The following is a 57,169-nucleotide window of genomic DNA, read 5'->3' on the forward strand; positions in this document are numbered from 1 at the left end:
GGCTACAGCGTCCTCGCGGGCAACCACGACGTCCGCTCGTCCACCACCGACCAGCGCGGAGCGACCCCGTACCTGGGCGTCTTCGGCCCGGAGCGCTTCCAGGGCAAGCGGACCTTCGGCGGCGCCTCGGCCGACGGCTACAACACCTTCCACATCTTCAAGGCGGCCGACCGCGAGTGGCTCGTCCTCGCCCTGGACTGGCGGCTGTCGGACAAGGGGTACGCCTGGGCCGAGAGTGTCCTCGCCCAGCACCCGACCCTGCCGGTCGTCCTCACCACGCACGAACTCGTCTACGAGGACGACACGCTCTCCGCTTACGGTCAGCAGCTGTGGGACAAGCTGGTCAAGAACCACGACCAGATCTTCCTCACCCTCAACGGCCACTACTGGCCCGCCGCCCGCGCCACCCGCAAGAACGCGGCCGGGAACGACGTCCACCTGCATCTGACGAACTATCAGAACCGGTACTACGGTGGCGCGGCGATGATCCGCCTCTACCACTTCGACCTCGACCGGAACGCCATCGACGTCGAGACGGTCTCGCCGTGGATCCTGGGCCGGGCGGCCAAGGGGCTCAACGAGCTGGAGCGGGAGGAGATGGAGCTGTCCGGTGACGCGGACCGCTTCTCCGTGGACATCGACTTCGAGCAGCGGTTCGCGGGGTTCGCGCCGGTGGCGCCGCGCCCGGCCCGGCCGGTGGCGAAGATGCTGGTCCCCGGGACGGTCGCGTACTGGCGCTTCGACGGGCAGCAGGACGGCGCGGCCGTGACCGGCACGGTCCGTGACCGGTCGGGCCGTGGCAACGACCTGGACCTCGTCACGGTCGGCGCCTCCTCCCTCACCTGGTCGTCCGACCACCACCCGGACCAGCCGGGCCACGGCAGCCTGGAGTTCCAGGGCTACAAGTCCCCGCTGCGGGGCACCTATCTGCGCACGGTCGACGGCGCGCCCCTCAACTCCGCCACGTTCAAGGCCGGTTACACCATCGAGGCGTTCTACCGGCTGCCCGCCGACTGGGACCCCGCGCACCACGCGTGGGGCGGCCTGATCAGCCGTACCGGCACGGGCGGGGCGGCGGGCAAGACCGCCGACGACCCGGACGAGCCGCTGGCCACGCTGTCGCTCTCGGACGGGCCCGGTCCGCAGTGGGCGGTCCGGCCGCTCAACCAGGAGGGCATCGCGACCAACTGGGGCGACGAGACCCGGCGGGAGGTGTGGTGGCACGTGGCCGTGGTCAACGACGGCCGGCACACCACGCTGTACGTCCAGGGCTGCCCGGTGGCCCGCAATCCGCACGCCACCGCGATCGGGCTCACCTCGGTCGGGCTGCCGTGGCTGCTCGGCGGCTACACGTACGCGGGGAAGATCGACCAGATCCTGCACGGCCGCCTCGGTGACGTACGGATCGTCGAACGGGCGCTGCCCGTCAGCTCGTTCATGAACCACTGACCCACACCGTCAGGCTCCGCCAAGCCTTCTGGACTCCACAACTCGCCTGATCCCACCAGCTCCCGAGGGACCCACAGACCATGACAGAGCAACAGCTGCCTGCCTGGGCCGACCCCGCCGTCTCCCCCGCCGGTCTCGACGCCCAGGGCGTCTCCCGGCGCCAACTCCTGCATCGGGCGGGCCTGTTCGGCGCCGCCTTCGCCGCCGGGTCGCTGGCGACGCCTGCCGCCGCTGCCGCCGGTCCGCGACGGCTGGGCGGCAGCGATCCGCGCCTCGCCTATCTCGTCGGCGACCATCACATCCACAGCGTGTACAGCCACGACGCCAAGTACACGTTCTCCCAACTGGCCGCGAAGGCCGAGAAGTTCGGCCTCGACTGGATGGTGTTCACCGAGCACTCCAACTTCGGGCACGCCCAGTACGGCGCCCCGCTGGAGCACGCGGAGATCCTCAAGGCGCGGGCCGAGAACCCGCGTCAGCTGATCTTCCAGGGCCTGGAGTGGTACATCCCGGGCGCCGAGCACTGCACGGTCTTCTCGCCTCCCGGCCCGCACGAGGTGGACCTGCTCACCAATTTCGAGAGCGCGTACGACGGCAAGCTACTCGGCTACACCGATGGCTCCGCCGACGGCGCGGACACCGCCCGCAACGAGGCGCACGCTGTCAAGGCGATCAAGTGGCTGGCCGAGCAGCGCCGCACCGGTTACGTCGACGACGTGCTGGTCCTCGCCAACCACCCGATGCGCCTGGGCATCGACTCCCCGCACGAGATGCGCAACTGGCGAGACGCAGGGCGGGAGGGCGGGAAAGAGGGGGACCCCGGGATCATGATCGGCATGGAGGGCGCCCCCGGTGCCCAGGGCGCGGCCATCCCCGGCTGGCGCGGGGCGAACTCGATTCGCGGCGAGTACGAGAACAAGCCCACGGCGCAGTCCTGGGCGGGCTATCCGGCGGACGGGTATCTGACGTACGGCGGCTTCGACTGGGCGACCGCGACAGTCGGCGGTCTGTGGGACTCGATGCTGGCTGAAGGCAGCCTGTTCTCGATCACCACGAACTCCGACGCACACCGGATCGTCTTCGACACCTGGAAGAACGGCGACTGGCCGGCCGGGCGGAACTTCGACAACACCGGCAGGCTGCCCGACCCGGTGAACACCGACACCGCGCAGCCCGGCAGCGACTTCTGGCCCGGCCAGTTCAGCCGCACCCACGTGGGCGTCACCGGCTACGGCTACCGCGCGGTGATGGCGGGGATGCGCGCCGGCCGGGTCTGGCTGGACCACGGTCATCTGCTGGACGGGCTCGACGTACGGCTGACGCGTGACTGCGACTTCGGCCGGGGTGTCACGCTGGGCGGGCGGCTCCGGGTCCGCAGGGGCGAGAAGCTCACGCTGAACATCACCGTGACCAGCGCCTCCCGCCTCAACCCGCAGGGAATCCTGCCCGAGTTGGCACACGTCGACGTGATCCGGGGCGCGGTGCGCGGTCCGGCCGCCGACCGGGACGCCTGGCGGGCGCCGGACACGAAGGTCGTGCAGTCGAAGGACGTGACGGGGCGCACGGGGTCGTACACCCTGCGGGTGCCGCTGACCGCGGGCGACGAGTCGTTCTACGTCCGGCTGCGCGGCAGCGACGGCAACCGGCACGGGGCCGGTTACCTCGGTGCGTCCGTCGACCCGCACGGGCCGATCGCGCACGAGCCCGGCAACGGTGACCCGTGGGCGGACACGTGGTTCTACTCCAACCCGGTGTTCGTCGACGTCGTAGGCGGCTGACTGATGAAACCGACGAAGCGTCAACTCCTGTCCCCCGGCGCGTTATTAGGCCGGGCCGGGGCATGCGCGCTCGGCGGCGGGGCCGCCTCCGCCGCCGAGGGGCAGTGCACCGGCGGCGACCGTGTGCTCGTACCAGCAGGTCACGGGCTGACGGGCTGATCGCCGGAGCGTACCGTGGGCCGGGTGACCACCGAAGAGTCGCTGCGGCCGCAGTCCCTGATGCTGACGTTCCTGGGCGACCAGGTGCTCGGACGCGATGTCTGCGTGTACTCGGGCAGCGTCATCGACGTGTTCGCGCGGGCGGGCGTCGGCGAGCAGGCGACCCGCTCGACGCTGACCCGCATGGTGAACCGCGATCTGCTGCGCCGCCAGCGCGAGGGCCGCCGGATGTACTTCGGGCTGACCCGGCGTTCGACGGCCGTGCTCAGGGACGGCGAGCGGCGCATCTGGCGCACCGGTGCGGTCAACCGGCACTGGGACGGCTCCTGGACCCTGCTCGGTTTCTCGCTCCCCGAGTCCTGGCAGCGCCAACGCCACGATCTGCGCTCCCAGTTGACCTGGAGCGGCTTCAGCCCGCTGTTCAACGGCCTGTGGGTCGCACCGGGTGCGGTCGATGTCTCCGCCCTGGTGACCGAACTCGGCCTGTCCGCCCATGTGAAGGTCTTCCGGGCCCGCGCCGACGCGGGCATGGACATCGGCGCGATGATCGAGGAGACCTGGGAACTGTCCGAACTGGCCGCGCGCTACGAGGCGTTCACCAGCCGGTGGCAGCCGTGGGAGACCGACTCGCCGGCGGCCGACGACGCTCTGTCGCTGCGCCTCCTCCTCCAGTCCGAGTGGCTGCGGCTCGTCCGCCGCGACCCGCGCCTCCCGGTCCAGCACCTCCCGGACGACTGGCCGGCCGAACAGGCCGAGAAGACGTTCCGGAAGGTCCACGAACGGCTCGCACCGCTCGCCCAGGACGCCTCGGAACGCCTTCTCGACCTCGTGCCCGTACGCGAAAACGGGGACGCAGACGCTGACGGGGATCAGGCGTAGAAGCGGGACAGGCTCTGGAGCACCGCCGCCGGCTTCGGCGCGCCCTCGATCTCGATCGTGCCGTCGACGGTGATCTGCACCCCGCCCTTCACGTCCTCGACGTCGGCCAGCCTGCCGACCAGCCGGATCTTCGAGCCGACCTTCACGGGCGAGGGGAAACGCACCTTGTTGAGGCCGTAGTTGACCTTCGTGGTGACGCCCTGGACGTCCAGCAGCTCGGTGAAGAGCGGGATGAAGAGGGAGAGGGTCAGATAGCCGTGGGCGATCGGCGCGCCGAAGGGGCCCGCGGCGGCCTTCTCCGGGTCCACGTGGATCCACTGGTGGTCGCCGGTGGCGTCGGCGAAGGTGTTGATGCGCTCCTGCGTGACCTCGATCCACTCACTCGTGCCGAGGTCGCTGCCGGCGAGCTTCTTGAGTTCGTCGATGCCGTTGACGGTGATGCTCATGTCGCGTTCCTTACGTAAGAGGCAAGAGGCCCAAGAGGCCCAAGGGATTCAGGAGTTGGTACCGAAGTCCTTGCGCACCCGGGCCTTGAGGAGCTTTCCGGAGGCGGTGCGCGGGAGTTCGTCGGCGATGACGACCGACTTCGGGATCTTGTACTTGGCGAGCCGTCCGGCCAGTGAGGCGAGTACCTCGTCCGCGTCCAGGACCGCGCCCTCGCGGGGCACGACGACCGCGCGCGGCACCTCGCCCCACTTGTCGTCGGCGACGCCGATGACCGCGCACTCGACGATGTCGGGGTGGCCCAGGAGCAGGTCCTCGATCTCGGCGGGGTAGATGTTCTCCCCACCCGAGATGATCATGTCCTTGATGCGGTCGACGATGAAGACGTATCCGTCCTCGTCGGTCCGGGCGGCGTCCCCGCTGCGGAACCAGCCGTCCGTGAAGGAGGCCGCCGTCTCCTCGGGCAGCCCCCAGTAACCGGGCATGACATGCGGCCCGCGGACCACGATCTCGCCGGTCTCGCCGACTTCCGCGGGAGCCATGTCCGGCCGTACCACCCGGACATCGCTGAAGAAGTGCGGTACGCCCGCCGAACCGGCCTTGCTGACCGCGTGCTCGGCGTCCAGGAACAGGGTCCCCGGGGAGGCCTCGGTCATGCCGTAGCCCTGGAGGAAGGTGAGTCCGCGTTCCTGGTAGGCGGCGATGAGCGGGGTCGGCACCGGGGAGCCGCCGCAGGACAGCATCCGCAGCGACGACAGGTCGGCGTCGGCCCAGCGCGGATGCCGGGCGATGTGGTCGAACATCGTCGGCACCCCGAACATGAAGGTGATCCGGTGCTGTTCGATCAGGTCGAAGGTCTCGTCCGGTGCGAAGGCCTCGACCAGGACGCACGCGCCGCCCTTGAGCAGCACGGGCAGGGTCAGCATGTTCAGCCCGGCGGTGTGGAACAACGGGGCGGAGACCAGGGCGCGTTCGTCGGTGATGACGTCCTGGTCGACGAGCACGTTGACGGCGTTCCAGATGATGTTGCCGTGCGTGAGCATGGCGCCCTTGGGCCGGCCCGTCGTCCCCGAGGTGTACATGATGAGGCAGGTGTCGTCGGCCGTGACCGGCGCGTCGATCGGCTCGTCGGAGGCACCGGCGAGCGCCGCCTCGTACTCGGCGCCGACCTCGACATACGTACGCACGTCCGTGTTGCCCGGCAGTCCGGCGACGAGGCCGGCGTGCGAGGGGCCGTAGACGAGGGCCTTGGCGCCGGAGTCGGCGAGCTGGTAGGCGATCTCGGGGCCGGCCAGGCGGGTGTTGAGCGGCACGAAGACCGCGCCGAGCATGCCCGCCGCGAACAGGGTCTCCAGGTAGGAGGGGTGGTTCGGGCCCAGATAGGCGATCCGGTCGCCACGGTGCACGCCCCGGTCGCTCAGGGAGTGCGCGAGGCGGGTGGTGCGTTCGTACAGCTGGGCGTAGCTGAACGTGGTGTCGCCGTGGATCAGGGCCGTGCGTTGGGGGGTCTTGCGGGCCCGGCGGGCGGGCCAAGACCCCAGTCCCTCGTTGCGCATCGTTGCGCCCCTCTACGAGTTACGAGACATGAGTTACGAGAAGACGAGTTACGGAGCTACGGCTTGGTGAGTCCGAGCAGCCTGGCCGCGTTCTCCTTGAGGATCTTCGGCCTGACCTCGTCCTTGATCGGCAGCTTCGCGAAGTCGGCGAGCCAGCGGTCCGGGGTGAGCACCGGGTAGTCCGAGCCGAAGAGGACCTTGTCCTTGAGCAGCGTGTTGGCGTACTGGATCAGCTGCGGCGGGAAGTACTTCGGCGACCAGCCGGAGAGGTCGATGTGCACGCCCGGCTTGTGCGTGGCGACGGCGAGCGCCTCGTCCTGCCAGGGGAAGGACGGATGCGCCAGGATGATCTTCATATGCGGGAAGTCGGCGGCCACGTCGTCCACGTGCAGCGGGTTGCTGTACTTCAGGCGGATTCCGCCGCCGCCGGGTACGCCCGCGCCGATGCCGGTCTGGCCGGTGTGGAAGAGCGCGATCGTGCCGGTCTCCTCGATAACCTCGTACAGGGCGTACGCCGCCGCGCGGTCGTTGGGGAAGAAGCCCTGGACGCTGGGGTGGAACTTGAAGCCCCTGACCCCGTACTCCTCGACCAGGCGCCGGGCCTGCTTCACGCCCGCCTTGCCCCGGAAGGGGTCGATGGAGGCGAAGGGGATCAGCACGTCCGGGTTGGCGGCGGCCGCCTCGGCGACCTCCTCGTTGGGGACGGGCGCGGTGCCGGTCGCGGACTCGGCGTCGACCGTGAAGATGACCGCGGCCATCTTCCGCTCGCGGTAGTACGCGGCGGTCTCCTCCAGGGTCGGCTTCCGCTTGCCCTCGACCTTGAAGTAGGCCGACGAGGCGTCGTGCAGGTCGTCGTCCAGCGACGAGGCGCCCTTGGAGGAGATCTCGGCGTGGGTGTGGACGTCGATCGCGACGAGTTCCTCGACGTTGAGGTCCGTCATGGGTCACGCCTCCGGGAACTTGGGGGCGGGGACGCCCACCGACTGGAGTTCGGCGCCGACCGAGGTGCCCCAGGCGTCGGCCAGGGTCTGTGGGGTCCAGCCGCCGTCGGCGTACGCGGCCTTGATCTCCTGCGGGTGCGACCAGAGTGTCACCTTGTCGCCGCCGATGCCGATGGCCTGGCCGGTGATGCCCCGGGCGGCCTCGGAGGCGAGGAAGGGGACGAGGGCGGCGCAGTCCTCGGGGGTGCCGAAGCCCTCGCCCTTGCGCAGGAAAGCCGGGAACGGCTCACCGTTCTTCAGCGCCTCGACGTACGGGGCGAAGGCGGGGATCGTCTCGGTCATGGCGGTGGCGGCGACCGGCACGATCGCGTTGACCGTGATGTTCGCGCGGCCCAGCTCCATCGACCAGGTACGGGCGAAGGCGGCGATGCCGGCCTTGGCGGCGGCGTAGTTCGTCTGGCCGAAGTTTCCGCGCTGGCCGGCCGGGGAGCCGACCAGGATCAGCGTGCCGCCCTCGCCCTGCTCGCGCATGCGTACGGCGGCGGCGCGGGCGCAGGTGAAGGTGCCCTTGAGGTGGGTGGTGATCACCGCGTCGAAGTCGTCGTCGGACATCTTCCACAGCACCTTGTCGCGCAGGATGCCCGCGTTGGTGACCAGGATGTCGAGCCGCCCGAACTCCTCCACCGCACGGTTCACGAGCCGCTCGGCGGCCTCGGTCGTGCCGACCGGCACCACCTCGGCGACGGCGGTGCCGCCCGCCGCGGTGATGGACTTCACGGCCTGCTCCGCCACGGTCTCGTCGATGTCGTTGACGACCACGGAGGCGCCGGCGGCGGCGAGAGCATGCGCGTAGGCGAGGCCGAGGCCGCGGCCACTGCCGGTGACGACGGCGACCTTGCCGGTCAGATCGATGCTGGGCACGAGGGGGGTCCCTTCACAAGACGATTCCGCTTATGGATCGAAGCTAAGAGCAATAATTGTTGACGTCAATAGTTGTTGCCATCATGTGTGTGAGCCATGCTGGAATCAACACACGGATCAGGACACGAACACCGCCCCCATCCAGGGGCCTCGACCAGGGAGCCAGCCATCGCCCGACAGCAGCCTCTCCAGAACCCCGCCTCGATCGACGGGCACGAGCCGTGGATGCGCGGGCTGCACGGGGACACCGGCTATCTGCTCTACCGCCTCGGCCTGCGCTCGGGGCAGCTCTTCAACACCTTCCTCCAGGAGTCGGGCCTGCGCCTGCGTCACTACGCGGTGCTGCGCTTCCTCAGCACAGCCGAGGGCACGCTCCAGCGCGAGCTGAGCGCGTCGCTCGGCTACGACCCGTCGGCGATCGTCGGCCTGGTCGACGACCTGGAGAAGATCGGCTTCGCCGAACGCCGGCCCGCCCCCGACGACCGCCGCAGCCGGATCGTCGCCCTGACCGCGGACGGCCGCACCTTCCTGCGTGACACCGACGAGGCGGGCCAGCGCGTGACGAACGAGCTGCTGGGCCCGCTCGACCCGGCCGAACGGGACTCCCTGCACACGCTGCTGCTTCGGCTCGCGGAGGACGGCCTGAACTGATCGCGGGACGGGTGCCGCGTCCGACGCCACGACCGGGTTCAGGTCGGCTGGATGTTGTGCACCTTCTTGACTGTCGCGACTTTGATGCCTAACTTCACCCGGGCACCGGTTTTCCCCACCGGTGAAGCGCCGCCCATCCCCTCTCCGGTGGCGCCCCCCGACCCCCACGGCTTCGGCATCAGGGAGCTCCCCGTGCAGCCATCCCGCTCGTCCTCCTCCGATTCCACCCGGCAACTCGCCCCGGACACCCGGGAGTTGCGCCGCGTCGCACTCTCCGGACTGCTCGGCACCACCGTCGAGTTCTACGACTTCCTCGTGTACGGCACGGTCGCCGCGCTCGTCTTCGGCGATCTGTTCTTCCCCCAGGCCGACCCCGCGGTCGGCACCATCGCCGCCTTCGGCACCTTCGCCGCGGGCTATCTGGCCCGGCCGCTCGGCGGCATCGTCTTCGGCCACTTCGGCGACCGGCTCGGCCGCAAGTCGATGATGCTGCTGACGATGACCCTGATGGGCTGCGGCAGCTTCCTCATCGGACTGCTGCCGACGTACGACGCCATCGGCGTGTGGGCCCCGATCCTGCTGGTCACCCTGCGGGTCGTGCAGGGCCTCGCGATCGGCGGCGAGTGGGGCGGCGCGACCCTGATGGTCGTCGAGCACGCCGAACGCACCCAGAGTTCCCGGCGCGGACTGTGGTCCAGCTTCACCCAGCTCGGCGCCCCGCTCGGCTCCGTGATCTCCGCCGGAGTGGTCACCCTCGTCTCCACGCTTCCCGACGACGAGTTCCGCTCCTGGGGCTGGCGCGTACCGTTCCTGCTCAGCTTCGTCCTGCTCGGCGTCGGTCTGTTCGTCCGGCTGCGGGTCGCGGAGAGCCCGCTGTTCGCCGAGTCCAAGCGGGAGGTGTCCGCCAAGCCGCCGATCTTCGAGGTCCTGCGCCGCCCGAAGCCGGTCCTGCTCGCCTGCTGCGTCGGCATCGGCGCCTTCACCGCCCAGTCACTGCTGACCGGCTTCATGATCTCGTACGCCACCGACAACGGCTACAGCCGGCCGCAGGTGCTCACCGCCGTCACCATCGCCTCCTGCGTGGCGCTGATCGTCCTGCCCACCGCCTCCGCGCTCACCGACCGCGTCGGGCGCCGCCCGGTGGTCCTCGCCGGCGCCCTCGCCTCGGCCGCGCTCGCCTTCCCCGTGCTGTGGCTGGTCGACTCCGGCTCGCCCGGCCTGCTGATCCTCGCCCTTGTCCTGGGCCACGGCATCGCCCAGTCCACGATGTACGGGCCGCTGGGGGCCCTGTTCTCCGAGATGTTCGGCACCAAGGTGCGCTACACGGGCGCCTCGCTCGGCTACCAGGCGGCGACGCTGGTCGGCGCCGGGTTCTCGCCGCTGATCGCGAGCAGCCTGCTCGCCTCGAACGGCGGCGGCAGTACGCCGGTGTCGCTGCTGCTGTGCGGCGGCGCGGTGATCACCGCGGTCACCGTGTGGCGGATGCCCGAGACGCACACCGACACGCTCGACGCCCCGGCCCTCCCTCGGAAGACCCCCGCCCCCGAGAGGATCCACCCGTGAGCTCCCGCATCCTCGTCCTCCTCGCGGCGGCATTGCTCGCCACCCCCGTACTGTCCGCCCAGGCCGCCACCACCACCGCCACCGAACGCGTGGAGGGCCAACTCCCGTCCGGCGCCACCTACTTGATGGAGATGCCGGCCGCCTGGAACGGGACGGTGCTCCTCTTCAGCCACGGCTACCGCCCCGCCGGAACCCCCAGCCCGGCCCAGGACGCGCCGACTCCGGCCGATCAGGCGCGGCTGCTCGACGCCGGCTACGCGCTCATCGGGTCGTCGTACGCGTCGAACGGGTGGGCCGTCACCGACGCCGTGCCGGACCAGCTGGCCACACTGGACCGGTTCACCGAGCGGTTCGGCGAGGCCGGGCGGACGATCGCCTGGGGCCGGTCGTACGGTGGCCTGGTGACAACCGCCCTGGCCGAGCGGCACGCCGACCGCTTCGACGGCTCGCTGTCGATCTGCGGTCTGGTGCAGGGCGGGGTCGCCAACTGGAACAACACGCTCGACCCGGTCTTCGCCCTGCGTACGCTCCTCGCCCCGGACTCGGACATCCGGCTCACCGGATTCGCCGACCAGGCCGCCGCCCGATCGGCCGCGGGTGCGCTCGCCACGAAGGTCACCGCGGCCCAGCAGACGCCTCAGGGCCGGGCCAGGATCGCGCTCGCCGCCGCGCTGCACAACATCCCCGGCTACAACGACGCCTCGCAGCCCGTCCCCGGCCCCACGGACTGGGACACCCAGCAGGCCCACCAGTACGCGGCGGTCTCCGGCCTGATCATGGCTCCCGCGTTCAGCTGGCGTCAGGAGGCGGAGACCCGGGCCGGCGGCAACCCGTCCTGGAACACGGGCGTCGACTACACGCGGATGCTGCACCGGTCCTCGGTATACAAGGAGGTGACCGAGCTCTACAAGGAGGTGGGACTCTCGTTGCGCGACGACCTGAAGGCGCTGAGCAGCGCCCCCCGGATCAGTGCGGACCCCGACGCGGTGGCCTGGATGAGCAGGACCAGCTCGTTCACCGGCAGGCTCACCGATCCCCAGTTGAACATCCACACCACCGGCGACGCACTGATCCCCGTACAGGCGCAGAGCGCGTACAAGCGGGCGGCGACCGCGGCCGGCTCGGGCAGGCTGCTGAGCCAGGCCTACGTCGACGGCCCCGGGCACTGCACGTTCACGCCCGGGGAGACGGTGGCGGCCGTGCGTGCGCTGGAGGACCGCCTCGACACGGGCCGCTGGGACACCTCGGCACACGCCCTCAACTCCCGCGCGGAGAAGGAAGACCCGGCGACCGAGGCGCGTTATGTGACCTACCGGCCGACGGAGTACCCGCGTCCGTACGACGTGGCCCGGACCCACACCTCGACGTCTTCGGGAGCTGCCCGCCCATGACCGTCCGCTCCGCGCCCGACCGGCTGCTGTCCGTGCTCAGCGCCTTCGACCACGAGCACCCCGCGCTGTCCCTCACCGACATCGGCCGGCGGGCCGGGCTGACCCTCACCACCGCACACCGCCTCGTGGGCGCCCTCACCGAGTGGGGCGCCCTGGAGCGGGACGAGGCCGGCGTCTACCACGTCGGCCTGAGGCTGTGGGAGGTCGCGGCGCTCGCCCCACGCGGCCTGGCGCTGCGGCAGGTCGCGCTGCCGTATCTGGAGGACCTGTACGAAGCGACGCACGAGAACGTGCAGTTGGCGGTGCGGGACGGCGGCGAGGTCGTCTACATCGAGTGGCTGTCGGGCCGTTCGGCGGTCGGGGTGCACATCCGGGTCGGCGCCCGCTGGCCGCTGCACGCGACGGGCGTCGGCCTCGCCCTGCTCGCACACGGTGACCCGGCGTTCCAGAAGGACTACTGCGAGGGCCAGTTGGCCGCCTTCACCCCCCACACGATCACCGACCCGGCCACGTTGCGCCGCGTCCTGGCCGAAGTCCGCCGCACCGGCGTCGCGGTGAGCAGCCGTCAGGTCACCGACGACGCCCTCTCGGTAGCGGCCCCGGTACGCGGCCCGGGCGGCGCGGTCGTCGCCGCCGTATCGGTCGTCGTACCCCAAGTGAACGCCCAGGTACCGACGTTGATCCCTGCCGTAAGACTGGCGGCAAGAGGCATCTCCCGAGCCCTGGGCTGGCGCCCTTGAGGGGGGCGCAGCCCCCTCAGGGGCGCGGGGAACTGCGCGACAAGCCACGACGGACCCGCGGACAATATCCCCCGCACCCCTCTCGATACGGGGACGGCCCCTTGCCCCGAGGAGCCGCACATGACCGCCCCCACCTGGTCCACCTGGACCACACGCGCGCTCACCCGGCTGCGTACGGCGAGCCCTCGGCCTCGGTCTGACCCTGGCCGTGCTGATCGACGCGACGATCGTACGGATGCGGCTGGTCCCGGCGACCATGGCCCTCCTCGGCCGCCACGCCTGGTGGGCACCGCCCCCACTGCGACGCGCACACGACCGGTTCGGGTTGCACGAGGAGACGCCGACAGCGTCCCTGGAGGCGCCAACCCACGGTCGTTACCGCGTCAGCTCAGCGCCTCACGGGCGGCGTGCCGGATCCGCTTGGTCCTGCCCCGCTCGGCGAGCAGGCGCAGTACGTCAGGGTCCCCGACGGCGCCGATGACGCGCAGTTGGAGCCAGTCCGTCCAGTCGTCGATCAGGTCGGCGGCCCCGGCCGCCGAGAGGTCACCGCTGCGGATGGACTCCAGCACCCCGAGCTCCCGTGAACGGCGTTCGCTGAAGCCGCGCGCCGAGGGGACGAGGGCGTGGACCCACTCCTGCCGACCGGCCGCCGGGACCCGTTCGAGGACTTCTCCCACGACGCCCGAGGCCACGCTGCTGTCCGGCTCCGACGAGATGGCTCCCAGCAGGAGAGGCAGTGCCCCGACGGAGTCGAGAGCGACACGGTAGAGGTCCCAGCGTGCATGACCGTCGTCGAGGTCCGTCGCGGCCGGCCTGCCGAGCTGCCCCTCCAACTGCCGCAGCGCCAGCAGGAGTTCCGGGGAGACCTCAGCGTCCACCATCGACCTTGCGCCTTTCCCTGGCAACTCGGATGTTCTCCCTGAGGGTACGGATGTCGCCGTCGCCCACGCCGCCGCAGCCCCCGCAGCGTCCTTACCGGAATCTCAGACGACAGCGGCCCATTTCAAAGAACAAACCCATGCAGAAGGCGCACGATGCACGCGCAACATCGATCACTTCCTGGTCGTTCCAGAAAGGCGTGCCGTGGGTGTTCCGCACATATCGAACCCGTCCGAGCAGGAGCCGCAGGACCCGCCGAACTGGTCCCGGCGCGGGATCCTCGCCGCGCTCGGGGCCGTACCGGCCGCCGTGCTGACCGGCTGCAGCAGTTCCGCGGACGCCTCGGCGACTACGAAGGCGAGCGCGTCCGCGAAGGCCGCCAGGAAGGCCGTCGTCACCGTGACTCCCGCCGACGGTACGCGGCACGCCGGCTTCGCCACCCCCGTCGAGGTCACCGTCACCGACGGCACCCTCGCGTCCGTCAAGGCCACCGCCGCGGACGGCAGCGCGCTCGCCGGGTCCCTCGACGCGGCCCGTACGAAGTGGACGTCCACCCAGAACCCGTACTCCGGGACGACGTACACCGTGTCGGCGCAGGTCACCGGGGCCGCCGCGCAGACGGCGACGTTCACCACCGCCTCGCCCTCCGCGACCTTCGTCGGGTACTTCACGCCGGAGGCGGACTCCACCTCCGGTGTCGGTATGCCGGTGTCGGTCAACTTCACGGAGGCGGTCACCGACCGGGCCGCCGTCGAGAAAGCGATCACCGTGACCGCCGAACCGGCCGTGGAGGTGGTCGGGCACTGGTTCAGCGACACGCGGCTGGACTTCCGGCCGGAGACCTACTGGGCCGCCGGTACGAAGATCACGCTCGGGCTGCGGCTCAAGGACGTCGAGGGCGCGGACGGTGTCTACGGCACCCAGTCCAAGGACGTCATCTTTCACATCGGGCGCGCACAGATCAGCACGGTCGACCTGGCCGCGAAGACCATGACCGTACGGCGGGACGGCGCGACCACGGCCACCTATCCCGTCTCCGGCGGCGACGCCGAGCACACCACCTGGTCCGGGATCATGGTGATCAGCGAGCGGTTCAAGCAGACGCGGATGGAGTCCTCGACGGTCGGGCTCGGCGACGAGTACGACATCTCCGACGTCCCGCACGCCCAGCGCCTGACCACCTCCGGCACCTTCGTGCACGGCAACTACTGGGCCTCGACCTCGGTGTTCGGCAGCGCCAACACCAGTCACGGCTGCGTCGGACTGCACGACACGAAGGGCGCGAACGACACCTCCGTGCCGGGCTACCAGTTCTACGACAGCTCCATGCTCGGGGACGTGGTGATCGTCCAGAACTCCGGTGAGGAGACGGTCGATCCGGCGAACGGCCTCAACGGCTGGAATCTGTCCTGGGCGGACTGGAAAGCGGGCAGCGCCGCCTAGACGCCGTCAGGGTCACTATCACATTCATGTCTTCATCGGGTGAACTCACCTGTGACGGAAGGAAATTCTGGGTTTCACCTCTTGACGGCCGAGGGGAGCAAGAGCACATTGGGCGCACCCTGAGAGCGCTCTCAAAGGCTCTCGAACGCACCCGCGCACCCCCACCTCGTACCCGAAGAGGCACCCATGAGGGACACTTCAGGCACTTCGATCACTTCAGGCCCGCCCGTCACACGCGGCCCGCTCCGGCGTGTACTCGTCGCCGTCGGCGCCGTCCTCAGCCTCGCGGCAGCCGCCGTCTCGGTCGCCCAGGCGGACGCGCCGACGCCGCCGACCGGCTGGACCCAGGTCTTCGTCGACGACTTCAACGGCACTGCCGGGACCGGCGTCTCCACTGCCAACTGGCAGTACGCGACTGGGACCTCGTATCCCGGCGGTCCCGCCAACTGGGGCACCGGCGAGATCGAGACGATGACGAACAGCACGAACAACGTCTCGCTCGACGGCAGCGGAAACCTCCGGATCACCCCGCTGCGCGACTCCGCCGGCAACTGGACCTCGGGCCGCATCGAGACCAACCGCACCGACTTCCAGCCCCCGGCGGGCGGCAAGTTGCGCGTCCAGGCCCGTCTCCAGGTGCCGAACGTCACCGGTGCGTCCGCCCTCGGCTACTGGCCCGCGTTCTGGATGCTCGGGGCGCCCTACCGGGGCAACTACCAGAACTGGCCGAGCGTCGGCGAGATCGACATCATGGAGAACACCCAGGGCCTCAACACCATCTGGGGCACGCTGCACTGCGGCACCAGTCCGGGCGGCCCCTGCAACGAGACGACCGGCCTCGGCAGCACCACCTCGTGCGCCGGCACCACCTGTCAGGCCGCGTTCCACACGTACAGCATGGAGTGGGACCGCTCGGTGAGTCCGGAAGCGATCCGCTTCTACGTCGACGGCACCAACTACCACACGGTGACCGCGAACCAGGTCGACGCGACGACCTGGGCGAACGCCACGAACCACGGCTTCTTCATCATCCTGAACGTGGCGATGGGCGGCGCCTTCCCGGCGGCGTTCGGTGGCGGCCCGGACGCGAACACGGTCTCCGGGCGCCCGATGCTCGTCGACTACGTGCAGGTGCTCCAGTCGACCACCGGCGGCGGCACGACCACTCCGCCGCCGACCGGCACCCGGGACGCGTACGCGGCCATCCAGGCCGAGTCCTACAACAGCCAGTCGGGCACCAACACGGAGACCACCACCGACACCGGCGGCGGACAGAACATCGGCTCGCTCGCCAACGGCGACTGGGCGCTCTACCAGAGCGTCAACTTCGGTTCCACGGCGGCCACTCAGCTCGTCGGCAGGGTCGCGAGCGGCGCCGGCTCGGGCGTGAGCGGACTGGTCGAGGTGCGCCTCGACAGCCGTACGAACGCACCGATCGGCCGCTTCGAGGTGGGCAACACGGGCGGCTGGCAGAGCTGGCGCACGCTCCAGGTGAACATGAGCTCGGTCACCGGCACCCATGACGTCTACCTGACCTTCACCAGCGGCCAGGCGCAGGAGTTCGTGAACGTGAACTGGTTCAACTTCGGCCGCTGAGGCGGTCGTTGGACGGGTTGTTCACCGAGGGGCGGACCGACAGGTCCGCCCCTCTTCTCTTCTCCCTTTCAGCGCAGTTCCGCCCGGAACGCCACCGGCGTGGTCCCCGTGTGCAGATGGAAGAACTTGGAGAAGTTCGCCGCGTCGGGGAACCCGACCGCTGCGCCGACCCGGCCGATCGGCAGGGACGTGTGGGCCAGGAGCCGCTTGGCCTCCAGGATCACGCGTTTGTCGATGAACCCCTTGGGAGTCTCGCCGGTCGCGGCGCGCACCGCGCGGACGAGGGTGCGGCGGGAGTAGCCGAGGGCGTCGGCGTACGCGCTGACGCTGTGATTGGTGGCGAAGCCCTTCTCGACCGCGTCCCTGAAGAGGGAGAACGTGGTGTCGGTGCGGCGGCGTGCGGCCTCCGCCGAACTCGTCGCGAGGTGGGACAGGCGCAGCAGGAACGCCGTGAGCGAGTGGCGCAGTACCGACGTGTGCAGGCCGATGGGGAGGGTGGCCGTGTCCTCGTACTCGCGGCCCAGTTGGGCCAAGGCCGCTTGCAGGCCCGCGAGTTGAGGCGCGTCCGGGTGCAACAGCGGGGGCAGGTCGTAGCGGTAGAGGCCGGTCGCCTCGACCGTGGCGCGGGGCAGGAAACCGGGTTGCATGGTAAGGACGGTGCCGCGGTACTCGCTGGTGCGGGAGAAGCGGTGGACCTGGCCGGGGCGGATCCACAGCAGGTCGCCCGCTGTCGCCTCGTACTCGGCGAAGTCGATCATGTGGGTGACCGGGCCGCCGTCGAACAGCATCACGACATGGAAGTCGATGCGGTGGACGCGCTCCAGGGGTACGTCCGGGTGCCAAGCGCGGCCGGGCCCCATCGGGCCGACCCGCACACCGACGCCGGAGAGGCTGAGATCTACAGGAAACGGAAAGGTCTCGATTCCGTCACGATCTCGGGTGGTTCTGTCTGTCATGTTCCTCTCGCGGGGGTTCGGCCCTGCTGTCGAAGCTGTCGGTGTCCCACTTTCACCGAAGCCTGACACAGGCGCACCTTTCCCCGAAAAAGTCAGACTTTTACTTTTGAAGGCGTCCGGAGCCTGCCTCCCCGTTTCGTGAGGACTTCTTGAAGATGAGTACGCAGACACAAGACGGTCTGGAGTGGACCGACCTCGACCGGCGTGCCGTCGACACGGCACGCATACTCGCTGCTGACGCCGTGCAGAAGGTCGGCAACGGCCACCCCGGTACGGCGATGAGCCTGGCCCCCGCCGCGTACACGATCTTTCAGAAGGTGATGCGGCACGATCCCGCCGACCCCGAGTGGACCGGCCGCGACCGCTTCGTCCTCTCCCCGGGCCACACCTCGCTGACCCTCTACACCCAGCTGTTCCTGTCCGGGTACGAGCTGGAGCTGGACGACCTCAAGGCGTTCCGGACGCACGGTTCGAAGACGCCGGGGCACCCCGAGTACGGGCACACGGCAGGCGTCGAGACCACCACGGGCCCGCTCGGGCAGGGCCTCGCCAACGCCGTCGGCATGGCCATGGCCGCCCGCTACGAGCGCGGCCTCTTCGACCCCGAGGCGCCCGAGGGCACCTCACCCTTCGACCACACCATCTGGGGCATCGTCTCCGACGGCGACCTGGAGGAGGGCATCTCCGCCGAAGCCTCCTCGCTGGCCGGCCACCAGAAGCTCGGCAACCTCGTCTTCGTCTACGACGACAACCACATCTCCATCGAGGGCGACACGGCGACGGCGTTCTCCGAGGACGTGCTGAAGCGGTACGAGGCGTACGGCTGGCATGTGCAGCGCATCGAGCCCGAACTCGGCGGCGACATCGACGTGCGGGCGCTGTACGCGGCGCTCAAGGCGGCGCAGGCCGAGACCGCGCGCCCCTCGATCATCGCGATGCGCACGATCATCGCCTGGCCCGCCCCGAACGCCCAGAACACCGAGGCCTCCCACGGCTCGGCCCTCGGCGCCGACGAGATCGCCGACACCAAGCGCCTGCTGGGCTTCGACCCGTCGCTCTCCTTCGAGGTCGCCGACGAGGTTCTCGCCCACGCCCGCCAGGCCCTCGACCGGGGCGCGGAGACGCACGCGGCCTGGGACAAGCGGCTCGCCGAGTGGCGCGGCGCCAACCCCGAGCGCGCGCAGCTGTTCGACCGGGTCGTGGCCGGTCAACTGCCCGAGGGCTGGGAGGACGCCCTGCCGGTGTTCGAGGAGGACGCGTCCGTCGCGACCCGTGCGGCCTCCGGCAAGGTGCTCCAGGCGCTCGGCCCGGTCCTGCCCGAGCTGTGGGGCGGCTCCGCCGACCTGGCCGGCTCGAACAACACCACCATCGACAAGACGTCCTCCTTCCTCCCCGAGGGCAACCCGCTGCCGGAGGCGGACCCGTACGGCCGCACGATCCACTTCGGCATCCGCGAGCACTCGATGGCCGCCGAGATGAACGGCATCGCCCTGCACGGCAACACCCGTATCTACGGCGGCACTTTCCTCGTCTTCTCCGACTACATGCGCAACGCCGTCCGGCTGTCGGCGCTGATGCAGCTGCCGGTGACCTACGTCTGGACGCACGACTCCATCGGCCTCGGCGAGGACGGCCCCACGCACCAGCCGGTCGAACACCTGGCCTCCCTGCGCGCGATCCCGGGCCTGAACGTCGTGCGCCCGGCCGACGCCAACGAGACGGCCGTCGCCTGGGCCGAGATCCTCCGGCGGCACGCCACCGACCCGGCCCCGCACGGCCTCGCGCTCACCCGGCAGGGTGTACCGACGTACGTCAGGAACGAGGAGGCCGCGAAGGGCGGTTACGTCCTGCGGGACGCGTCCACCGGTACCCCGGACGTCGTCCTGATCGCCACCGGTTCCGAGGTCCAGCTCGCCGTCGCCGCGCGCGAGGCGCTGGAGGCCGAGGGCGTGGGCACCCGGGTGGTGTCGATGCCGTCCGTGGAGTGGTTCGAGGAGCAGCCGCGCGAGTACCGCGACAGCGTCCTTCCGCCGTCCGTGAAGGCCCGCGTGGCGGTCGAGGCGGGCATCGGTCTGACCTGGTACCGCTACGTCGGTGACGCAGGACGCATCGTCTCCCTCGAACACTTCGGCGCCTCCGCCGATGCCAAGACCCTGTTCGCCGAGTACGGCTTCACCCCCGAGAACGTGGCCCGGGCCGCCCGGGAATCACTCACTGCCGCCCGCGGTTGATCCGATCGCAAGAGAGAAGATGATCACCATGACTGACACCACCACCGCAACCGCGGGCAATCTCAAGCGCCTCGCCGACGAAGGCGTCTCGATCTGGCTGGACGATCTGTCCCGCAGGCGCATCGCGTCCGGCAACCTCGCCGAACTCATCGACACCCACCACGTGGTCGGCGTGACCACCAACCCGTCGATCTTCCAGGCCGCCATCGGCTCCGGCGAGGGGTACGAGGAGCAGCTCGCCGACCTGGCCGAGCGCGGCGTCACGGTCGACGAGGCCGTACGGATGATGACCACCGCCGACGTCCGCGCCGCCGCCGACATCCTGCGTCCGGTGTACAACGCCACGGCCGGCCGGGACGGCCGCGTCTCGATCGAGGTCGACCCCCGCCTCGCCCACGAGACGGCGGCGACGATCGCCGAGGCCAAGCAGCTGGCCTGGCTGGTCGACCGGCCCAACGTGATGATCAAGATCCCGGCGACCAAGGCCGGCCTGCCGGCGATCACCGAGGTCATCGGACGCGGGATCAGCGTCAACGTCACTCTGATCTTCTCCCTGGAGCGCTACCGCGAGGTCATGGTCGCCTATCTGGCCGGCCTGGAGAAGGCACAGGCCGCGGGCATCGACCTCGCGACCATCCACTCCGTCGCCTCCTTCTTCGTCTCCCGCGTCGACTCCGAGATCGACAAGCGCCTGACGCTGCTCGGCACGGACGGGGCCCTCGCCCTCAAGGGCAAGGCCGCGCTGGCCAACGCGCGGCTCGCGTACGAGGCGTACGAGGACGTGTTCGAGAGCGACCGCTGGACCGCTCTCGGCGGCGCCCACGCCAACAAGCAGCGTCCGCTGTGGGCTTCGACGGGCGTCAAGGACCCGGCGTACAAGGACACGCTGTACGTCGACGAGCTGGTCGCGCCCGGCACCGTCAACACGATGCCCGAGGCCACCCTGAACGCCACCGGCGACCACGGCGACATCCACGGCGACGCGGTGACCGGCGGCTACGCCCAGGCCCGCGCCGATCTGGCGGCCGTCGAGGGGCTCGGGATCTCGTACGACGAGGTCGTGAAGCTGCTGGAGGACGAGGGTGTCGCGAAGTTCGCGGTCGCCTGGAACGACCTGCTGGCCACCGTCACGAAGTCGCTGAACAGCAAGGGGGTCGACGGGGAATGAGCGCGGAACCGACGCTGGTGACCGAAGAGGAGGCCGCTGTGGAATTGAGTGTGGACTCCGACGTGGACCTCGACGCGGATTGGGACAACCCGCTGCGCGACCCCGGCGACCGCCGGCTCCCCAAGATCGCGGGCCCGTCCGGGCTGGTCATCTTCGGGGTGACCGGTGACCTGGCCCGCAAGAAGCTGATGCCGGCCGTCTACGACCTCGCCAACCGGGGTCTGCTGCCGCCGGGCTTCTCGCTCGTCGGGTTCGCCCGCCGGGACTGGGAGGACGAGGACTTCGCACAGATCGTCCACGACTCGGTGCGCGACCACGCGCGTACGGAGTTCCGCGAGGAGGTCTGGCAGCAGCTCGCCGAGGGCATGCGGTTCATCCCCGGTGACTTCGACGACGACGCGGCGTTCAAGCAACTGCGCGCGGCCGTCGAAGAGTTGGACGCGTCCCGGGGTACGAGCGGCAACTACGCCTTCTATCTCTCCGTACCGCCGAAGTTCTTCCCCAAGGTCGTCAAGCAGCTGAAGAAGCACGGGCTGGCGAACGCACCCGAGGGTTCCTGGCGGCGCGGGGTGATCGAGAAGCCGTTCGGCCACAACCTGGCCAGCGCACGTGAGCTGAACCGGGTCCTGCACGATGTGTTCGACCCGGAGCAGGTCTTCCGGATCGACCACTACCTCGGCAAGGAGACCGTCCAGAACATCCTGGCGCTCCGCTTCGCCAACCAGATGTACGAGCCGATCTGGAACCGGTCGTACGTCGACCACGTACAGATCACGATGGCCGAGGACATCGGCATCGGCGGCCGGGCCGGCTACTACGACGGCATCGGGTCCGCGCGCGACGTGATCCAGAACCACCTGCTCCAGCTGATGGCCCTGACGGCCATGGAGGAGCCGATCGCCTTCGACGCCGAGTCGTTGCTGACCGAGAAGCTCAAGGTCCTGAAGTCGGTGAAGCTGCCCGAGAACCTGGGCGAGCACACCGTGCGCGGGCAGTACGCGGCGGCCTGGCAGGGCGGCGAGCATGTGCCCGGCTACCTCGAAGAGGACGGCATCGACCCGCAGTCCGGCACGGACACGTACGCGGCGATCAAGCTGGAGATCGACAACCGGCGGTGGGCAGGCGTTCCGTTCTATCTGCGGACCGGCAAGCGGCTCGGGCGGCGCGTGACGGAGATCGCGGTGGTCTTCCAACGTGCCCCGCACTCCCCGTTCGACTCGACGGCCACCGAGGAACTCGGCGCGAACGCGATCGTCATCCGCGTCCAGCCCGACGAGGGCATGACGGTGCGCTTCGGATCCAAGGTGCCGGGTACCTCGATGGAGATCAGGGACGTCACGATGGACTTCGCCTACGGCGAGTCCTTCACGGAGTCCAGCCCGGAGGCGTACGAACGCCTCATCCTGGATGTCCTGCTCGGCGACGCCAATTTGTTCCCCCGTCACCAGGAAGTGGAAGAGTCCTGGAAGATCCTCGACCCGATCGAGGATTACTGGGGCACTCACGGCACGCCCGCGCAGTACGCCTCGGGCAGCTGGGGCCCCGAGGAAGCCGACGAGATGCTCGCACGAGACGGACGGAGCTGGCGCAGGCCATGAAAATCGACCTCACCGACACCACGGCAAGCAAGATCAACAAAGCACTGGTGAAGGGGCGGCGCGCCATCGGCACCCCTGCCGTGGGCATGGTCCTGACGATGGTGATCGTCACGGACGAGGAGAACGCGTACGACTCGATCAAGGCGTCCGAGGAGGCCTCGCACGAGCACCCCTCGCGGACCCTGGTCGTCATCAAGCGGCACGCCCGCAGTCCGCGCGACCGCACCAACTCCCACCTCGACGCCGAGGTGCGGGTGGGCGCCGACGCCGGCACCGGCGAGACGGTCATCCTGCGGACGTACGGCGAGGTGTCCGACCACGCCGACTCGGTCGTCCTGCCGTTGCTGCTGCCGGACGCGCCGGTCGTCGTGTGGTGGCCGGTGAACGCCCCCGAGGTGCCCGTCAAGGACCCGCTGGGCGCGCTGGCCCAGCGCAGGATCACCGACATGTACGCGGTCGAGAAGCCGCTCGTCGCGCTGGAGGCGCGGGCGCGTTCGTACGCGCCCGGCGACACCGACCTGGCGTGGACGCGGCTGACCCCGTGGCGCTCGATGCTGGCCGCGGCCCTCGACCAGGCCCGTACGAAGATCATCTCGGCGGCCGTCGAGAGCGAGGCCGAGAACCCGAGCGCCGAACTGCTGGCCCGCTGGCTCGGCGCCCGCCTCAACGTCAAGGTGGACCGCGTCGTCACCGCCGGCCCGGTCGTCACGGCCGTCCGCCTCGGCACCGACAAGGGCGAGATCGTCATCGACCGTCCCGAGGGCCCGCTCGCCACGCTCACCCTGCCGGGCCAGCCCTCCCGCACCCTCGCGCTGAAGGTGCGTCCCACCTCCGAACTGATCGCCGAGGAACTGCGCCGCCTCGACGCCGACGAGATGTACGCCGTGGCCCTGCGGGGCAACGGCACCAAGGAGACCCCCAGTCATGTCTGACTCCCCCAGGCTCACCCGACGCCCCGAGTGGACGGCGCTGGAGGACCACCGCGCCGACGCGCTCCTCCAGCCGCAGCTGCGTGAGCTGTTCGACGCCGATCCCGGGCGCGCGGAGCGGTACGTCGTGCGCGTGGGCGACCTGCACATCGACTACTCCAAGCACCTGGTCACGGACGAGACCCTCGCTTTCCTCCAGGAACTCGCCGTCGCCACCGACGTGTTCGGGCTGCGGGACGCCATGTTCCGGGGCGACCGCATCAACATCACCGAGGACCGGGCGGTGCTGCACACCGCGCTGCGCGCGCCGCGGGACGCGGTGGTCGAGGTCGACGGCGAGAACGTCGTACCGGCCGTGCACGCGGTCCTCGACAAGATGGCCGGCTTCGCCGGGAAGGTCCGCTCGGGCGAGTGGACCGGGCACACGGGCAAGCGCATCAAGAACGTCGTCAACATCGGCATCGGCGGCTCGGACCTCGGTCCGGCGATGGCCTACGAGGCGCTCCGGGCGTTCACGGACCGCTCGATGACCTTCCGGTTCGTGTCGAACGTCGACGGCGCCGACCTGCACGAGGCGGTACGGGACCTGGACCCGGCCGAGACCCTCTTCATCGTCGCGTCCAAGACGTTCACCACCATCGAGACGATCAGCAACGCCACCTCGGCCCGCTCCTGGCTCCTCGCGGGGCTGGGTGGCGAGGACAAGGCCGTCGCCAGGCATTTCGTGGCGCTGTCGACGAACTCCGGGAAGGTGTCGGACTTCGGCATCGACACGGACAACATGTTCGAGTTCTGGGACTGGGTCGGCGGACGCTACTCGCACGACTCGGCGATCGGCCTGTCGCTGATGATCGCGATCGGCCCGGACCGGTTCCGGGAGATGCTCGACGGGTTCGCGCTCGTCGACGAGCACTTCCGTACCGCCCCCGCCGAGTCCAACGCGCCTTTGCTGCTCGGCCTGTTGGGCATCTGGTACGGCAACTTCTTCGACGCCCAGTCGCACGCCGTACTGCCCTACTCGCACTACCTGTCCAAGTTCACGGCGTACCTGCAGCAGCTGGACATGGAGTCCAACGGCAAGTCCGTCGACCGGGACGGCAACCCGGTCGAGTGGCAGACCGGGCCGGTGGTGTGGGGTACGCCCGGTACCAACGGGCAGCACGCGTACTACCAGTTGATCCACCAGGGCACGAGGCTGATCCCGGCGGACTTCATCGGCTTCGCCGAGCCGGTCGCGGAACTGAGCGACGAACTCAAGGGCCAGCACGACCTGTTGATGGCCAACTTCTTCGCGCAGACGCAGGCACTGGCGTTCGGCAAGACGCCGGACGAGGTGCGTGCGGAAGGCGTGCCGGAGGAACTGGTCGCCCACAAGACGTTCAAGGGCAACCACCCGACGACCACGGTCCTCGCCCGTGAGCTGACGCCGTCCGTGCTCGGCCAGTTGATCGCGCTCTACGAGCACAAGGTGTTCGTCCAGGGCGCCGTCTGGAACATCGACTCGTTCGACCAGTGGGGCGTCGAGCTGGGCAAGGTGCTCGCCAGGCGCGTCGAGCCCGCGCTCACCGAAGGGGCTGACGTCCCCGGCCTCGACACCTCCACCGCCGCCCTCGTGGCCACGTACCGCGCTCTTCGTCACGCGCAGGAAGTGAACTGACATGCAGATTGGTCTGATCGGTCTCGGCAAGATGGGCGGCAACATGCGCGAGCGCATCCGCCGCCACGGCCACACCGTCATCGGCTACGACCGCAACCCCGAGGTCTCCGACGTGAGCAGCCTCGCCGAGCTGGTCGAGAAGCTCGAAGGGCCGCGCGTGGTCTGGGTGATGGTTCCGGCCGGCGCCGCCACCCAGTCCGTCGTCGACGAACTCGGCGGGCTTCTGCAGGCCGGCGACGTCGTCGTGGACGGCGGCAACTCGCGCTGGACGGACGACGAGAAGCACGCCGAGGAGCTGGCCGCCACCGGCGTCGGCTTCGTCGACGCCGGTGTCTCCGGTGGCGTGTGGGGGCTCCAGAACGGCTACGCCCTGATGGTGGGCGGCGACAAGGAGCACGTCGAGCGGCTCCAGCCGATCTTCGAGGCGCTGAAGCCGGAGGGCCCGTACGGCTATGTCCACGCGGGCAAGGTGGGCGCCGGGCACTTCTCGAAGATGGTCCACAACGGCATCGAGTACGCGATGATGCAGGCGTACGCCGAGGGCTGGGAGCTGCTGGAGAAGGTCGACTCCGTCACGGACGTGCGTGAGGTGTTCCGGTCCTGGCAGGACGGGACGGTCATCCGGTCCTGGCTCCTCGACCTGGCGGTCAACGCCCTTGACGAGGACGAGCACCTGGAGCGGCTGCGCGGTTTCGCGGCGGACTCCGGCGAGGGCCGGTGGACGGTCGAGGCGGCGGTCGACAACTCGGTGCCGCTGCCCGCGATCACGGCCTCCCTCTTCGCGCGGTTCGCGTCCCGGCAGGACGACTCCCCGCAGATGAAGATGATCGCGGCGCTGCGCAACCAGTTCGGCGGCCACGCCGTCGAGTCGAAGGAGTAGCGAGCCGTGGGTGACCTCTTCCTGGTCCGCCACGGCGAGACGGAGTGGAGCGCGTCGGGACAGCACACCAGCTGGACCGACCTGCCCCTCACCGAGCGCGGTGAGGAACAGGCCAAGTCCCTCGTCCCGCTCCTGGCCGGACGGACCTTCGCCCGGGTACTGACCAGCCCGCTCACCCGCGCGATCCGCACCGCCGAACTCGCGGGCCTGTCCGGGGCGTCGACCGACCCGGACCTGCACGAGTGGGAGTACGGCGGGTACGAGGGCGTGACGACCGCGGAGATCCATCGCACCCGGCCGGACTGGTACCTGTTCACGGACGGTGTGGCGCCCGGTCCGCAGGACCACCCGGGCGAGTCGCCCGACGAGGTGGGCCGGCGCGCGGACCGCGTCCTGGCCCGCGTCAAGGACGCCCTCGGGGAGGGTGACGTGGTCCTCGTGGCGCACGGGCACTTCCTGCGCGTCCTGACGGCCCGTTACCTCGGGCTGCCGCCCGCCGACGGACGGCTGTTCCAACTGGCGACGGGCACGGTCAGCAGGCTCTCCACGGAGCACGACCGTCCGGTGGTCCTGGAGTGGAACAGACGCTGACGAACAGCGAGTTGATCCGCTCGCCGGGGTTGGCCGACTGAAGTGGCGATCGGGTCCGGGGTTTGCCCCGGACCCGATTGACAGGTGTGTCCGGGGCGCGTCAGAGTCGCCCCGATGGAGATCAACGATCTGACGGCGGCCGAAGAGCGGGTATGGCGGGCCTTCCCCAAGGGGGAGCCCGTCGACTTCCGCGAGGGCAGCGCCGAGGGCGACACCGCCGACAACCCGGCCACCGGCTCGGACTGGGGACCGGAGCGGACGGTACGCGCCTCGGTGCTCAGGGCCCTGCTGCTCGGCGCCCCGCACGAGGACGGCGAGATCCCCAGACTCCGGCTGTCGGGCGCCCGCGTCACGGGTCAACTGAAGCTGGCGTACGCGGTGGTGGACCACCCGCTCCATCTGCGGTACTGCCACTTCGAGGAGTCCCCGGACTTCTACGGTTCCCGGCTGCGCCAGCTGAACCTGCGCGGCTCGGTGCTCCCGGCCGTCAACCTCGCCAGTGTGCGGATCGACGGCCCGCTGCGGATGACGGACTGCCGGGTGCGCGGGCCGGTACGGCTGGCCGGGTCGCAGATCGCGGGCGCGCTCTTCATGGACGGGGCCGAACTCACCACATCCGACCCGTCCGTGCCGGTGCTCCAGCTCCATCAGTCCGTGCTCGGCGACGGCTTCGCGGCACCGGGGCTGCGCGTGCGCGGTGAGGTGCGGCTCGACGGCGCGACGGTGGGCGGGTCGATCGCCCTGGACGACGCCGAACTGAGCAACCCCGGCGGCCATGCGCTGTGCGCGCGGTCCCTCGAAGTACGGGCCGACATGCGGGCGCGCAACCTGCGGACCCAGGGAGGCATCGACCTGCGCGGCTCCCGCATCGCGGGCTCTCTCGACTTCACGCGGGCCCGGCTGTCCAACCCCGGCGGCACAGCCCTGCGGGCCAGCAGCTGCACCCTCGGTGAGTTGTGGCTGTACCGGTGCGTGCCGATCGAGGGCCGCTTGCATCTGCGCCGCTCCCGTATCGACGTACTGGGCTTCGAGTCGGAGGTCGCCCCGGGCGAGGTGCTGTTCAACCACCTCACCTACACGGCGCTCAATCCGCACGAGCCGGTTCACCGCCGCCTGCCTCTGCTGGAACGCGACGGCGACGGCTATGTCCCCTACGCCTACGAGCAGTTGACCGCCGCCTACCGGCATGTCGGCGACGAGGCCGCGGCCCGCCGGGTCCAGCTCGCCAAGCAGCGCCGGCACCGGGCCACCCTGCCCTTCCTCGGCCGGGTGTGGGGCCACCTCCAGGACACCACCGTCGGCTACGGCTTCCGTCCACTGCGCGCCGCCGTCTGGCTGCTGTCCCTGCTGGCGGTGGGCTCGGTCGCCTACGCCCTGCATCACCCGGACCCGCTCAAGGCCGGCGAGGCCCCGCAGTTCAACCCCGTCTTCTACACCCTCGACCTGCTCCTCCCGGTGATCTCCTTCGGCCAGGAAGGGGCTTTCGCTCCCGTGGGCGGCTACCAGTTCCTGTCGTACGTCCTCATCCTGACCGGCTGGATCCTGGCCACGACTGTCATCGCCGGGGTGAGCCGGAGTGTCACCCGGCAGTAAGTCGCTTCAGCGGCCGGCGTGTTGGGCGTGCTGCGCGGCGAGGCGTACCGGTGCGTTCTGGGCGCCGTAGCCCTGGTAGCCACCGTCGCGCTGGACGAGTTCGAAGAAGACGCGGCCCACGGTCCGGGTGTAGCAGTGCCTGAACTCGCCCTGTGCGTCACGGTCGTAGAGGATGCCGAGATCGCGGTACGTCGCCAGCTCGTCCTCGGTGAACTCGTACCGGGCGGCGAGGTCGTCGTAGTAGTTCGCGGGCATCGGCAGCAGCCGGCCGCCGGCCTCTCGGAAGCGCCGGGCGGCGGCGACCACGTCGTCGGTGGCCAGCGCGATGTGCTGGGCGCGGGTCTCGTCCTCGGTGGGCGCGGGGCCGACGGCGAGCGCCATGCGTACGCTGCCACCGGAGTTGGTGACGGCACGGCTGCGGAAGAGGCCGTACGGGTCGGCCACGTCGACGCTCTCCCGTCCGTGCAGCCCGAGCACGCTGCGGTGGAAGAGGGCGGCCTCGTCGAAGTGGTGCCAGGGCTGGGTGAGTGCCAGGTGGTCGATGCGGGTGACGCCCCCGCCGTTGTCGACCGCCTTGGTGTTCTCGAAGTCGGCACGCCAGTCGGGGAGTTCGGGGCGGTCCGTGGCGCAGAAGAAGAGTTCCGTGCCGTCGGGTGCGGCCACCGCGTCGAGCAGGGCGTCCTCCGGGGCGCGGCGGCGTGGCAGGACCGGTGCGAGGAGGGCCTCCGCGCGGCGGGCGGCGCCTTCCGGGTCCGGTGACTCCAGGCCGACGGCGGCGAGTTGGGTGCCGTCACGGCGTGCGGCGGGGCCGGTGTTGACGAGGATGCGGGCCTCGCCGCGCTCCCAGAGGTCGACGGGTTTGCTGCGGTGGCGGGCCGTACGGGTGAGGCCGAGGGCGTCGAGGACCGCGGTGACCGGTTCGGCGTCGGGGGTGACGAGTTCGGCGAAGGCGATGCCGGTGGGGACGACGGGGTCGGGCAGCCGGGCGAGGCCGACGCTCTCCTGGAGGACGAGGAGGGAACGCCGGGCGTCGACGGCGGTCGGTCCGGCCTCGGCCTGCCGGAAGACGTCGTTGAAGACTTCGAGGGAGAGCGGCCCGTCGTATCCGGCTCGCAGGACGTGCTGGAGGAGTCCCGCGACGTCGAAGCCGCCCTGGCCCGGGAAGCAGCGGTAGTGGCGGCTCCACTGGAGGACGTCCATCGCGAGCAGCGGGGCGTCGGCCAGCTGGAGGAAGAAGATCTTCTCGCCGGGGATGTCCTCGATGCCCTTGGGGTCCGACCCCCGGGACAGGATGTGGAAGCTGTCGAGGCAGGTGCCCAGCGCGGGGTGCCCGGCCGCCTCGACGATGCTCCAGGCGTGGTCGTACGTACTGACGTGCCGCCCCCACGCGAGCGCCTCGTAGGCCACGCGGACGCCGAACTCCTGGGCCAGATCAGCCAGTTGACTCAGCTGGGTGGCGGCAAGGGCGTCGTCGTCGAGGGCGAGCGGGGAGACGCTGGAGCAGACGAGGACGGTGTCCGTGCCGAGCCTGCGCATCAGCTCGAACTTGTGCCGGGCGCGGCGCAGGTTCCGGGCGAACTCGTCCTCGGGCACCGCCTCGATGTCACGCATCGGCTGGTAGAGGTCGATGGTGAGGCCGAGGTCCGCGCAGCGGGCGCGGACCTCCTCAGGGGTGAGGGGACTGGCGAGCAGGTCGTTCTCGAAGATCTCGATCCCGTCGAAGCCGGCCCGGGACGCGGCCGTGAGCTTCTCGGTCAGGGAGCCGCTGAGTGACACGGTGGCGATGGACGTACGCACGTCGGTACCTCTCTGCTTCTGCCTCTGGTTCGGAAGGTGCTGAGCGCTTCGCGGGATATGCGGTTGGCGGAGCCGCAAGTCGATACAGCCCCGCGCCCCTTTTGGGGCGCGGGTTGCGCACCCGACTTCACCAGGACCGCCTAGTTCGGCGTCGGTACCGCGCCCGCCAGTTCCGCGATGTCGGCCAGCATGCGCGCGGTGTCGGGTTCGCGGCCGGTGAAGAGACGGAAGGCGTCCGCGGCCTGGAAGACTGCCATGCCGCCGCCGTCGAGCGTGGCGCAGCCCAGTGCGCGGGCCGTACGCAGCAGCTCGGTCTCCAGCGGGCGGTAGACCACCTCGGCGACCCAGAGGCCGGGGTGCAGCAGTTCGGCCGGGAGGGGCAGGCCGGGGTGGGCGGCCATACCGGTGGGTGTCGCGTGGACCAACCCATCGACGGCATCGCCGGCACCGCCGGCGTCGCCGGCACCGACGCCGCCGGCCCCGGCGATCAGCGCCGCCAGCCGGTCGGACGTCGCGGCGGTCGCCCGGCCGGCGCCGAAGTGCCGGTTGAGGGCCGCGGCGAGGTCGGCGGCCCGGTCCGGCAGCGCGTCGACGACGGTGACCTCCCCGGCGCCGAGGGTGAGCGTGGCGTGCGCGACGGCCGCGCCCGCGCCGCCGGCGCCGAGCTGCACGACCCGTTCCAGCGGAACGTCGGGCAGCCCGCGCGCGAAGGACGCGGCGAAGCCGGTCACATCGGTGTTGTGGCCGATCGCGCGCCCGTCCTCGAAGACCACGGTGTTGACGGCGCCGAGCGCCTCGGCCTGCGGATCGAGGCCGTCGAGGTGCTCGATGACGAGCTGCTTGCACGGATGCGTGATGTTCAGCCCGTCGAAACCGAGATCACGGGCCGCCCGTACGAGATCGCCCACCGCCTGCGCCCCGACGCCGAGCCTGTCGATGTCGATGAGCCGGTACAGATAGCGCAGCCCCTGCCGGTCGGCCTCCCGCTCGTGCAGCGCGGGGCTCAGCGACGGGCCGATGCCGGAGCCGATGAGCCCGACGAGAAACGAGTCCTTGGCCACGACAGGCCTCCTCAACGACGGGTACGGCCGGGAGCGCCAGTACGGCTGCACGACCCTCGCGGCTCACTAATGTACGAACTAGTACGTTAGTGATAGCACTTCACCCCCCACCGGGGGAAGACCCGGCGGCAGGCGGAGTGATCGAGAACCGGCCCAGCTCCTAGAATCGCGACACTGGCCCCCGCCCGAAGGAACCCCATGACCAGCGCCGAAGAACCGGCACGACCGAACGGGCGCCTGCGCGACGCCGCCCGCACCCAGGCCGAGATCCTCGATGTCGCCACACGGGAGTTCGCCCGGGCCGGCTTCGCGGGGGCCCGCGTCGACGAGATCGCCGCCCTCACCCGCACCACGAAGCGGATGATCTACTACTACTTCGGCGGCAAGGAACAGCTGTTCACAGCGGTGCTGGAGCGGGCGTACTCCGTGATCCGGCAGGCCGAACAGGAGCTGGACGTCGAACACCTGGACCCGGTCGCGGCCATCCGGCGACTGGCGGAACTCACCTTCGACCACCATGAGGCGCACCCCGATTTCATCCGGCTGGTGAGCATCGAGAACATCCACGAGGCCGAGCACATCGCGGCCTCCGAGAAGCTCGGCCGGATCAGCTCTCCGGCCCTCGACGTGATCAGCCGCATCCTGGAGTCGGGGCAGAAGTCCGGCCTGTTCACGGCCGACGTCGACGCGGTCGACCTGCACGCGATGATCAGCTCCTTCTGCTTCTTCCGGGTCGCCAACCGGCACACCTTCGGCGTTCTCTTCGGCCGCGACCTGATCGACCCGGCCCGGCGCACCCACTACCGGAACATGCTGGGCGACATGGTCATCGCCTATCTGACGGCGGACCGCTCGGCCGCGTAACCGCGGAGCAGCTCGGGGAGATCCTTCGGCGCGACCTCTTGACAGCCGGGAAACGTGAGCGCAACATCCGTAGCCAACCGCTACTAACTATCCAGTGGGTTAATTAGCCGGGCAGCTCCCCGGTACGGCCGTCCCGACACCCCAGGGATCCGGCACTTCTCCCCCTCCGCTCACTCCACCTACGTTGGAGTTCCCTCGAAGGAGCACGCCGTGCCCGATTCCGTCGCACCCCGCGACCCTGCCGCGTCCGACGACGCGCCACCCGGCGGGCAGCCGAAGAAGGCCGCCACCGCCGCATGGATCGGCAGCGCCCTGGAGTACTACGACTTCTTCATCTACGGCAGCGCGGCCGCCCTGATCTTCCCCAAGGTCTTCTTCGACGAGTCCGACCCGGCCACCGCGACCCTGCTGTCCCTGGGCACCTTCGGTGTCGCGTACGCGGCCCGCCCGGTCGGCGCGCTCTTCCTCGGCCACTTCGGCGACCGGCTCGGCCGCAAGAAGATCATGGTCTTCACGCTGATGCTGATGGGCCTGTCGACCTTCCTCATCGGCTGCCTGCCCACCCGCGACCAGGTCGGCACCCTCGCCCCGGTCCTGCTCGTGCTCTGCCGCGTCCTCCAGGGCATCTCGGCCGCCGGCGAGCAGGCCAGCGCCAACTCCATGACGCTCGAACACGCCCCGCCCAACCGGCGCGGCTTCTTCACCAGCTTCACCCTGAGCGGCACCCAGGGCGGCCAGCTCCTCGCCACCCTGGTCTTCATCCCGATCGCCGCCATGCCTGAGGACCAACTCCTGTCCTGGGGCTGGCGCGTCCCGTTCTGGATGAGCATCGCGGTCGCCGTCGTCGGCTACGTGATCCGCCGCAAGCTGGAGGAGACCCCGGCCTTCACTCAGCAGACCGCCTCCGAGGGCGTCGTCAAGCTGCCGCTGGTGTTCCTGCTGCGCGAGCACTGGGCGGACGTCCTGCGGGTGATCGCGGGCGCGCTCGTCGCCTCGGTCTCCACGATCTTCACGGTCTGGGCGCTCGCGTACGCGACCAGCGACTCCGTCGGCATGGACCGCTCGTCCATGCTGTGGGTGGCCGCGCTCGCCAACCTGGTCGCGCTGGCCGCCATCCCGCTCTGGGCCACGTTGTCCGACCGCATCGGCCGCCGGCCGGTGTTCCTGGCCGGCGCCGCGGGCAGCGCGGTGATGATGTTCCTCTACCTGTGGGCGATCTCCACGGGCTCGTACCCGCTCATCATGGTCCTCGGCATCGTCACCTTCGGCGTGGTCTACAGCGCCGCGAACGGCACCTGGCCCTCCTTCTACGGCGAGATGTTCTCCACCCGGGTCCGCCTGTCCGGCATGGCGATCGGTACGCAGATCGGCTTCGCGGTCGCCGGCTTCGCGGTCACCTTCGCCGCCCAGATCGCCGGCCCGGACGGGGACGACTGGTTCTCCGTCGCCCTGTTCACGGCGGCCCTGTGCATCCCGCCGGTGGTGGCCGCGATCACGGCCCGCGAGACACACCGGGTGCCGACCGAGCGGCTCGGCGAGCGCGGCGCCGAGAACGTGACGGAGCGCGAGGCCGTGTCGGCCTGACCCTCCCGCATCCGCCAAGTCCCCGAACAGCCCTGGGCTGTTCGGGGACTTGGGCATTTCCGGCCGTACCGCCCGGCTCACCCCCGACGCCCGGTTGACAGATGACGGGTCGAACAAGAACATCGGCCGAAACGAGCACAAAAGAACAGTGCCACCGCGCGTACCGGCCGATTTCAGGGGCGGCCGGTGCGCGCGGGTCTTCTCCTCACCCGCTCAGCGCCGCGGCATCCCGTATGCCCGCTCGACCCTGATCCGCAGCACGAGCCGTCGGTCGCGGACCATCGCCGCGCGGTAGTCGTCCCAGTCGGGGTGCTCGCCCCGCACGTCCCGGTAGAGCCGGACCAGCTCCTCGACGGTGTCGTCGTGCGGGTCCTGGGCCACAGGCGTCAGGTCGGCCGTTCCCTCGACCACGGTGTACGCCCAGCGGTCGTCGCTGGTCACGTGGTACGAGACCCTCGGATCCCGGCGCATGTTGCGGGTCTTGGCGCGGGTGTCCGTGATGGAGACGCGAACGGTGCGTTCGCCGGGGTAGTAGGCGTGGTTGACGTTCGAGAGCTGGGGGCGGCCGTCGGCCTTGAGGGTGGTCAGCACCCCGCCGTCCCACTCGGAGAGCAGCTTGAGCAGCGCGTCCTGCGTGTCCTGCTGAGTGTCGTCCTGGGTCATGCACGGTCAACAGCGCCCCCGCACCTCTCCATTCCTGACAGGCGTTGGTAGACACTGTCTACCGGGCGCTGGTAGACAGTGTCTATGAGCGATTCCCTGCGCACCCGTCTGATCGAGGCCGGCGTCGAGCTGGTGACCGCGGAAGGCGTCCACGCGCTCTCTCTCCGGGAGATCGCCCGTCGCGCCGGTGTCTCGCACGGCGCCCCCCGTCGTTACTTCCCGACCCATCTGCAGCTGCTGTCCGCCATCGCCCGCCGGGGCTTCACCGAGCTGGCGGCCCGGGGAGAGCAGGCGATCGAGGACAGCGGGCCCTGGCCGGCGGAACCCCGGGAGCAGATCGCCACGCTCGGACGCGTGTATCTCGACTTCGCGCTCACCAACCGGGGCATGCACGAACTGATGTTCCGTCACGATCTGCTGGAGAGCAACGAGTTGGGGTTGCGCGAGGCCAGCCTGCCCGTCTTCGCCCTGCTGGTGGACCTCGTCGGGCGGGCCCGGCCGGACGCCGACGCCCGGCTCGTCGCCGGGTCGCTGCTGGCGAATCTCTACGGCATCGCCCAGCTGTGGACCTGGGGCAGCCTCCAACTCACCACAGGCGCCGACGACTTCGCCCCCCTGCTGCGTACGGCCCTCGACGCGCACCTCGGGCCGGAGGGGCGGTGAGCGCACATCGTCGGGTCGCGCTGGCGAGCAGTGTGATCGGGGCGGTGGTCGTCGCTCTCGACGGCACCGTGCTGACCATCGCGCAGCCCACCCTGCAACGGGATCTGCACGCGTCTTTCGCCGAGGTCCAGTGGACGAGCACCGGGTATCTCATCGCGGTGGCGAGTCTGCTGGTGTTCGCCGGGCGGCTCGGGGACCGGTACGGCCATCAACGGCTGTTCGCCATCGGAGTGTTGGGATTCGGGGCGGTGTCGGCGGGCATCGGGTTCGCGTCCGGTGTGGGCTGGGTGATCGGACTGCGTGTCGTCCAGGGCGTCTTCGGCGCGTTGCTGCAACCCGCCACGCTCGGGATGCTGCGCGCCGCGTTCCCGCCCGACCGGCTGGGGATGCCGATCGCGTTGCGGACCAGTGCGATCGGGGTGGCGGCGGCAACCGGTCCGCTGGTGGGCGGGGTGCTGGTGGCCCACCTGGGCTGGCGAGCGGTGTTCTTCCTCAATGTCGTACCGGCGCTGGTGCTCGGCGTGCTCGCGCTGGTGGTGCGGGCTCCTGACCGGCAGGGGTCGCCCGGTGCCGGGCGGCTCGACCTCCCCGGCGCCGCCCTGCTCGCGGTGGCCCTCGCGTGCCTCGTGCACACCCTGGTCGGGGTTCCGGAGCACGGTTGGAGTGCGTCAACCGTCCTCGGGCTGCTCGCGGCGGCCGGCGCGGCCCTCGTCCTCGTACGCCATGAACGGCGTACCGCCGACCCGCTTATGCCGCCCGACGTGCTCGGATCGTCGGTTGTGGGCGCCGCGCTGGGCATTCTGGTGACCGCGTCGGCTGCGATGTTCGGCACACTCTTCGTGGCCAGTTACCTCCTGCAGGGTGAGCTGGGCATGGACCCGCTGCGCGCCGGTCTGACCGCGCTGCCCGGCGGGGTGGCGATGGTGCTGGGGGCGCCGGTGGCAGCCGTGCTGCTACGGCGGTACGGGGCCCGGCGTACGACGGTGGCGGCGCTGGCTATGCTCGCGCTCGGGGTGCTCGTGCTGTTCCGGGCGGCCGGGACGGGGGCGGTCGGCGGTGGGTTCCTGCTGCTCGGAGCGGGTTTCGGCACCGTGATGGTGACCGCGACGGCAGTCGTCGTACGGCATGCGGCGGCGGAGTCCGCCGGGGTGGCGGGCGGGTTGCAGCAGACCGCGATGAACGTCGGACCGGTACTCGGGGTGGCCATGGCGACCACGCTCGCCGCTGTCGCCGAGGGGCTGCGGCCGGCGTTGCCCGTACTCGCGGGTACAGCGGCCGTGGGGGTACTGGCTGCCCTGAAACTGCCGGACTTGGGTGAACAGAGGGCGACGACTGCCGGATCCCTGCGTCACCATGGGGGGTCTGAGGCCTGAGGTGGTCCTGTCGGGCAATGACAGGACGGCATCTCAAGCAACCGGAGGGGAACGATGGCACAGCTGCGACAAGAGGTCGATCCGAGCGAGGTCGGGCTGGACGCGAAGGCGCTCGACCGCCTCGACCAGCACTTCGCCCACTTTGTCGACGAGGGACGGCTGCCCGGCTTCCTCCTGTCCGTGGCCCGCGCCGGCCGCGTCGCGCACGTCGCCACGCACGGCCGGCGCGACCTGGCGGCCGGGCTCCCGGTCGAGACCGACACGTTGTGGCGGATCTACTCCATGAGCAAGCCGGTCACCTCGGTCGCCGCGCTGATTCTGCTGGAGGAGGGGCGCCTCGCGCTCACGGACCCCGTGTCGCGCTTCCTGCCGGAGTTCGCCGATCCGCAGGTGTACGAGAGCGGTTCCGGGGACGACATCAGGACGCGGCCCGCCCAACCCCTCCTGATCCGCCACCTGTTGACCCACACGGCGGGTCTCACCTTCGCCTTCTACCACTCGCACCCCGTCGACGCCCTCTACCGCGCCGCCAACCTGGAGTCGTCGGTGGTGCCGGGCTCGACCCTGGCCGAGACGTGCGCGGTGTACGCGCGTCTGCCGCTCCAGTTCGAGCCGGGCACGCAGTGGAACTACTCGGTCGCCACCAACGTCCTCGGCCGGGTCATCGAGCAGGTGTCCGGGCAGCCGCTCGACGAGTTCCTCGCCGACCGGGTCCTGCGCCCGCTCGGCATGACGGACACCGGTTTCTGTGTGAACGGCGAACAGGCCGACCGGCTGGCCGAGTTGTACGGGGAAACAGAGGACGGCTCCATCGAGCCGATCCTCGGTCTGCCGGTGAAGAGCCGGCCCCGGTTCCTGTCCGGCAGCGGCGGCCTGGTCTCCACCGCCCACGACTACCACCGGTTCATGGAGATGCTGCGCCGGGGCGGCGAACTCGACGGCGTCCGCCTCCTGTCGCCCGGCACGGTGGCCCTGATGACCTCCAACCACCTCCCGGGCGGCGCCGACCTGCGCACCTTCGGCGCCCGCCCCCACGACGAACCCGGCAACGCCGGTATCGGTTTCGGCCTCGGCGTCTCGGTGGTGATCGACCCGAAGCGCACCCAGGCCCCGTCGGGCCTCGGCACGTACGGCTGGAGCGGGGTGGCGACGACCACGTTCTGGGTCGACCCGAGCCGTGATCTGACCGTGCAGTTCATGACCCAGGTACGGCACAGGACGAGTCAGCCGTACTGGCAGGACCTCAAGCGGCTGGTGCACGAGGCCGTCGTCGCCGAGTAAACGCGCGGGGAGGGGCGCCGGGTGGTCGTCGAGCGTGACGGGGAGGACGGCATGAGTGAGCCGCCCCACCCCGTGCGCGTACGAGGACTCGGCGGGTCCGCGCCGACGACCGAGCCGACGTCCCGCCAGTCGAGCGCCCGCGTCGGCGAATCGCGGCCGGGTGGCGGGGAGCGCGACCGTCAGCCGACGGTCAGCCTGAACTCCAGTCCCTCCCCGCCGAGTTCACTCAGCCACTCCTCCGACCGCCGTGCCGTCTCGGCGGCGCGGCTCAGACCCGGCGGCAGCGAACCGTCGAGGATGTGCCGGACGCCCAGGGCCAGCGTGCGGGAGACACAGCGGGCCATCGCGCTCTCGGCCGCGTCGCCCTCCAGGTCGAGGAGATAACGGCCGGACCAGACCCGCCGCCCCGAACCGCCGTCCCCGTCCCCATCCGCATCCACGTCCAGGGAGACGGCCAGGACCACGCGGTCGCGGTCGGCGTCCGTCATGGGGTAGCGCGTCGCCAACTCCCTTGCCAGGGCGCCGATCCGCTCGTCGTCGCCGGCCTTCAGCTCCTCGAAGACGGAGTCCCAGGCGCTCAGCCAGCCGTCGAGCCGCAGGGTGCCCCGGACGAAGGTCTGGGCCTTCCAGGCCGTCGGCAGCTCGTACTGCTCGACGAACGGCACGCTGTCCCGGTTCGGGTACACCTCGAAGGTCTCCCCGTCGATCACCTGCGGGCGCGTGACCTCCCAGGGCCGGTCGGCGACCGTCTCGGCGCCCTCCTCGACGTAACGGGCGGGCGAGCGAAGGGCGTTGAGGACTCCGGCGGGTGCCCAGCTGAACCGGTACCTGAAGTCGTTCGGCACCGCGGGGATGCCGCCGCAGTACGAGGTGAGGCGGTACGAGGCTGTCGTGCCGGCGCCGATCGCGTGCTCGGCACGGGTGACCAGGCTGTGCGCGAAGAGGTGGTCGATGCCCGGGTCGAGCCCGCACTCGGTGAGGACGACCAGACCGGCCGCCTCGGCGGCGGGCACCTGATCGAGTACCGGCTCCGACACGTAACTTGAGCACGCGAAGTGCGCCCGGCCCTGGACGCAGGCCGCCAGCAGCGGGGCGTGTTCGGGCGCGGGGAGCATGGAGACGACCACGTCTCCGGGGGCGAGTTCGGCCGCGAGCGCGGGGAGCGTGTAGGCGCGGGGTTCGGCGCGGCCGGTGAGGCCCAGGTGGGCCAGCGCCTCGGCGGCGCGCTCCGCCGTGCGGTGCCAGACGCGCACGTGTCGCACGGCGTCGCTGTCGCACAGGGCGGCCAGTCCGCCGCCCGTGGACAGGCCCGCGCCGATCCAGTGGACGGTGCCGCTCACGGGAACCGTGTCAGTCATTGCCCAACTCCCCCTTCACAATGCCGAGTTCACGGCTGGTCTCATGGAACCGTGCCAGGCAGCGCCCCCATGGTCCGCCCACCTCGAAGTCGAGCAGCTGGGGCGCCAGGGCGGCCGAGAAGTCCGTGCTCGCCTCGCGGGGCAGCAGGGACGGCAGGTTGTCGATGGCGATCAGGTCGAGCGGGGGCTCGTCCCGCAGCCGGCGCACGGGGTCGTCCCAGGTGGTGGCGGTGTCGTACACGGGGAGGAGGTTCATGGGTGAGCCGACGTCGACGGTGACGTCCGAGAGGGTGCGCAGGCGGCGGCCCGGGGTGTCGAAGTCGCTGTCCGTCAGGAAGGGCGGGACCGGGCGGGTGGTGAGGACGGTGTTGACCATCAACTCGTGGGCCAGCAGCGCCGGTCGATCCAGATCCCGCGTCTCTGCCAGATCCCAGCAGGTGGGGTCGACCCCGGCCTCGTCCAGCGCGACCCGCGCACCCCGGCCGCTGCGGCCGAGGGCGCCGATCACGAGCGCGCTCATCCGGGTCCCGGGCGCCCGGAGTTCGGCCTCCAGCGCCTCCTTGGTGGTCGGCAGCAACGGGGTCGCCAGCCTGCCCCGGTGCTGGAGCACGGCAAGGGCGGCGCCCAGGTACCCGGCCCAGTAGCCGAAGGCGGCCAGCCGGCGCCCCTGGTCGTCGGCGAGGTACTCCAGGTCGAGCAGCGCCCCGCCCCCGGCGGCGAAGCGGCGCAGCAGGTCGGCCGCGCCCGGCTGGCCCTTGTAGGCGTGCCCGAAGTAGATGTGCCGGTGGCGCAACTCGCCGGGCTGGTCCGGGAGTTCCTTGAGACCGACGATCACCGCGTCCGAGGGAGCGGAGACCCAGGAGCCGGCGTCGGCGACACGGCAGCCGACCGCCTCGTACTCCTCGGTCGGGAAGATCCGCTGCGGGGACTCCTCGACGGTCAGACGCACTCCCTCCTCGACGAGCCACCGGGCGTCGGGCGGGACGACGGGTGTACGGCGTTCGGTCGTACGGGTCTCGTGGCGCAGCCACAAGTGGAGCTCGGTCATACGAGGTTGACCTCCGGGCGCAGGGCATCGGCCGCGAAACGGCCGGCGTTCAGGGGGCTGACGTCGACGAAGGGTACGCGGCCGAGGTAGAGGTCGCGGACCACCTCGCCGACCGCAGGACCCTGGAGGAAACCATGGCCGGAGAAGCCCGTCGCGTAGAGGAAGCGGGAGGGTGAACTCGCCTCGCCGATCAGGGCGTTGTGGTCCGGGGTGATCTCGTACAGGCCCGCCCAGCCGCCGGTGCGGCGCAGGTCGAGCAGGGCGGGCGCCCGGTGTTCCATCGCCTCGTACAGGCGGGGGATCCAGCGGTCGTGGGTCGTGGTGGCGAAGCCGGTCGTCTCGTCGGGGTCGGACATGCCGAGGAGGAGGCCGGGTCCCTCGGTGTGGAAGTAGAGGCTGCTGCTGAAGTCGATCGTCATGGGGATCGTGGGTGGCAGTCCGGGGACCGGTTCGGTGACCGCGATCTGGCGGCGCAGGGGGTCCACGGGCAGGTCCACGCCCGCCATCGCGCCGACCGCCCGCGACCAGGCACCGGCCGCGCAGATCACGGTGTCGGTGGCGATCCGTCCCTTGTCCGTGACGACGGCCGTGAGGGTGTCGCCGTCGCGTTCGATGCCGGTGACCTCGGTGTGGCGCAGGACGGTCGCGCCGTGGCGGCGGGCGGCAGCGGCGTAGCCGTGGACCACCGCCTCGGGGGTGCAGTGGCCGTCGTCCGGCGAGTAGGCGGCGGCCAGCAGACCGTCGGTGGTGATCAGCGGGGAGAGACGGCGGGCCTCGGCCGGGGTGAGCATCCGGCTGGGTACGCCGAGGCCGTTCTGCAGGGCGACTCCTGCCTCGAAGGACGCGACGTCCTCCGGCGTGGAGAGAAGGAAGAGATAGCCGACCCGGTGCAGTCCGATGTCGTGCCCGATCTCCTCCCCGAACCGCCCGAACGCCTCCAGGCTCCGGGCTCCCAGCTGGATGTTCAGCTCGTCGGAGAACTGCGCCCGCACCCCGCCGGCGGCCCGGGAGGTCGACCCGGACGCCAGTTCGTCGCGCTCGACGAGCACCACGTCCCGTACACCCGCCCGGGCCAGTTGGTAGGCGATGCTCGCACCCATCACCCCGCCGCCGATGACGACCACCTCCGCCCGCGTCGGGATCATCGGCCCGCCCCTCGTCCCGCGTGGAGCCCGAACCCCACCCTGTCCGCGTGAGCGGGCAACCCGTCCCGCGCGGCCTCCGCAACCGTCCCCGGCTCCGTCATCGCGTCGCCCGCCGAGCCGCGTCGACGACGGCCCAGGCCGCCGCCGCGTCCTGCACACCGAGTCCGACACTGTTGTAGAAGACGATGTCGTCGGGGCCGGTCCGGGCGGTCCGCGCCCCGGTGAGGACGGATCCGAGCCCGATCAGGTCCGCACGGGCGAGCAGTCCGTCCCGCAGGGCTGCGACGACCGGACCGGCGTGCTCCGCCGCGGTCTCCGGGTCGTCGACGACGACGGCCGCGGCCCGTCGTACGACCCCGGCGTCGACCTCGCTGCGGGTCGGCTCGAACGACCCCACGCTGACCACCGTGCACCCCGGCGCGAGCCACGCGCCGCGCACGACGGCGGTGGTGCTGAGCGTGCAGGCCGCGACCAGGGACGCCCCGGTCACCGCCTCCTGGGGGGTGCCGGTCGCCTCGGCGGCGACGCCGAGTTCGGCCGCGATCAGCTCCGCCGCCCGCGCGCGCCGCTCCGGGGTCGGGCTCCACACCCGTACCACCTTCAGGTCCCGCACCCTGGCGACGGCGCGTGCGTGGGCGAGTGCCTGGGTGCCCGAGCCGAGGAGGGCCAGTTCGGCGCTGTCGGCGGTGGCCAGGGCGTCGAAGGCCACCGCGCTGGCGGCGGCCGTACGCAGGGTCGTGACCGCCGTGCCGTCCATGACGGCGGCGAGTTCGCCCGTCACCGGGTCGAGGACGGTGATGACAGCGTGCACGGTCGGCAGGCCGGCCGCCGCGTTGCCGGGGTTGACGCTGCCGAACTTCGCCACCGCGCCGGTGTCCCTGGACAGCCGGGAGACGTACGCGAAGACGACACTGTCGTCGAAGCGGCTGGGATGCATGATCTTCCCGGGCAGATCAGGCGCACTGGCACCACCCGCACCCAGCGCGCCGAACGCCGCGCGCTGCGAGGCGATCGCCGTGCCGGTGTCGAGCAGAGCCGCCACCTGGTCCCGGGAGAGGAAGAGGACGTCATCGGTCATTCCCTCTTCCTTTCCGGAATCGGGGCTTCTGGCACCCCCCACGCGCGTCCGAGTGACGTGCGCCCCCTGATCGGGACTCCCGGCCGGGTCTCCCGGTCAGGTCTCCCGGTCAGGTCAGGACCAGTGGGCCACCGCGTCCAGGTGCGGCAGGACGTGGTCGAGGCGCTCGCGCTTGGTGCGCAGGTAGGTGATGTTGTTCTCGCACGGCGGGATCAGCAGCGGCACGTCTTCCGCGATCTTGATGCCGTGGCGGAGCAACGCCTCGCGCTTGCGCGGGTTGTTGGACATCAGACGCACCGACCGGACACCGAGGTCGTGCAGGATCTCCGCCGCGACGCCGTAGTCCCGGGAGTCCACCGGCAGGCCCTGCGCGAGGTTCGCCTCGACGGTGTCCAGGCCCTCCGACTGGAGCTGCATCGCCCGGAGCTTGGCGAGCAGACCGATGCCCCGGCCCTCGTGCCCGCGCAAGTAGACGAGGATGCCGCGGCCTTCGGCGACTATCGCGCGCAGCGCGGAGTCGAGCTGGTCACCGCATTCGCAGTGCTGGGAGCCGAAGGCATCGCCCGTCAGGCACTCGGAATGCAGCCGGGTGAGAACGTCGTCCTCGGTGATCTCGCCGTAGACCAACGCCACTTGCTCGTCACCGCGATCGTGGTCCATGTATCCGACCGCCCGGAAATCCCCGTACACGGTGGGCAGCGGCGCAATCACCACGCGTTCGACTCCCGACGGCTGGGAGGCTTTGCCGAGTACGCCAAGTTTTTCTGTCATGATCTGGTTCCTAAGCAGAGACGAAAGGCCGTGAGAACATGGATGATTCGGGAATACCGGGAATACGGTCGACAGCGTCCGCGCCCTTGCCGGCTTCCGTTGCGTTGCCGGCTGACGGCGTACTGCCTGTGGACACTACGGAAGACGTACGGACACGAGCCGCCGGCGTCTCAAAGCAGGTCGCCGTTCTTCCGGTCGGCAGCTTCGAACAGCACGGCCCCTTCCTTCCGTTGGCGACCGACACCCTGGTCGCCTGTGCCATAGCGCGGGAGATCGCCGCCACGCACCCGGTGCACCTCCTTCCGCCGGTGACGATCGCCTGCTCGCACGAGCACGCGGCCTGGCCGGGAACCGTCAGCATCTCCTCGGTGACCCTTCACGCGGTAGTACGGGACATCGCCGATTCGCTGCGCCGCTCGGGTGTGGACGCCCTGGTCGTCGTCAACGGACACGGCGGAAACTACGTACTGGGCAACGTCGTTCAGGAATCCTCCGCTCGCGGTGAGCGCATCGCACTGTTCCCGGCCGCGGAGGACTGGGAGACGGCGCGCGAGCGGGCCCAAGTGGTGACCTCGCTGCTCACCGACATGCACGCGGGGGAAATCGAGACGTCGATCCTTCTGCACGCTCATCCCGAATTGCTCCGTCCCGGTTATGAGACCGCTGATTTCGTCGCTGACGACCGCCGGCATCTGCTCACGCTCGGCATGGCCGGTTACACCGATTCCGGTGTCATCGGGCGCCCTTCGCTGGGTTCCGCCGAAAAGGGGAAGGCGTTGCTGGTGAGCTTCGCCGAGTCCTTCGGAGCGTATTTCTCGATGCTCACCGAGGCTGGTTCCGTGGCCGCCGAGGGCGGCGTTTTCGGCGTGGGCGACCAGAAGTAGCGGACGACCAGGACGACCGCGCCGGGCAGCGCCGCCACGAAGCTCAGCACCCCGTACACGACGGCGACGCTCAGCCCCATGCCGGCACCCAGCCCCGCCGCGCCGAACGCCCAGGCGGTGACGCCCTCCCGGGGGCCCCAGCCGCCGACGTTCAGCGGCAGCCCCATCGCCAGCAGCGCCAGTACGGCCAACGGCAGCAACTCGGCTACGGAGGCCGAGGATCCGGCGACCCGGGCGGCCACCACGAACATCCCGAGGTGGCCGGCGAGGACGATCACGGAGGAGAGGGCCACGCCCGGCAGATTCTCGCGGGAGAGCAGGGCCTGGCGGGCCTCGGTGAGCGTGGCGCGTACGGCTCGGGTCCGGCGGGCCGCGACGCTCGGGGCGCGGTTCATCCGGACGGCGACGACGACCGCGACGGCGCCCACGGCGGCGAGGGCCACCATGAAGGCAACGCGGCGGGCCTCGGCCATGACCGGCGACGGCTGGGTCAGCAGCACCGCGGCACCGACACCGAACAGTGCGATCTGTCCGGCGGCCCGTTCGAGGACGACCGCACGGACTCCGCGCCCGACGTCACCGGCGCTCTGCCCGTGCCGTACCGCACGGTGCACATCGCCGAGGACGCCGCCGGGGAGGGCGGCATTCAGGAACAGCGCGCGGTAGTAGTCGGCGATCGCCGGTACGAGGGGCAGACTGATCCGCAGGCTGCGGGCGACCAGTGCCCAGCGCCAGGCACTGAACACGGTGGTGAGCAGCCCGATCCCGAGGGCCACGAACAGGGTCGGTACGTCGATGCGGCGCAGGCCGTCGAGGAAGACACCGGTGCCGAGGCGCCAGAGCAGCACGCCAAGGATCGCTGCGCCGGCGAGGGTTCCGAGGTGGGGGCGGATGCCTCCGGCGGCTCGGCGGAAACGGCTTCGGTGCGCTGTTTGGGGGGCGCCTCGGTCCCCGACGAAGCCGACGACTCCGGCTCGGCCGGCTGAGGAGCGCGCCGCAGGATATGTGGCTCGTTGGCCGCGGGCCGGTGGGGGCTCGTCGCGCAGTTCCCCGCGCCCCTGTCGGGGCGCTGTCGCGCGCCCGACTTCCTCCACCGTCTGGACGCTCATGACGTCGGTCCGTCCGTCGGCCTGGCCAGGGCGAGTAGGTCGCTGTGGTGGACCTCGACCCGCAGTTCGCCGGCCGCGCAGGCTTCCAGGCGCTCGGCGAGGTACTTCTCGGCGCGTGACCTCATCGCCGGGCGTTCCTCCACCGCCGCCGCGACCCAGCCGCGCAGCCACTCCGCGGTGAGCGGGGCCTCCACGGGGCCCAGGCGCCAGGTGCTCGGGTGGACGTGGACCGTGGCGCCCCGCTGGTCGAAGGCCTCGCAGGCCGCCGTGACCGCGTCGGGGCCGAGCAGTCCGGCCCGTCGCTGGTGGGCGTTGAAGGCGTCGGCGATGTCCCCGTCCAGCGGGTCGGCGGCGCTGAGTTCGACGCGGCCGGCCACGGACAGGGTCAGCAGGGCCGGGCAGCCGGCGCCCGCGCAAGCCGCGGCGAGGGCGTCGACCTCCTCACGGGTGAGGACGTCCAGCAGGGCGGAGGCGGTGACCAGCGAGGCGCCGACCAGCGCGTCGGAGGTCAGCCGGGCGACATCGCCGCGCCGTGTCTCGACGGTCACGCGGCTGCCGTCGGCGGCGGCGCGCGGCGAGGCCACGGCGGCGAAGTGCAGGAGGTAGGGGTCGCGGTCGTGCAGGACCCAGTGCTGGGCGCCGTCGAGCCGGGGTGCGAGCCAGCGGCCCATCGAGCCGGTGCCGCAGCCCAGGTCGTGGATGACGTGCCCGCCCGCCTTCCCTGGCAGGTTGGCCAGCCGGATGCGCAGCGGGTCGAGCAGTTCGACGGCGCGCGCGGCCGCGTCGGGGCCCTCGCGCAGCTCCAGCCAGTCGGGGGCGTACCGGGGCGGGTCGTCGGGTCCGGCGTCGCGCAGCCGGATCGTGCCGCGCTCCCCCGGGCCCACCGGCCCGGCGCCGGCCTTCACGTCCCGCGGTCCGGCGTCCCGGGGCGTCGGCTGGGCCGGAATCCCGGCGGCGGGCCTGGCGTTCGCGTCCACCGGAGTCACCGGCCCGCGTCGCTGGATCTCGGCCGCCGCCGAAGTCGTGATGGTCGTCGCCTTCTTCATGCCACGCTCCTTGCTTCCCGGGGGATCCGCCCCGGCGCCTCCACGAGACTCCGCAGCACAGCCACCCGACGCCCCCGAGCGGCGACCGACTCGCAGTCGACGTCCACGGGCATCACCGAACCCCACAGTCCCGCCGCCGGCCCGGCCGAAGCCGTCACCGTCGTCGCCGTCCTCATGCCGCCCTGCGAGGTTCCCGAGAGAATCCGCCCCCGCATCCCGACGGCACTCCGCAGCGCAGCCGCCCGGCGTCCCCGGGCAGTGATCTGCTCGGTCGGAGCCGTGATCGCCGTTGCTTCCCTCATGCCGCCCTCCGAGGTTCCCAGGGAAGCCGGCCCAGTACTCCGGCCAGACTCCGTGCCGTCGCCGCCCAGCCGTCCAGGGCGGCGCGGCGGCCTCTCGCGGCCGCCTTCAGGCGTCGGCGGACGTCCGCCTCGCCGAACCAGCCGCGCAGTTCCGCCGCGAGCGCCGCCGGGTTCTCCGGCGGTACGAGGATGCCGGGGACCCCGCCGTCGGGCGCGCGTCCGACCGCCTCGGGGAGGCCGCCGACGTCCGTGGCGAGGACGGGGATGCCGCGGGCGAGCGCCTCGGTGACCGCCATGCCGTAGGTCTCCGCGTAGGAGGTGAGGACCATCAGGTCGGCGGCCGCGTAGCTCGCGTCGAGCTGGGCGCCCGCCTGGGGGCCGGCCAGGTGCAGGCGGTCCTCCAGGCCGTGCTGGGCGATCAGTGCGCGCAGTTCGGCGACGTACTCGGGGTCCTGTTCGAGCCCGCCGACGCAGACGCAGCTCCACGGCAGGTCGGTCACCGCGGCCAGCGCCTCCACCAGTCGGTGCTGGCCCTTGCGCGGGGTCACGGCCGCCACGCAGAGGAGGCGGGAGACGCCGTCGGTGCCGGAGGCGAGGGGGGCGATGTCGGCGCCGGGGGCCGCCACATGTACGCGGTCCGGGGCGAGTCCGTGGTGGGAGACGAGGCGTCGGACGGCCCAGTCGCTGGTCGCGATGACCGCGGGTACCGCCCTCAGGGTGGTCCGCTCCAGGGCGTCCAGTTCCGCCGCGACGACCGGGTCGAGGCCCGTCTCGTCGCCCAGCGGGAGGTGCACCAGCACGGCGAGGCGCAGGCGTTCGGCCTCCGGGACGATGATCTCGGGGACCCCGCAGGCCACCAGACCGTCGAGCAGGACGACCGTGCCGTCCGGCAGGTCGCTCAGCGTCCGCGCCAGTTCGGCGCGGGCGTCCGCGCCGGGCCGGGGCCAGTCACCGGCGACGGCGTGCTTGTGGACCTGCCAGCCGAAGCCGGGCAGGTCGAGGCTGATCCGCCGGTCGTAGGCGTTGCCGCCGCTCGGCTTGGCGGGGTCGTCGACCCCGCCCGGCATGACGAAGTGCACGGAGCGCAGGGACATGGGGATGATCGCCGCGTTCTTGAGGGCCGCGTTCTGCACGGGCACGTAGTTGAGCGTCTGCACCTGAGCCTGTACCTGTGCCGGGGCGGCCGAAGGGGCCGCCGGGGAAAGGGGAACCGCGCGGTCGAGGGTCGTGTCGGTCACAGGGCACGCTCGTAGCTCGCCCAGGCGACGTGCGACTCGTGCAGCGTGACGGTGAGACCCGCCAGGCCGCGCGCGCCCTCGCCCAGGGCGCCCTTCTCGATCCGCTCGGCGAGCCGGTCGGCGATCACCTTGGCCAGGAACTCCGTGGAGGTGTTGATGCCGGCGAAGTCGGGCTCGTTGTCGAGATTGCGGTAGTTCAACTCGCTCACCACGGCACCGAGCTCCTGGGTGGCCAGGCCGATGTCGACGACGATGTTGTCCTCGTCCAGCTGTTCGCGGCGGAACGTGGCGTCGACGAGGAACGTCGCTCCGTGCAGGCGCTGCGCGGGCCCGAAGACCTCTCCGCTGAAGCTGTGGGCGATCATGATGTGATCGCGAACGGTGATGCTGAACAACGGACGACCCTCCAGGTGCGGCGCGTCTTGCCTCGTGCTGATCGCTGCCGGGGCATGCCGACTAGTACGGCTGGTCCCGGCGGCTTGTTCAACGGCTTGTTCATGTGCCCGATTCCTCTTTTCGGAGGTCAGGCGATTTTGTCAGTCGGCGTCCGGATAGCGGACGCGGTGACAGAGGGCCGGGATCTCCCCGGAGGCCAGTTTCGGCAGCACGTCCGGGAGTTCCTCGAAGGCGCTCTCCCCGGTGATGAGGGCGTCGAGCGCCGGGTCCGCCAGCAGGTCGAGGGCGAGGGCGAGCCGGTCGGCGTACGTACGGCCGGGCCGCGCCGACGGGGACACCGTCCCCACCTGGCTGCTGCGGACGGTGAGCCGCCGCGAGTGGAACGCCTCGCCCAGCGGCAGGCTGACGCGCCGGTCGCCGTACCAGCTCAGCTCGATCACCGTGCCCTCGGCGGCGAGGAGTTCAAGGGAACGGGTGAGTCCCGCTTCCGTGGCGCTCGCGTGGACGACGAGATCGCACTCCCCCCACGCGTCCTGCGGCAGCGCGAAGTCGACGCCGAGCGCCTCCGCGATCTTCGCCCGCCCGGGATCGGCGTCCACCAACTGGACGCGCACACCCGGGAAGCGGGCGATCAGGGCGGCGACCGACGAGCCGATCATCCCGCCGCCGACCACCGCGATCCGGTCGCCGGCCAGCGGCGACGCGTCCCAGAGGGCGTTCACGGCGGTCTCCACGGTCCCGGCGAGGACGGCCCGTTCGGCGGGCACCCCGTCCGGCACGGGTGTCACGGCGCCCACCGGAACGACGTACCGCGTCTGATGCGGGTAGAGGCAGAAGACCGTACGGCCGACCAGCGCGTCCGGGCCCTCCTCCACCACGCCGACGTTGAGGTAGCCGTACTTCACCGGACCGGGGAACTCGCCCTCCTGGAAGGGCGCCCGCATGGCCGCGTACTGGCTGACGGGAACCCCTCCCCGGAAGACGAGCGTCTCCGTGCCGCGGCTCACACCCGACCACAGGGTGCGGACGAGGACCTCGCCCTCACCGGGCGCCGGCAGCTCGACGTCACGGATTTCTCCGTGGTCCGGCGAACGGAGCCAGAACGCACGTGCGGCGCGAGTCATCGGAGTTCCTCCTGAACGCATGGGAAGTTGTTCACGTACCGAGATGTGCACAGTCCGCGCACAGTACGCGGCATGATCCACTCTGTACATACGGCGGAGGACGAGCGGTGGCCCTGAACAACACGTACGACGCGAGGCCGGCACAGCAGGAGAACGCTCTGGGGGCGGGCGTCCAGATCCTGGTGCTGGTCCTGCTCGGCTCCGCGATCGGCCTGGGCCCGGCGGGCTGGCTGACCGGACTGGCGTTCGCGATCGCCACCTGGGCCGTCCTGTCCCGTGCGCTGCACAGGTCCGGCTCGAAGTCCTTCGGCCCGGCCAACCGTGTGACCCTCGGCCGGGCGACGCTGGTCGGCGGAGTGACGGCCCTGGTCGCGGACTCCTTCGTGAGCTCGCCGCCCATCACCCTGTTCGTCGGCCTGACGGCCGTGGCCCTGATCCTCGACGGCGTCGACGGCAAGGTCGCCCGCCGCACCGGCACCTGCTCGACGCTGGGCGCACGCTTCGACATGGAGGTCGACGCGTTCCTGATCCTGGTGCTCAGCGTGTACGTGTCGATGTCGCTGGGCCCGTGGGTCCTCCTGATCGGCGGGATGCGCTACGCCTTCGTCGCCGCCGCCCGCGCCCTGCCCTGGCTGAACGCCCCGCTCCCCCCGAGCACCGCCCGCAAGACCGTCGCCGCCCTCCAGGGCATCCTCCTCCTGCTCGCCGCCTCCGGATACCTCCCCCTCCTGGCGACGGAAGCGGTCGCCGCACTGGCCCTGGGCACCCTGGTCTGGTCCTTCGGCCGCGACATCCTCTGGCTGTACCGCACGTCCCACCCCCGCACGACGATCACCACAGCCACGGTGGAGCAGGAACTGCGCGCACTGATGCCCGCCGAGATGCGGTCCCGGTGAAGGAGGGGCGCGCAACCGCGCCCCAAAGGGGCGCGGGGAACTGCGCGACAAGCCCCCACCGACCCGCAGCAAACGAACAACCCATCCCTCGCGCTTATCGCTCTACGAACGTGAACTCCGGGTCCTGACGAGCGCGAACGCCGCCGCACCCAGCCCCAGTACCCCCACGACCATCCCCGCGATCCCCAGCCCGCGAGCCGTCGAGTCACTGGCCGAGGCCGCAACAGCCTGACCGGCATTGCTCCTCACAGAAGCCGCCGTCGTCAACTTCAGCGTCGGCGCCGGATTCTCCGGCTCCTCCCGCCCCGCCGCTGCCGTCTCGATCCAGCGAACAACCTTGCCGTCGGAGTACGTCTGGAGGGTCTTGAAGGCCAACTGGTCCGTACTGTCCGGGAGCTGACCGAACGCGACGTCGAAGTCCTCGTACTCCCCGTGCCCGATCCGCCCGCCGGACCAGGTGATCTCGGAGACGGCGTCGGTGATCGTCCCGTCGTCCGTCCTGATCGGCGTCTTCAGCTTCGTGGTCGTGACCTTGGCCGTCCAGCCCTCCTCCGGGGTGACCAGCACCCCGAGAACGGGGTGGTCGGTGGGCAGGAAGACCTGGACCTTCGTGGTGCTCGCGGTGTCCTCCTCGTTGGGGACCCGGAAGGTCAGGACGCCGTCCGTGGCGCCCTTCGCGTAGCTCTCGGGATGCACGGTGACGTGCGCGAAGGCGGAACCCGCGGCCGCGAGGAGACCAGCGGCGGCGAGACCGGCGACGACGCCGGCGCGGCGCAGGGTGATGCGTGTGGGGAACATGAGCGGAACTCCGTACTCCGGCACTCCAGTACTGCCGTACCGGTGCCTGGTGACTGGTGTCGAGGGACTTCAGGGCGTGTACGGAATCCCTGTCGGCGGCCCTCGACCGCTCACCGCGTACCGCAGCAGAAGCCGGCGCGGCCGGACGGCCGCCGACGACATGCGCCCCGGCGCCGCGTCGGGCAGCCCGGCCGGGGTGTCCCGCCACCAGGCGGCCAGGCCCGGTACGAGGGCGACCGCCCAACGCAGCAGCGACCAGAGCGCGGCCTCGCCCCGCCGCAGGCACCAGGAGGCGACCAGAGCAGCGACGACGTGGGCGCTCATGACATGAAGGTGGGCGTGAGTATGGACCATCCGCATACCGGGGTGATGCGCGTGAACCACGGTCCGGCCGCGCGCCGCCCCGAAGGCGAGGTGCAGCCCCGCCTGGGTGACCGCCATCGCGCCGCCGATCCCCGGCAGCGACCGTTCCCGTCCGCCGAGCAGCCACCCGGCGGCGAACACGGCCGCGAACCCGGCGCCGTCCGCCCGCAGGGGCGGCGGTCCGCCGGTCGCGAGGCCGTGTGCCGCGGCGGCCAGCAGCACGCACACCACGGCGAACACCGCGGCGCGCAGACTCCGTACCGCCGGGGAAGCGCTCATCGTGCCGGGATCCTCCCACGGGCGAACCCCGGCACAGTCACTGAGCCCTGTATCTCTACTCGGGCCCCGAGGTCTCCGCATCCTCCAGTTCCTTGGCCAGCCGGCGCAGGTGCGGCCCGTACTCGGGGTGGTTGAGCGCCGCGGCGAACTGGGCGGTGAGGTAGGCGAGGGGGTTGCCGGTGTCGTACCAACGCCCGTGGATCACCTGGCCGTAGACGGCCCGGCTGGCGGCGTAGGCGTTGATGGCGTCGGTGAGGTAGACCTCACCGGTGCGATGTTCGTACCAGCGTTTGGTCTGGTCGCGCAGTTCGTCGATGATCCCGGGCGTGATGACGTACCCGCCGATGGCCGCGTACGCGGAGGGCGCGTCCTGCGGGCGGGGCTTCTCGACCAGGCCGGTGATGCGGAGCAGACCGTCGTCGAGGTCCTCCTTGACGACGGGGACGCCGTAGCGCTGCGAGTCGCCCGGGTCCATCGGCATCAGCGCGAGAACCGGGGAGTTGGTCGCCTCGTACGCCTTGATCAGCTGCTGGGCGCGCGGGACCTCGGCGACGAACACGTCGTCGGGCCAGAGCACGAGCAGCGGCTCGTCGCCGATGTTGCGCGAGGCGTTGAGGACGGGGGTGCCGTTGCCGTAGGGGCCCTGCTGGTAGAGGTAGGTGATGTGGCCGAGCCGGGAGAGCTCGCCGACCTCCTCCACGGCGTCCGCGTAGGCGGCCTTGCCGTCCGCCCGCAACTGGTCGACGAGGCCGGGGTTGGGCCGGAAGTGGTCCTGGATCAGCCCCTTGTCGCCGGACACCACGATGGTGATGTCGGTGATGCCGGAGGCCACGAGTTCCCGGACGGTGTGCTCGATGACGGGCTTGTCACCGACGGGCAGCATCTCCTTCGGTGTCGCTTTGGTGAGCGGCAGCAGCCGGGACCCCAGTCCGGCTGCGGGAATGACTGCCCTGCGGATCGTCGTGGCCATAGGCCCCCCCTTGTACGAAAACGCGTACGTTACATCGGTCGGCTGTACTCGGTGATGCTCGGTTGCGCTCGTCGCGCATGGTCGTGCTCAGCGGTGCTCGTCGCCGCTCACCCGCGCGGGTCGGCGCGGGTGCTGTGACGCTACCAATCGGCATGCCCCGCCGCCGCACCCCCCAGACCCCGCAGGTGCTCCTCCGGCCACGGTTCAGGCCCGGCGCGGCAGTACGGCGATCGCCGCGAGGGGTACGACGGCCAGAACCAGCCAGGGCACGGCCGCGGGCAGTCCGGTGTCGAGGAGGGTGCCGGTCAGCGAGCTGCCGACCAGCACGATCAGGCCGGAAACCGACGACAGGGCGCCCGTGTAGAGGCCGAGCCGGCCCTCCTCGGCGAGGTCGGGCACCCAGGCACGGGCCACCGGCGCGACCAGCATCTGACCGAAGGTGAGCAGGACGACGAACCCGGCGGCGGGCAGCAGCCCCGCCGTTCCGGTCCAGCCTGCGGGCCTGGCCAGCGCCACGACGGCGAACCCGGCGGAGATCAGCAGCATCCCGACGATCATCGAGCGGCGCAGCGCGAGCCGGTCGCCCACCAGGCGCGTGACCGGCAGTTGGGTAGTCACGACGAGCAGCGAGGACAGGGCGAACAGCCAGGCCAGCGCGGTCTGCGAGCCGGTCGCGCGCTCCACCTCGTCGGGGAGCGCGAGATACAGCTGGTTGTACGCCAGCAGATAGGCGCCGTACGCGCAGCAGAGTGCGAGGAACCGGCGGTTGCGCAGCAGTGCGCGCACGCCCCCTTTCGCGCGGATGCGCTCCCTGCCGGGTATGTGCTGCGGGAGCAGCCAGGCGTGTCCGGCGAGGACGAGGACGAAGATCCCGGCGCCGGCGAGACACACGACCCGGAAGTCGACGGACAGGAGCAGTCCGCCAAGCAGCGGCCCGACGAAGGCGCCCGCCTGCCCGGCGACGGTGAACACCGCGAGGACGCGGGTGCGCGAGCCGCCGCCCGTCTCCTCCCAGACCACCGCCTGCCGGGCCACCTCGGACTCGACGGCGGGCGAGAACAGCGCGGCGGCGAAGCCGATGAGGAGGACGGCGCCGATGACGGTCGCGGTCGAGTCGGCGTAGCCGAGCCAGGCGAAGCCGGCGATACGCAGGGCGCAGCCCGCGAGCACGACCGGCCTGATGCCGTACCGGTCGGCCAGCATCCCGCCGACGACGAACAGCCCTTGCTGGCTGAAGGTGCGCAGTCCGAGGACGAACCCGACGAGCCAGCCCGCCATGCCGATCCCCTGTCCCAGGTGCTCGGAGAGGAAGGGCAGAACGGCGAAGAAGCCGATGTTGAAAGCGAGTTGGGTCAGGATCAGCAGCCGCAGCAGCGGCGACAGTCGCATCCGGGCGGGCGCCCTGTCCTCGGCGGCGGTGGCGGTGGTGCTCACTGAAAGGCCAACTCTCGTGTCTCCGGGCGTGGTTGGGCCGCGCGCACGGCCTTCCGTTGCCGCCGCATCCTGGGCATCGGCGACAGGCGTATCCGAATGGGCGCCTCCCCCTCGGCGGCGGATGCGGAGGCGGTCACTGGAAAGCCAACTCTCTTGATTCCGGAAGTGGTTGGGCCGCCCGCACGGTCTTCCGCCGCCGTGGGACCGTGAGTCCGGTGGCGGTCACGGCCAGGGCGCCGAGCACGGCGAGTACGGCGGCGGGGGCGAGGACGGCCCAGGGGGCGCGTTCGGCGTACGGCTGGTTCTCGGCGAGCAGCAACCCCCATTCCGGGGACGGGGGTTGGGCGCCGAGGCCGAGGAAGCCGAGGGCGGCCAGGGCGAGGGCGACCGCGGGCAGCCGCAGCAGGGCGTGCCGCGTCACCGGAGGCACTGCGGCGGGCAGGAGTTCGTGCCGCAGGACGTACCAGCGGCCGGCGCCCAGGGCCCGGGTGGCCGTGACATGCAGGGTGGCCCGTTCCTGGCGCAGCAGGGCGGCGGTGTGCGCGGCCAGCGGCGCCCAGGCGACGGTGGTCACGGCGATCGCCGGGGTGGCACCGCCGCTGCCCGCGACCGCGGTGACGAGCAGCGCGGCGAGGACCGGGGGAATCGCGTTGACGGTGTCGACGAGCGGTTCGGACAGCCTGGGCAGCATCCCGAGCACCAGCCCGATCAGGAGGGCGGCGGCGCTGATCGCGAAGGCGAGCAGCAGCGTGTCGAGGGCGCCGTGCCCGACCCGGGCGAGAACGTCACGGCCGAGCGCGTCCGTCCCGAACGGGTGCGCCCAGGACGGGGATTGGAGCCGGGCCCGGGTGTCGAGCGCGAGCGGGTCGCGGGGCAGCCCGAGCGCGACGACACCGAGCAGCACACCTGCGTACACCAGGGGCGGGGTGCGGGCGGCGGGCGGCGCGGGCCGGTGCAGGGAGGACAGGCCTCCGTCGCGCAGGGCGGGCCCGATGAGCAGCCGGGTCGCGATCCTCGTGCCGCCCGCCGCGCAGGCCGCGAGCAGGACCAGGGCGAGGGTGCTCGCCTGGAGTACGGGCAGGTCCTGGGCGATGGCGGCCTGGAGGGCGGTGCGGCCGAGGCCGGGGATGTCGAAGATCTGCTCGACGGCGACCGAGCCGCCGGTCAGCCCGACGACGAACAGCCCGGCGTTGGGCAGCAGTCCGGGCAGGCAGCGGCGCACCGCCTGGCTCGCGATGCGCCGGGCCGGGATGCCGCGCGCGGCGGCGGCGAGTGCCCAGGGCTCGGCGAAGGCGCCGGGCAGAGAATCGTCGAGGAGCCGGCCGAGGAGCGCTCCGGCGGGCAGGCCGATGGCGAGGCCGGGCAGGATCGTCCACTGGAACCCGTACCAGCCGAGGGCGGGCAGCCAGCCGAGCTGGACGCCGACGACCGTGGCCAGCACGGAGGCGGTGAGGAACTCGGGCAGCGCGGCGACCATCGCCGACCCGCTGCCGCCACCACGCCGCCGTCCGCCGCTCCACAGCGTGCGGGCGCACACCAGCGCGGCGACGAGGACGGCGATCGCGAGCGCCACGGCCATCAGCAGCAGCGAGGCGCCCAGTGCCTGCACGACTCCGGGCATGACCTCGGCCCCGGAGATCCAGGACCGCCCGGCGTCCCCGCGCGGCAGCCCGCCGAGCCAGTCACCGAGCAGCCGGGGCGGCCCGGCGTCCAAGCCGAGTTGCTCCCGTACGGCGGCCAGCACGGCCGGCGTGGCCTCGCGCTCGGCCGAGCGGGCCTTGAGCACGGTGAACGCCGGGTCGGTGCGGGTCAGCCAGGGCAGCAGGCCGATCCCGCACACGAGCAGCGCGGCGAGCAGGGCACGCCACAGGAGGGTGCCCACACGACCCCGCACCGGTCAGCGCCGGGTTCCGGTACCGACCAGCGTGCGCTCGTACGGATCGAGGAGCACACCCTGTACGCCGGCATTGACGCCGGCGATGATCCGCTGGTGGACCAGCGGGACGACGGCGTCGGCGCCGAGGATCAGGGCTTCGGCCGCCATGGCCGCGTCCTGCCGCTCGGCGGTGTCGACGATGCCCTCGGCCTTGGTGACGGCCTGGTCGACCTTCTGGTCGCAGAGCAGGGAGAGGTTGTTGCCGCCGTCGCAGGTGTAGTCGCTGGCGAGGACGGAGACGGGGTCGCCGGTGTCGAGCATGGTGTTGCGGGCGGCGACGACGGCGTCGAACTTTCCGGCCAGGAGGTCGCTTTCGATGCGCGAGTACTCCCGTACCTCCAGTGTCACCTTGAACCCGGCCTTCTCCAGTTGCTGCTTCAACACCTGGGCGGCTTCCGGGAGTTCGGGCCGGTTGTCGTACGTGGCGAGGGTGATGGAGGTGCCGTCGGGCGTCGCGGCCTTCGCGCGCCCGGTGGGCTGGACGCGCTTGCCCTCGGCCCAGCTCAGCGCGGGGCCGTAGATGCCTTGGCCGGCGTCGGCGTGGCCTTCGTAGACGCCGTCGGCGAGCGCGGAGGTGTCCACGGCGGCGCGGGCGGCGGCCCGCAGCTTCGCGTCCTTGAAGACCCCGGACTTGGTGTTGAGGTGCAGGAAGGCGGTGCGGGCCGTGGCGGTCTCGCGGCGCGTCTTCTCGTCGAGGGAGGCGGCCTGGGCGACAGGGATCGACTCCGCGATGTCGACCTGGCCGGTGCGCAGGGCGTTGGCGCGGGCGGTGCCGTCGGCGATGAACCGGGCGTCGATACCGGCGGCCTGGGCGCGTCCGCCCCAGTAGTCGTCGAAGCGGTCGAGGGTGGCCGCGGTGGAGCCGGTGGTCTTCGTCAGCTCGAAGGGTCCGGTGGCGGTGCCGACCGGGTCGACGGCGCCCTTCTTCGCGAACGCCTTGGGGGCGAGGACGGCGAGGCCGGGGCTGGACATACGCAGCGGCAGTACCGGGTCGGGCTCGACGGTCGTGACGGATATGCGTCCGTCACCCTCGGCCTTCGCGGTGAGGACGACGCCGGTGAGGGCGGCCGGCTCGGGCTCGGCCTGGGTGGCGCGGGTGAGGGCGGCGGCGACGGTGGCCGGGGTGACGTCGGTGCCGTCCTGGAAGGTGGCCTCGCGCAGCGTGAACAGCCAGGTGCGGTCGTCCTTGCGGGTCCAGGACTCGGCGAGGGCGGGCGCGGCGGAGCCGTTGGCGTCCAGGGCGGTCAGGCCCTCGGTGACGCCGAGGCGGCTGAGGAGCGTGGCGTCGGCGCCGTACGGCGAGAGGTTCTCGGCGGGCGGGAAGGCGAGCGCGACCCGCAGCCGGGAGCCGGAGCCGGCGTCCGACGACGATTCGCCGTCGTCGCCGCCGGAGGCGAAACAGCCGGTGAGCAGCGGGGAGAGCATCAGTCCGACGAGCAGTCGGCGACGGCGGGGGGTGCGCATGATCCTCGGTTCTGTCATGGGGATGAGGCGGCTCGGACGGGAGCCGCACAGAAACGGAAGACTATCTGACAATCATTTCCAATAGCCAGTCGGGGTCCACAGCCGGCGATCACCGCTCCAGCGGAACCTCGAAGTGCATGACGCTCTCCCCGCCGCCCGGACCCTCGCGCCCGTCGTGCACGACCTTGCCCAGCGACCGCCAGAAAGCCTCGGCGCCGGTCACCGCCGGGTCCGTGTGCAGATACACGGTG

At 71.1% G+C, this 57,169-nt stretch carries 50 protein-coding genes and 1 pseudogene (2 of these 51 only partly in view); 24 read left to right on the forward strand and 27 right to left on the reverse strand.

Translation table 11 applies throughout. The features are described 5' to 3' along the window. From ACH4TV_RS33515 to ACH4TV_RS33525, 3 genes are all read left to right on the forward strand, one after another. Positions 1 to 1,449 carry the 3' portion of a LamG-like jellyroll fold domain-containing protein gene (locus tag ACH4TV_RS33515; protein ID WP_398404804.1) on the forward strand. Its footprint begins 411 nt before the window's first position, so the window shows 1,449 of its 1,860 coding nt (coding positions 412-1,860); its start codon lies beyond the left edge, outside the window; the stop codon is at positions 1,447 to 1,449. A gap of 80 nt (positions 1,450 to 1,529) precedes the next feature. Next, a complete protein-coding gene (locus ACH4TV_RS33520) occupies positions 1,530 to 3,227 on the forward strand; it encodes a PHP domain-containing protein (protein ID WP_398404806.1) in 1,698 nt (565 codons plus the stop codon). A 183-nt stretch (positions 3,228 to 3,410) separates the two neighbouring features. After that, positions 3,411 to 4,265, forward strand: a complete 855-nt coding sequence (locus ACH4TV_RS33525; RefSeq protein ID WP_398404807.1) for a PaaX family transcriptional regulator C-terminal domain-containing protein — start codon at positions 3,411 to 3,413, stop codon at positions 4,263 to 4,265. Here ACH4TV_RS33525 and ACH4TV_RS33530 read toward each other — a convergent pair. From ACH4TV_RS33530 to ACH4TV_RS33545, 4 genes are read right to left on the reverse strand one after another with little or no spacing between them, the layout of a single operon-like run. Continuing rightward, positions 4,256 to 4,711 carry a MaoC family dehydratase gene (locus ACH4TV_RS33530; RefSeq protein WP_398404809.1) on the reverse strand — a complete coding sequence of 152 codons (456 nt, stop codon included), beginning with the start codon at positions 4,709 to 4,711 and terminating at the stop codon, positions 4,256 to 4,258. The genes ACH4TV_RS33525 and ACH4TV_RS33530 overlap by 10 nt on opposite strands. Positions 4,712 to 4,759: 48 nt before the next feature. Beyond that, complete coding sequence (locus ACH4TV_RS33535; protein ID WP_398404811.1) at positions 4,760 to 6,265, reverse strand: long-chain fatty acid--CoA ligase; 1,506 nt, start codon at positions 6,263 to 6,265, stop codon at positions 4,760 to 4,762. Positions 6,266 to 6,321: 56 nt separating this feature from the next. Next, positions 6,322 to 7,206, reverse strand: a complete 885-nt coding sequence (locus ACH4TV_RS33540; RefSeq protein ID WP_398404813.1) for an amidohydrolase family protein — start codon at positions 7,204 to 7,206, stop codon at positions 6,322 to 6,324. Between the two features lie 3 nt (positions 7,207 to 7,209). Then, positions 7,210 to 8,127, reverse strand: coding sequence for an SDR family NAD(P)-dependent oxidoreductase (locus ACH4TV_RS33545; protein WP_398404815.1), 918 nt, complete (start codon positions 8,125 to 8,127; stop codon positions 7,210 to 7,212). A 225-nt stretch (positions 8,128 to 8,352) separates the two neighbouring features. On the opposite strand from ACH4TV_RS33545, the gene ACH4TV_RS33550 reads away from it, so the two are divergent. From ACH4TV_RS33550 to ACH4TV_RS33565, 4 genes are all read left to right on the forward strand, one after another. After that, positions 8,353 to 8,778 (forward strand): MarR family winged helix-turn-helix transcriptional regulator, encoded by a 426-nt coding sequence (locus ACH4TV_RS33550; RefSeq protein WP_398404817.1) that lies wholly within the window; start codon positions 8,353 to 8,355, stop codon positions 8,776 to 8,778. 255 nt (positions 8,779 to 9,033) lie between these two features. Beyond that, a complete protein-coding gene (locus ACH4TV_RS33555) occupies positions 9,034 to 10,341 on the forward strand; it encodes an MFS transporter (RefSeq protein ID WP_398405143.1) in 1,308 nt (435 codons plus the stop codon). Beyond that, a complete protein-coding gene (locus ACH4TV_RS33560; RefSeq protein ID WP_398404819.1) occupies positions 10,338 to 11,732 on the forward strand; it encodes an alpha/beta hydrolase family protein in 1,395 nt (464 codons plus the stop codon). Before ACH4TV_RS33555 ends, ACH4TV_RS33560 begins: the two co-directional genes overlap by 4 nt. Next, entirely contained in the window at positions 11,729 to 12,472 is a 744-nt protein-coding gene (locus ACH4TV_RS33565) for an IclR family transcriptional regulator (RefSeq protein ID WP_398404821.1), read from the forward strand. Before ACH4TV_RS33560 ends, ACH4TV_RS33565 begins: the two co-directional genes overlap by 4 nt. Before the next feature lie 383 nt (positions 12,473 to 12,855). On the opposite strand, the gene ACH4TV_RS33570 is transcribed toward ACH4TV_RS33565, so the two are convergent. After that, complete coding sequence (locus tag ACH4TV_RS33570) at positions 12,856 to 13,353, reverse strand: hypothetical protein (protein WP_398404823.1); 498 nt, start codon at positions 13,351 to 13,353, stop codon at positions 12,856 to 12,858. 202 nt (positions 13,354 to 13,555) lie between these two features. On the opposite strand from ACH4TV_RS33570, the gene ACH4TV_RS33575 reads away from it, so the two are divergent. Next, on the forward strand, positions 13,556 to 14,794 hold the full coding sequence (locus ACH4TV_RS33575) for an Ig-like domain-containing protein (RefSeq protein WP_398404825.1): 1,239 nt from the start codon (positions 13,556 to 13,558) through the stop codon (positions 14,792 to 14,794). Between the two features lie 186 nt (positions 14,795 to 14,980). Then, on the forward strand, positions 14,981 to 16,390 hold the full coding sequence (locus ACH4TV_RS33580) for a glycoside hydrolase family 16 protein (RefSeq protein WP_398404827.1): 1,410 nt from the start codon (positions 14,981 to 14,983) through the stop codon (positions 16,388 to 16,390). A 68-nt stretch (positions 16,391 to 16,458) separates the two neighbouring features. Here ACH4TV_RS33580 and ACH4TV_RS33585 read toward each other — a convergent pair whose 3' ends face one another. Next, positions 16,459 to 17,346, reverse strand: a complete 888-nt coding sequence (locus tag ACH4TV_RS33585) for a helix-turn-helix domain-containing protein (protein WP_398404829.1) — start codon at positions 17,344 to 17,346, stop codon at positions 16,459 to 16,461. 155 nt (positions 17,347 to 17,501) lie between these two features. On the opposite strand from ACH4TV_RS33585, the gene tkt reads away from it, so the two are divergent. The 8 genes from tkt to ACH4TV_RS33625 all read left to right on the forward strand — a co-directional run bounded on the left by tkt (position 17,502) and on the right by ACH4TV_RS33625 (position 27,993). After that, a complete protein-coding gene (gene tkt, locus ACH4TV_RS33590) occupies positions 17,502 to 19,577 on the forward strand; it encodes a transketolase (RefSeq protein ID WP_398404831.1) in 2,076 nt (691 codons plus the stop codon). Positions 19,578 to 19,596: 19 nt separating this feature from the next. Continuing rightward, positions 19,597 to 20,745, forward strand: a complete 1,149-nt coding sequence (gene tal / locus ACH4TV_RS33595; protein WP_398404833.1) for a transaldolase — start codon at positions 19,597 to 19,599, stop codon at positions 20,743 to 20,745. A 62-nt stretch (positions 20,746 to 20,807) separates the two neighbouring features. Next, complete coding sequence (zwf, locus tag ACH4TV_RS33600; RefSeq protein ID WP_398405145.1) at positions 20,808 to 22,343, forward strand: glucose-6-phosphate dehydrogenase; 1,536 nt, start codon at positions 20,808 to 20,810, stop codon at positions 22,341 to 22,343. Beyond that, entirely contained in the window at positions 22,340 to 23,275 is a 936-nt protein-coding gene (opcA, locus tag ACH4TV_RS33605; protein WP_398404834.1) for a glucose-6-phosphate dehydrogenase assembly protein OpcA, read from the forward strand. Before zwf ends, opcA begins: the two co-directional genes overlap by 4 nt. Then, positions 23,268 to 24,929, forward strand: a complete 1,662-nt coding sequence (gene pgi, locus ACH4TV_RS33610) for a glucose-6-phosphate isomerase (RefSeq protein ID WP_398404836.1) — start codon at positions 23,268 to 23,270, stop codon at positions 24,927 to 24,929. Before opcA ends, pgi begins: the two co-directional genes overlap by 8 nt. A 1-nt stretch (position 24,930) precedes the next feature. Then, complete coding sequence (gene gnd / locus ACH4TV_RS33615) at positions 24,931 to 25,809, forward strand: phosphogluconate dehydrogenase (NAD(+)-dependent, decarboxylating) (protein WP_398404838.1); 879 nt, start codon at positions 24,931 to 24,933, stop codon at positions 25,807 to 25,809. 6 nt (positions 25,810 to 25,815) lie between these two features. Further along, a complete protein-coding gene (locus ACH4TV_RS33620; RefSeq protein WP_398404840.1) occupies positions 25,816 to 26,400 on the forward strand; it encodes a histidine phosphatase family protein in 585 nt (194 codons plus the stop codon). A 114-nt stretch (positions 26,401 to 26,514) separates the two neighbouring features. Continuing rightward, entirely contained in the window at positions 26,515 to 27,993 is a 1,479-nt protein-coding gene (locus ACH4TV_RS33625) for a membrane-associated oxidoreductase (RefSeq protein WP_398404842.1), read from the forward strand. Positions 27,994 to 27,999: 6 nt separating this feature from the next. Here ACH4TV_RS33625 and ACH4TV_RS33630 read toward each other — a convergent pair whose 3' ends face one another. Continuing rightward, positions 28,000 to 29,790, reverse strand: coding sequence for a bifunctional sugar phosphate isomerase/epimerase/4-hydroxyphenylpyruvate dioxygenase family protein (locus tag ACH4TV_RS33630; protein ID WP_398404844.1), 1,791 nt, complete (start codon positions 29,788 to 29,790; stop codon positions 28,000 to 28,002). A gap of 140 nt (positions 29,791 to 29,930) precedes the next feature. Continuing rightward, complete coding sequence (locus ACH4TV_RS33635) at positions 29,931 to 30,851, reverse strand: shikimate dehydrogenase (protein ID WP_398404846.1); 921 nt, start codon at positions 30,849 to 30,851, stop codon at positions 29,931 to 29,933. Between the two features lie 198 nt (positions 30,852 to 31,049). Here ACH4TV_RS33635 and ACH4TV_RS33640 point away from each other — a divergent pair, with 198 nt between their 5' ends. After that, entirely contained in the window at positions 31,050 to 31,715 is a 666-nt protein-coding gene (locus ACH4TV_RS33640; RefSeq protein ID WP_398404848.1) for a TetR/AcrR family transcriptional regulator, read from the forward strand. 210 nt (positions 31,716 to 31,925) lie between these two features. After that, positions 31,926 to 33,299: an MFS transporter gene (locus tag ACH4TV_RS33645; protein ID WP_398404850.1), complete on the forward strand. Its 1,374-nt coding sequence runs from the start codon at positions 31,926 to 31,928 to the stop codon at positions 33,297 to 33,299. A 213-nt stretch (positions 33,300 to 33,512) separates the two neighbouring features. On the opposite strand, the gene ACH4TV_RS33650 is transcribed toward ACH4TV_RS33645, so the two are convergent. Next, positions 33,513 to 33,962 (reverse strand): PPOX class F420-dependent oxidoreductase, encoded by a 450-nt coding sequence (locus ACH4TV_RS33650; protein WP_398404852.1) that lies wholly within the window; start codon positions 33,960 to 33,962, stop codon positions 33,513 to 33,515. Positions 33,963 to 34,046: 84 nt separating this feature from the next. Between ACH4TV_RS33650 and ACH4TV_RS33655 the strand changes: the two genes are divergently transcribed. Genes ACH4TV_RS33655 through ACH4TV_RS33665 form a run of 3 tightly spaced genes read left to right on the forward strand, consistent with a single transcriptional unit; the run spans position 34,047 to position 37,279 of the window. Further along, positions 34,047 to 34,625: a TetR/AcrR family transcriptional regulator gene (locus ACH4TV_RS33655; protein WP_398404854.1), complete on the forward strand. Its 579-nt coding sequence runs from the start codon at positions 34,047 to 34,049 to the stop codon at positions 34,623 to 34,625. Then, the gene (locus ACH4TV_RS33660; protein WP_398404856.1) at positions 34,622 to 35,998 is read left to right on the forward strand and encodes an MFS transporter; all 1,377 of its coding nucleotides are present in this window, start codon (positions 34,622 to 34,624) and stop codon (positions 35,996 to 35,998) included. Before ACH4TV_RS33655 ends, ACH4TV_RS33660 begins: the two co-directional genes overlap by 4 nt. A 54-nt stretch (positions 35,999 to 36,052) precedes the next feature. Next, the gene (locus ACH4TV_RS33665) at positions 36,053 to 37,279 is read left to right on the forward strand and encodes a serine hydrolase domain-containing protein (protein ID WP_398404858.1); all 1,227 of its coding nucleotides are present in this window, start codon (positions 36,053 to 36,055) and stop codon (positions 37,277 to 37,279) included. A 179-nt stretch (positions 37,280 to 37,458) separates the two neighbouring features. Here the strand turns inward: ACH4TV_RS33665 and ACH4TV_RS33670 are convergent, their stop codons facing one another. The 5 genes from ACH4TV_RS33670 to ribA all read right to left on the reverse strand — a co-directional run bounded on the left by ACH4TV_RS33670 (position 37,459) and on the right by ribA (position 42,679). Beyond that, positions 37,459 to 38,637, reverse strand: a complete 1,179-nt coding sequence (locus ACH4TV_RS33670; RefSeq protein WP_398404860.1) for a saccharopine dehydrogenase family protein — start codon at positions 38,635 to 38,637, stop codon at positions 37,459 to 37,461. Further along, complete coding sequence (locus ACH4TV_RS33675; protein ID WP_398404862.1) at positions 38,630 to 39,685, reverse strand: saccharopine dehydrogenase; 1,056 nt, start codon at positions 39,683 to 39,685, stop codon at positions 38,630 to 38,632. Before ACH4TV_RS33675 ends, ACH4TV_RS33670 begins: the two co-directional genes overlap by 8 nt. Further along, complete coding sequence (locus tag ACH4TV_RS33680) at positions 39,682 to 40,830, reverse strand: NAD(P)/FAD-dependent oxidoreductase (RefSeq protein WP_398404864.1); 1,149 nt, start codon at positions 40,828 to 40,830, stop codon at positions 39,682 to 39,684. The genes ACH4TV_RS33675 and ACH4TV_RS33680 overlap by 4 nt, the downstream gene beginning before the upstream one ends. Positions 40,831 to 40,927: 97 nt before the next feature. Then, the gene (locus tag ACH4TV_RS33685; protein WP_398404866.1) at positions 40,928 to 41,908 is read right to left on the reverse strand and encodes an ornithine cyclodeaminase family protein; all 981 of its coding nucleotides are present in this window, start codon (positions 41,906 to 41,908) and stop codon (positions 40,928 to 40,930) included. A 114-nt stretch (positions 41,909 to 42,022) separates the two neighbouring features. Further along, entirely contained in the window at positions 42,023 to 42,679 is a 657-nt protein-coding gene (ribA, locus tag ACH4TV_RS33690) for a GTP cyclohydrolase II (RefSeq protein ID WP_398404868.1), read from the reverse strand. Positions 42,680 to 42,801: 122 nt separating this feature from the next. Here ribA and ACH4TV_RS33695 point away from each other — a divergent pair, with 122 nt between their 5' ends. Next, entirely contained in the window at positions 42,802 to 43,563 is a 762-nt protein-coding gene (locus ACH4TV_RS33695; protein WP_398405147.1) for a creatininase family protein, read from the forward strand. An 80-nt stretch (positions 43,564 to 43,643) separates the two neighbouring features. On the opposite strand, the pseudogene ACH4TV_RS33700 reads toward ACH4TV_RS33695, so the two are convergent. The 6 genes and pseudogenes from ACH4TV_RS33700 to ACH4TV_RS33725 form a co-directional block, all read right to left on the reverse strand. Continuing rightward, positions 43,644 to 44,672, reverse strand: a pseudogene (locus ACH4TV_RS33700) (lysylphosphatidylglycerol synthase transmembrane domain-containing protein); the annotation flags it as partial. Then, a complete protein-coding gene (locus tag ACH4TV_RS33705; RefSeq protein ID WP_398404870.1) occupies positions 44,669 to 45,718 on the reverse strand; it encodes a trans-aconitate methyltransferase in 1,050 nt (349 codons plus the stop codon). The pseudogene ACH4TV_RS33700 and the gene ACH4TV_RS33705, both read right to left, overlap by 4 nt. Beyond that, positions 45,715 to 46,020, reverse strand: coding sequence for a hypothetical protein (locus ACH4TV_RS33710; protein ID WP_398404872.1), 306 nt, complete (start codon positions 46,018 to 46,020; stop codon positions 45,715 to 45,717). The genes ACH4TV_RS33705 and ACH4TV_RS33710 overlap by 4 nt, the downstream gene beginning before the upstream one ends. Next, entirely contained in the window at positions 46,017 to 47,258 is a 1,242-nt protein-coding gene (locus ACH4TV_RS33715; RefSeq protein WP_398404874.1) for a glycosyltransferase family 4 protein, read from the reverse strand. Before ACH4TV_RS33715 ends, ACH4TV_RS33710 begins: the two co-directional genes overlap by 4 nt. Then, positions 47,255 to 47,653, reverse strand: coding sequence for a 6-pyruvoyl trahydropterin synthase family protein (locus ACH4TV_RS33720; RefSeq protein ID WP_398404875.1), 399 nt, complete (start codon positions 47,651 to 47,653; stop codon positions 47,255 to 47,257). The genes ACH4TV_RS33715 and ACH4TV_RS33720 overlap by 4 nt, the downstream gene beginning before the upstream one ends. A gap of 141 nt (positions 47,654 to 47,794) precedes the next feature. Next, positions 47,795 to 48,778, reverse strand: coding sequence for a dehydrogenase (locus tag ACH4TV_RS33725; RefSeq protein ID WP_398404877.1), 984 nt, complete (start codon positions 48,776 to 48,778; stop codon positions 47,795 to 47,797). A 107-nt stretch (positions 48,779 to 48,885) separates the two neighbouring features. On the opposite strand from ACH4TV_RS33725, the gene ACH4TV_RS33730 reads away from it, so the two are divergent. Beyond that, complete coding sequence (locus tag ACH4TV_RS33730) at positions 48,886 to 49,674, forward strand: CDP-alcohol phosphatidyltransferase family protein (protein WP_398404879.1); 789 nt, start codon at positions 48,886 to 48,888, stop codon at positions 49,672 to 49,674. Between the two features lie 102 nt (positions 49,675 to 49,776). Here the strand turns inward: ACH4TV_RS33730 and ACH4TV_RS33735 are convergent, their stop codons facing one another. The 7 genes from ACH4TV_RS33735 to ACH4TV_RS33765 all read right to left on the reverse strand — a co-directional run. Beyond that, entirely contained in the window at positions 49,777 to 50,472 is a 696-nt protein-coding gene (locus ACH4TV_RS33735; RefSeq protein WP_398404881.1) for a YcnI family protein, read from the reverse strand. 69 nt (positions 50,473 to 50,541) lie between these two features. Continuing rightward, the gene (locus ACH4TV_RS33740; protein ID WP_398404883.1) at positions 50,542 to 51,114 is read right to left on the reverse strand and encodes a hypothetical protein; all 573 of its coding nucleotides are present in this window, start codon (positions 51,112 to 51,114) and stop codon (positions 50,542 to 50,544) included. 55 nt (positions 51,115 to 51,169) lie between these two features. Next, positions 51,170 to 52,084, reverse strand: coding sequence for a UTP--glucose-1-phosphate uridylyltransferase (locus ACH4TV_RS33745; protein WP_398404885.1), 915 nt, complete (start codon positions 52,082 to 52,084; stop codon positions 51,170 to 51,172). A gap of 204 nt (positions 52,085 to 52,288) precedes the next feature. Next, positions 52,289 to 53,473 (reverse strand): MDR family MFS transporter, encoded by a 1,185-nt coding sequence (locus ACH4TV_RS33750; protein ID WP_398405149.1) that lies wholly within the window; start codon positions 53,471 to 53,473, stop codon positions 52,289 to 52,291. 178 nt (positions 53,474 to 53,651) lie between these two features. Continuing rightward, positions 53,652 to 55,412, reverse strand: coding sequence for an ABC transporter permease subunit (locus ACH4TV_RS33755; protein WP_398404887.1), 1,761 nt, complete (start codon positions 55,410 to 55,412; stop codon positions 53,652 to 53,654). Positions 55,413 to 55,415: 3 nt separating this feature from the next. Beyond that, the gene (locus ACH4TV_RS33760) at positions 55,416 to 56,918 is read right to left on the reverse strand and encodes an ABC transporter substrate-binding protein (RefSeq protein ID WP_398405151.1); all 1,503 of its coding nucleotides are present in this window, start codon (positions 56,916 to 56,918) and stop codon (positions 55,416 to 55,418) included. Positions 56,919 to 57,027: 109 nt separating this feature from the next. Beyond that, positions 57,028 to 57,169, reverse strand: the final stretch of a protein-coding gene (locus ACH4TV_RS33765; protein WP_398404889.1) for a GNAT family N-acetyltransferase. Its footprint extends 395 nt past the window's final position; only the last 142 of its 537 coding nucleotides appear in the window; the start codon falls outside the window, past its right edge — the gene reads right to left on this strand; its stop codon occupies positions 57,028 to 57,030.

Origin of the sequence: Streptomyces sp. NPDC020898 (assembly GCF_044333925.1) — a bacterium.
Lineage (GTDB): Bacteria > Actinomycetota > Actinomycetes > Streptomycetales > Streptomycetaceae > Streptomyces.

Coding starts and splice junctions, on each gene's coding strand:
- ACH4TV_RS33710 (WP_398404872.1), bottom strand. CDS start 46,020: ATGAGGGAAGCAACGGCGATCACGGCTCCGACCGAGCAGATCACTGCC.
- ACH4TV_RS33650 (WP_398404852.1), bottom strand. CDS start 33,962: ATGACCCAGGACGACACTCAGCAGGACACGCAGGACGCGCTGCTCAAG.
- gnd (WP_398404838.1), top strand. CDS start 24,931: ATGCAGATTGGTCTGATCGGTCTCGGCAAGATGGGCGGCAACATGCGC.
- ACH4TV_RS33585 (WP_398404829.1), bottom strand. CDS start 17,346: ATGACAGACAGAACCACCCGAGATCGTGACGGAATCGAGACCTTTCCG.
- ACH4TV_RS33625 (WP_398404842.1), top strand. CDS start 26,515: ATGGAGATCAACGATCTGACGGCGGCCGAAGAGCGGGTATGGCGGGCC.
- ACH4TV_RS33540 (WP_398404813.1), bottom strand. CDS start 7,206: ATGACGGACCTCAACGTCGAGGAACTCGTCGCGATCGACGTCCACACC.
- ACH4TV_RS33705 (WP_398404870.1), bottom strand. CDS start 45,718: ATGAAGAAGGCGACGACCATCACGACTTCGGCGGCGGCCGAGATCCAG.
- pgi (WP_398404836.1), top strand. CDS start 23,268: ATGTCTGACTCCCCCAGGCTCACCCGACGCCCCGAGTGGACGGCGCTG.
- ACH4TV_RS33760 (WP_398405151.1), bottom strand. CDS start 56,918: ATGCGCACCCCCCGCCGTCGCCGACTGCTCGTCGGACTGATGCTCTCC.
- ACH4TV_RS33740 (WP_398404883.1), bottom strand. CDS start 51,114: ATGAGCGCTTCCCCGGCGGTACGGAGTCTGCGCGCCGCGGTGTTCGCC.
- ACH4TV_RS33570 (WP_398404823.1), bottom strand. CDS start 13,353: ATGGTGGACGCTGAGGTCTCCCCGGAACTCCTGCTGGCGCTGCGGCAG.
- ACH4TV_RS33565 (WP_398404821.1), top strand. CDS start 11,729: ATGACCGTCCGCTCCGCGCCCGACCGGCTGCTGTCCGTGCTCAGCGCC.
- ACH4TV_RS33655 (WP_398404854.1), top strand. CDS start 34,047: ATGAGCGATTCCCTGCGCACCCGTCTGATCGAGGCCGGCGTCGAGCTG.
- opcA (WP_398404834.1), top strand. CDS start 22,340: ATGAAAATCGACCTCACCGACACCACGGCAAGCAAGATCAACAAAGCA.
- ACH4TV_RS33550 (WP_398404817.1), top strand. CDS start 8,353: ATGCGCGGGCTGCACGGGGACACCGGCTATCTGCTCTACCGCCTCGGC.
- ACH4TV_RS33535 (WP_398404811.1), bottom strand. CDS start 6,265: ATGCGCAACGAGGGACTGGGGTCTTGGCCCGCCCGCCGGGCCCGCAAG.
- tkt (WP_398404831.1), top strand. CDS start 17,502: ATGAGTACGCAGACACAAGACGGTCTGGAGTGGACCGACCTCGACCGG.
- ACH4TV_RS33670 (WP_398404860.1), bottom strand. CDS start 38,637: ATGACTGACACGGTTCCCGTGAGCGGCACCGTCCACTGGATCGGCGCG.
- ACH4TV_RS33750 (WP_398405149.1), bottom strand. CDS start 53,473: ATGCGACTGTCGCCGCTGCTGCGGCTGCTGATCCTGACCCAACTCGCT.
- ACH4TV_RS33530 (WP_398404809.1), bottom strand. CDS start 4,711: ATGAGCATCACCGTCAACGGCATCGACGAACTCAAGAAGCTCGCCGGC.
- ACH4TV_RS33580 (WP_398404827.1), top strand. CDS start 14,981: ATGAGGGACACTTCAGGCACTTCGATCACTTCAGGCCCGCCCGTCACA.
- ACH4TV_RS33680 (WP_398404864.1), bottom strand. CDS start 40,830: ATGATCCCGACGCGGGCGGAGGTGGTCGTCATCGGCGGCGGGGTGATG.
- ACH4TV_RS33520 (WP_398404806.1), top strand. CDS start 1,530: ATGACAGAGCAACAGCTGCCTGCCTGGGCCGACCCCGCCGTCTCCCCC.
- ribA (WP_398404868.1), bottom strand. CDS start 42,679: ATGACAGAAAAACTTGGCGTACTCGGCAAAGCCTCCCAGCCGTCGGGA.
- ACH4TV_RS33745 (WP_398404885.1), bottom strand. CDS start 52,084: ATGGCCACGACGATCCGCAGGGCAGTCATTCCCGCAGCCGGACTGGGG.
- tal (WP_398404833.1), top strand. CDS start 19,597: ATGATCACCATGACTGACACCACCACCGCAACCGCGGGCAATCTCAAG.
- ACH4TV_RS33675 (WP_398404862.1), bottom strand. CDS start 39,685: ATGACCGAGCTCCACTTGTGGCTGCGCCACGAGACCCGTACGACCGAA.
- ACH4TV_RS33665 (WP_398404858.1), top strand. CDS start 36,053: ATGGCACAGCTGCGACAAGAGGTCGATCCGAGCGAGGTCGGGCTGGAC.
- ACH4TV_RS33685 (WP_398404866.1), bottom strand. CDS start 41,908: ATGACCGATGACGTCCTCTTCCTCTCCCGGGACCAGGTGGCGGCTCTG.
- ACH4TV_RS33640 (WP_398404848.1), top strand. CDS start 31,050: ATGACCAGCGCCGAAGAACCGGCACGACCGAACGGGCGCCTGCGCGAC.
- ACH4TV_RS33725 (WP_398404877.1), bottom strand. CDS start 48,778: ATGACTCGCGCCGCACGTGCGTTCTGGCTCCGTTCGCCGGACCACGGA.
- ACH4TV_RS33735 (WP_398404881.1), bottom strand. CDS start 50,472: ATGTTCCCCACACGCATCACCCTGCGCCGCGCCGGCGTCGTCGCCGGT.